The sequence below is a fragment of the Ottowia sp. genome (assembly GCF_046348305.1).
Classification (GTDB): Bacteria; Pseudomonadota; Gammaproteobacteria; order Burkholderiales; family Burkholderiaceae_C; genus Ottowia.
Genome location: NZ_JAXMEM010000003.1, coordinates 791,694 through 847,588 on the forward strand (window position 1 = coordinate 791,694; position 55,895 = coordinate 847,588).

52 protein-coding genes, 1 tRNA gene and 1 riboswitch (2 of these 54 cut by a window edge) are annotated in these 55,895 nt (G+C 67.3%); of the genes, 23 read left to right on the forward strand and 30 right to left on the reverse strand.

Annotated features, from left to right (window positions below; translation table 11 throughout):
- A protein-coding gene (locus U1F38_RS03790; RefSeq protein WP_409985703.1) for a hypothetical protein crosses the window boundary here: on the reverse strand, positions 1-633 show its 5' portion. Its footprint begins 72 nt before the window's first position; only the first 633 of its 705 coding nucleotides appear in the window; the start codon lies at positions 631-633; its stop codon lies off the left edge, out of view.
- A 223-nt stretch (positions 634-856) separates the two neighbouring features.
- Between U1F38_RS03790 and U1F38_RS03795 the strand changes: the two genes are divergently transcribed.
- Positions 857-1,594, forward strand: a complete 738-nt coding sequence (locus U1F38_RS03795) for a pseudouridine synthase (protein WP_409985704.1) — start codon at positions 857-859, stop codon at positions 1,592-1,594.
- Between the two features lie 4 nt (positions 1,595-1,598).
- Here the strand turns inward: U1F38_RS03795 and U1F38_RS03800 are convergent, their stop codons facing one another.
- Positions 1,599-2,378, reverse strand: coding sequence for an alpha/beta fold hydrolase (locus U1F38_RS03800; RefSeq protein WP_409985705.1), 780 nt, complete (start codon positions 2,376-2,378; stop codon positions 1,599-1,601).
- 104 nt (positions 2,379-2,482) lie between these two features.
- On the opposite strand from U1F38_RS03800, the gene U1F38_RS03805 reads away from it, so the two are divergent.
- The 9 genes from U1F38_RS03805 (at position 2,483) to U1F38_RS03845 (ending at position 10,145) form a co-directional block, all read left to right on the forward strand.
- Positions 2,483-3,496, forward strand: coding sequence for a cytochrome D1 domain-containing protein (locus U1F38_RS03805; protein WP_409985706.1), 1,014 nt, complete (start codon positions 2,483-2,485; stop codon positions 3,494-3,496).
- 9 nt (positions 3,497-3,505) lie between these two features.
- On the forward strand, positions 3,506-4,306 hold the full coding sequence (locus U1F38_RS03810) for a polysaccharide deacetylase family protein (protein ID WP_409985707.1): 801 nt from the start codon (positions 3,506-3,508) through the stop codon (positions 4,304-4,306).
- 176 nt (positions 4,307-4,482) lie between these two features.
- A complete protein-coding gene (locus tag U1F38_RS03815; protein WP_409985708.1) occupies positions 4,483-5,436 on the forward strand; it encodes a sterol desaturase family protein in 954 nt (317 codons plus the stop codon).
- A gap of 15 nt (positions 5,437-5,451) precedes the next feature.
- The gene (locus U1F38_RS03820; RefSeq protein WP_409985709.1) at positions 5,452-6,330 is read left to right on the forward strand and encodes an EI24 domain-containing protein; all 879 of its coding nucleotides are present in this window, start codon (positions 5,452-5,454) and stop codon (positions 6,328-6,330) included.
- Entirely contained in the window at positions 6,320-7,153 is an 834-nt protein-coding gene (locus tag U1F38_RS03825; RefSeq protein WP_409985710.1) for a competence/damage-inducible protein A, read from the forward strand. The genes U1F38_RS03820 and U1F38_RS03825 overlap by 11 nt, the downstream gene beginning before the upstream one ends.
- A complete protein-coding gene (locus U1F38_RS03830; protein ID WP_409985711.1) occupies positions 7,150-7,338 on the forward strand; it encodes a hypothetical protein in 189 nt (62 codons plus the stop codon). Before U1F38_RS03825 ends, U1F38_RS03830 begins: the two co-directional genes overlap by 4 nt.
- Before the next feature lie 50 nt (positions 7,339-7,388).
- Complete coding sequence (gene glnA, locus U1F38_RS03835) at positions 7,389-8,804, forward strand: type I glutamate--ammonia ligase (protein WP_409985712.1); 1,416 nt, start codon at positions 7,389-7,391, stop codon at positions 8,802-8,804.
- Between the two features lie 156 nt (positions 8,805-8,960).
- On the forward strand, positions 8,961-9,473 hold the full coding sequence (locus U1F38_RS03840) for a hypothetical protein (RefSeq protein ID WP_409985713.1): 513 nt from the start codon (positions 8,961-8,963) through the stop codon (positions 9,471-9,473).
- Between the two features lie 96 nt (positions 9,474-9,569).
- Positions 9,570-10,145 carry a heme-binding beta-barrel domain-containing protein gene (locus U1F38_RS03845; protein ID WP_409985714.1) on the forward strand — a complete coding sequence of 192 codons (576 nt, stop codon included), beginning with the start codon at positions 9,570-9,572 and terminating at the stop codon, positions 10,143-10,145.
- Positions 10,146-10,175: 30 nt separating this feature from the next.
- On the opposite strand, the gene U1F38_RS03850 is transcribed toward U1F38_RS03845, so the two are convergent.
- The 13 genes from U1F38_RS03850 to U1F38_RS03910 form a co-directional block, all read right to left on the reverse strand.
- Entirely contained in the window at positions 10,176-11,342 is a 1,167-nt protein-coding gene (locus U1F38_RS03850) for an NAD(P)/FAD-dependent oxidoreductase (RefSeq protein ID WP_409985715.1), read from the reverse strand.
- Between the two features lie 207 nt (positions 11,343-11,549).
- The gene (gene xth / locus U1F38_RS03855; RefSeq protein ID WP_409985716.1) at positions 11,550-12,332 is read right to left on the reverse strand and encodes an exodeoxyribonuclease III; all 783 of its coding nucleotides are present in this window, start codon (positions 12,330-12,332) and stop codon (positions 11,550-11,552) included.
- A 7-nt stretch (positions 12,333-12,339) separates the two neighbouring features.
- Positions 12,340-12,894 (reverse strand): DUF488 family protein, encoded by a 555-nt coding sequence (locus U1F38_RS03860; RefSeq protein ID WP_409985717.1) that lies wholly within the window; start codon positions 12,892-12,894, stop codon positions 12,340-12,342.
- Positions 12,895-12,898: 4 nt separating this feature from the next.
- Positions 12,899-13,114 carry a DUF2945 domain-containing protein gene (locus U1F38_RS03865; protein WP_409985718.1) on the reverse strand — a complete coding sequence of 72 codons (216 nt, stop codon included), beginning with the start codon at positions 13,112-13,114 and terminating at the stop codon, positions 12,899-12,901.
- Between the two features lie 223 nt (positions 13,115-13,337).
- The gene (locus U1F38_RS03870; protein WP_409985719.1) at positions 13,338-16,019 is read right to left on the reverse strand and encodes a hypothetical protein; all 2,682 of its coding nucleotides are present in this window, start codon (positions 16,017-16,019) and stop codon (positions 13,338-13,340) included.
- A gap of 226 nt (positions 16,020-16,245) precedes the next feature.
- Positions 16,246-17,205: a tripartite tricarboxylate transporter substrate binding protein gene (locus U1F38_RS03875; RefSeq protein WP_409985720.1), complete on the reverse strand. Its 960-nt coding sequence runs from the start codon at positions 17,203-17,205 to the stop codon at positions 16,246-16,248.
- 230 nt (positions 17,206-17,435) lie between these two features.
- Positions 17,436-18,980 (reverse strand): class I adenylate-forming enzyme family protein, encoded by a 1,545-nt coding sequence (locus tag U1F38_RS03880; protein WP_409985721.1) that lies wholly within the window; start codon positions 18,978-18,980, stop codon positions 17,436-17,438.
- Positions 18,981-19,038: 58 nt separating this feature from the next.
- Entirely contained in the window at positions 19,039-19,536 is a 498-nt protein-coding gene (locus U1F38_RS03885; RefSeq protein ID WP_409985722.1) for a dihydrofolate reductase, read from the reverse strand.
- On the reverse strand, positions 19,533-20,498 hold the full coding sequence (locus tag U1F38_RS03890) for an alpha-ketoacid dehydrogenase subunit beta (protein ID WP_409985723.1): 966 nt from the start codon (positions 20,496-20,498) through the stop codon (positions 19,533-19,535). The genes U1F38_RS03885 and U1F38_RS03890 overlap by 4 nt, the downstream gene beginning before the upstream one ends.
- A gap of 145 nt (positions 20,499-20,643) precedes the next feature.
- Positions 20,644-21,615 carry an IS110 family transposase gene (locus U1F38_RS03895; RefSeq protein WP_409985785.1) on the reverse strand — a complete coding sequence of 324 codons (972 nt, stop codon included), beginning with the start codon at positions 21,613-21,615 and terminating at the stop codon, positions 20,644-20,646.
- Positions 21,616-21,843: 228 nt separating this feature from the next.
- Positions 21,844-22,845: a thiamine pyrophosphate-dependent dehydrogenase E1 component subunit alpha gene (locus U1F38_RS03900; protein WP_409985724.1), complete on the reverse strand. Its 1,002-nt coding sequence runs from the start codon at positions 22,843-22,845 to the stop codon at positions 21,844-21,846.
- Positions 22,846-22,914: 69 nt separating this feature from the next.
- A complete protein-coding gene (locus U1F38_RS03905) occupies positions 22,915-23,727 on the reverse strand; it encodes a thymidylate synthase (protein WP_409985725.1) in 813 nt (270 codons plus the stop codon).
- A gap of 75 nt (positions 23,728-23,802) precedes the next feature.
- A complete protein-coding gene (locus U1F38_RS03910) occupies positions 23,803-24,138 on the reverse strand; it encodes an antibiotic biosynthesis monooxygenase family protein (RefSeq protein WP_409985726.1) in 336 nt (111 codons plus the stop codon).
- A 148-nt stretch (positions 24,139-24,286) separates the two neighbouring features.
- Between U1F38_RS03910 and U1F38_RS03915 the strand changes: the two genes are divergently transcribed.
- On the forward strand, positions 24,287-24,802 hold the full coding sequence (locus tag U1F38_RS03915; protein ID WP_409985727.1) for a DUF3617 domain-containing protein: 516 nt from the start codon (positions 24,287-24,289) through the stop codon (positions 24,800-24,802).
- A 358-nt stretch (positions 24,803-25,160) separates the two neighbouring features.
- Here the strand turns inward: U1F38_RS03915 and U1F38_RS03920 are convergent, their stop codons facing one another.
- The 3 genes from U1F38_RS03920 to bfr form a co-directional block, all read right to left on the reverse strand.
- Positions 25,161-25,850: a Fe2+-dependent dioxygenase gene (locus U1F38_RS03920; protein ID WP_409985728.1), complete on the reverse strand. Its 690-nt coding sequence runs from the start codon at positions 25,848-25,850 to the stop codon at positions 25,161-25,163.
- A gap of 65 nt (positions 25,851-25,915) precedes the next feature.
- Positions 25,916-28,120: a TonB-dependent receptor gene (locus U1F38_RS03925; RefSeq protein WP_409985729.1), complete on the reverse strand. Its 2,205-nt coding sequence runs from the start codon at positions 28,118-28,120 to the stop codon at positions 25,916-25,918.
- 326 nt (positions 28,121-28,446) lie between these two features.
- Positions 28,447-28,923 carry a bacterioferritin gene (gene bfr, locus U1F38_RS03930; RefSeq protein WP_409985730.1) on the reverse strand — a complete coding sequence of 159 codons (477 nt, stop codon included), beginning with the start codon at positions 28,921-28,923 and terminating at the stop codon, positions 28,447-28,449.
- Positions 28,924-29,175: 252 nt separating this feature from the next.
- On the opposite strand from bfr, the gene U1F38_RS03935 reads away from it, so the two are divergent.
- The 4 genes from U1F38_RS03935 (at position 29,176) to U1F38_RS03950 (ending at position 35,830) form a co-directional block, all read left to right on the forward strand.
- Entirely contained in the window at positions 29,176-30,171 is a 996-nt protein-coding gene (locus U1F38_RS03935) for a Bug family tripartite tricarboxylate transporter substrate binding protein (RefSeq protein ID WP_409985731.1), read from the forward strand.
- A gap of 4 nt (positions 30,172-30,175) precedes the next feature.
- A complete protein-coding gene (locus U1F38_RS03940; RefSeq protein WP_409985732.1) occupies positions 30,176-32,314 on the forward strand; it encodes an acetate--CoA ligase family protein in 2,139 nt (712 codons plus the stop codon).
- Between the two features lie 95 nt (positions 32,315-32,409).
- Positions 32,410-33,147: an enoyl-CoA hydratase/isomerase family protein gene (locus U1F38_RS03945; RefSeq protein ID WP_409985733.1), complete on the forward strand. Its 738-nt coding sequence runs from the start codon at positions 32,410-32,412 to the stop codon at positions 33,145-33,147.
- Positions 33,148-33,223: 76 nt separating this feature from the next.
- Positions 33,224-35,830 carry an ABC transporter permease gene (locus U1F38_RS03950; RefSeq protein ID WP_409985734.1) on the forward strand — a complete coding sequence of 869 codons (2,607 nt, stop codon included), beginning with the start codon at positions 33,224-33,226 and terminating at the stop codon, positions 35,828-35,830.
- A gap of 24 nt (positions 35,831-35,854) precedes the next feature.
- On the opposite strand, the gene U1F38_RS03955 is transcribed toward U1F38_RS03950, so the two are convergent.
- Entirely contained in the window at positions 35,855-36,433 is a 579-nt protein-coding gene (locus tag U1F38_RS03955) for a TMEM165/GDT1 family protein (RefSeq protein ID WP_409985735.1), read from the reverse strand.
- 4 nt (positions 36,434-36,437) lie between these two features.
- Positions 36,438-36,615: riboswitch (yybP-ykoY riboswitch) on the reverse strand.
- A 68-nt stretch (positions 36,616-36,683) separates the two neighbouring features.
- On the opposite strand from U1F38_RS03955, the gene U1F38_RS03960 reads away from it, so the two are divergent.
- Entirely contained in the window at positions 36,684-37,190 is a 507-nt protein-coding gene (locus U1F38_RS03960) for a GNAT family N-acetyltransferase (RefSeq protein WP_409985736.1), read from the forward strand.
- A gap of 113 nt (positions 37,191-37,303) precedes the next feature.
- Positions 37,304-38,490 (forward strand): IS3 family transposase gene (locus U1F38_RS03965; protein ID WP_409985737.1). Its coding sequence is split into 2 segments (ribosomal slippage): positions 37,304-37,559 and positions 37,559-38,490, totalling 1,188 coding nucleotides; the frame shifts between segments, so codons are not numbered across the junction.
- A gap of 210 nt (positions 38,491-38,700) precedes the next feature.
- Here U1F38_RS03965 and U1F38_RS03970 read toward each other — a convergent pair.
- The 4 genes from U1F38_RS03970 to U1F38_RS03985 all read right to left on the reverse strand — a co-directional run bounded on the left by U1F38_RS03970 (position 38,701) and on the right by U1F38_RS03985 (position 41,734).
- Complete coding sequence (locus U1F38_RS03970; RefSeq protein WP_409985738.1) at positions 38,701-39,198, reverse strand: hypothetical protein; 498 nt, start codon at positions 39,196-39,198, stop codon at positions 38,701-38,703.
- The gene (locus tag U1F38_RS03975) at positions 39,195-39,698 is read right to left on the reverse strand and encodes a lysozyme (protein WP_409985739.1); all 504 of its coding nucleotides are present in this window, start codon (positions 39,696-39,698) and stop codon (positions 39,195-39,197) included. The genes U1F38_RS03970 and U1F38_RS03975 overlap by 4 nt, the downstream gene beginning before the upstream one ends.
- A gap of 587 nt (positions 39,699-40,285) precedes the next feature.
- Positions 40,286-40,361, reverse strand: a tRNA-Ala gene (locus tag U1F38_RS03980).
- A gap of 26 nt (positions 40,362-40,387) precedes the next feature.
- The gene (locus U1F38_RS03985; RefSeq protein WP_409985740.1) at positions 40,388-41,734 is read right to left on the reverse strand and encodes an NAD(P)H-dependent oxidoreductase; all 1,347 of its coding nucleotides are present in this window, start codon (positions 41,732-41,734) and stop codon (positions 40,388-40,390) included.
- 208 nt (positions 41,735-41,942) lie between these two features.
- On the opposite strand from U1F38_RS03985, the gene U1F38_RS03990 reads away from it, so the two are divergent.
- Complete coding sequence (locus U1F38_RS03990; RefSeq protein WP_409985741.1) at positions 41,943-42,830, forward strand: alpha/beta hydrolase; 888 nt, start codon at positions 41,943-41,945, stop codon at positions 42,828-42,830.
- Positions 42,831-42,938: 108 nt separating this feature from the next.
- On the opposite strand, the gene U1F38_RS03995 is transcribed toward U1F38_RS03990, so the two are convergent.
- Entirely contained in the window at positions 42,939-43,916 is a 978-nt protein-coding gene (locus tag U1F38_RS03995) for a GMP reductase (RefSeq protein WP_409985742.1), read from the reverse strand.
- Positions 43,917-44,062: 146 nt separating this feature from the next.
- Positions 44,063-45,199 (reverse strand): M20 family metallopeptidase, encoded by a 1,137-nt coding sequence (locus U1F38_RS04000; protein ID WP_409985743.1) that lies wholly within the window; start codon positions 45,197-45,199, stop codon positions 44,063-44,065.
- 42 nt (positions 45,200-45,241) lie between these two features.
- Here U1F38_RS04000 and dapF point away from each other — a divergent pair, with 42 nt between their 5' ends.
- Positions 45,242-46,114, forward strand: coding sequence for a diaminopimelate epimerase (gene dapF, locus U1F38_RS04005; protein ID WP_409985744.1), 873 nt, complete (start codon positions 45,242-45,244; stop codon positions 46,112-46,114).
- A 47-nt stretch (positions 46,115-46,161) separates the two neighbouring features.
- On the forward strand, positions 46,162-47,430 hold the full coding sequence (gene kynU, locus U1F38_RS04010; RefSeq protein ID WP_409985745.1) for a kynureninase: 1,269 nt from the start codon (positions 46,162-46,164) through the stop codon (positions 47,428-47,430).
- 25 nt (positions 47,431-47,455) lie between these two features.
- Here the strand turns inward: kynU and U1F38_RS04015 are convergent, their stop codons facing one another.
- Positions 47,456-48,145 carry a hypothetical protein gene (locus U1F38_RS04015; protein WP_409985746.1) on the reverse strand — a complete coding sequence of 230 codons (690 nt, stop codon included), beginning with the start codon at positions 48,143-48,145 and terminating at the stop codon, positions 47,456-47,458.
- A 60-nt stretch (positions 48,146-48,205) separates the two neighbouring features.
- Between U1F38_RS04015 and U1F38_RS04020 the strand changes: the two genes are divergently transcribed.
- Both U1F38_RS04020 and U1F38_RS04025 read left to right on the forward strand, forming a co-directional pair.
- Positions 48,206-50,698, forward strand: coding sequence for a UvrD-helicase domain-containing protein (locus tag U1F38_RS04020; protein ID WP_409985747.1), 2,493 nt, complete (start codon positions 48,206-48,208; stop codon positions 50,696-50,698).
- Between the two features lie 87 nt (positions 50,699-50,785).
- Positions 50,786-52,096, forward strand: a complete 1,311-nt coding sequence (locus U1F38_RS04025) for an MFS transporter (protein WP_409985748.1) — start codon at positions 50,786-50,788, stop codon at positions 52,094-52,096.
- A 50-nt stretch (positions 52,097-52,146) separates the two neighbouring features.
- Here the strand turns inward: U1F38_RS04025 and U1F38_RS04030 are convergent, their stop codons facing one another.
- From U1F38_RS04030 to U1F38_RS04045, 4 genes are read right to left on the reverse strand one after another with little or no spacing between them, the layout of a single operon-like run.
- Positions 52,147-53,217, reverse strand: coding sequence for a PLP-dependent cysteine synthase family protein (locus U1F38_RS04030; RefSeq protein ID WP_409985749.1), 1,071 nt, complete (start codon positions 53,215-53,217; stop codon positions 52,147-52,149).
- Entirely contained in the window at positions 53,214-54,017 is an 804-nt protein-coding gene (locus U1F38_RS04035) for a BPSS1780 family membrane protein (RefSeq protein ID WP_409985750.1), read from the reverse strand. The genes U1F38_RS04030 and U1F38_RS04035 overlap by 4 nt, the downstream gene beginning before the upstream one ends.
- A complete protein-coding gene (locus U1F38_RS04040; RefSeq protein WP_409985751.1) occupies positions 54,014-55,012 on the reverse strand; it encodes a homoserine kinase in 999 nt (332 codons plus the stop codon). The genes U1F38_RS04035 and U1F38_RS04040 overlap by 4 nt, the downstream gene beginning before the upstream one ends.
- A 10-nt stretch (positions 55,013-55,022) precedes the next feature.
- Positions 55,023-55,355 carry a hypothetical protein gene (locus U1F38_RS04045; RefSeq protein WP_409985752.1) on the reverse strand — a complete coding sequence of 111 codons (333 nt, stop codon included), beginning with the start codon at positions 55,353-55,355 and terminating at the stop codon, positions 55,023-55,025.
- Positions 55,356-55,411: 56 nt separating this feature from the next.
- On the opposite strand from U1F38_RS04045, the gene polA reads away from it, so the two are divergent.
- Positions 55,412-55,895, forward strand: partial view of a DNA polymerase I gene (gene polA / locus U1F38_RS04050; RefSeq protein ID WP_409985753.1) — the beginning only. It continues 2,303 nt past the right edge of the window; only the first 484 of its 2,787 coding nucleotides appear in the window; its start codon is at positions 55,412-55,414; the stop codon falls past the right edge of the window.

The window sequence follows — 55,895 nt, forward strand, 5'->3', positions numbered from 1 at the left end:
TGAGGCGCCGTCGCCGGCCTCGAGCGGCGCCATCTGCGAGCGGCGGTCGCTGCGTTTGCGATCCAGCGTCTCGACCAGGTTGTCGCGCGCCGTTCTCAGCTCATCGGGCTCGGTCGTCGCGGGCGGCTGCGTGCCGTCGGCGCCGTGGCCCAGAAACTCCGCGCGGATCGCCCAAGGCTCGGGCAGGGTATCGGCTGTCAGCACCCAATAGCCGACGCGACACTGCGACAGCAGCGTTTGCTTGAGTTGGCGGTTGCCGCGCGAGAGCTTGCGCGCGCCGATCACGTCCACGCAGCCGACGGCGCGGCCTCGGTTGTCGCACAGGGTAAAGGTGCAATACAGCCCGCCCAACATGGCAAACAGGTCATTGGCCGCAGCCGGGTCGCGCGGCATGGAAAAGCGCGTCAGTGGCAGCTTGACCATGATGGCGTGCTCGGGGAAAACCTGGCGCAGCCAGTGCCAGATCGGCAACTCGCCGCGGCCCAGCATCGGGCGTGGCTGCACCGCCACCGCCTGCGGCGCGCGGCGCGCCTTTTGCCGCCCGGCGGCTGCCTGCCGCGACAGCCACACCGCGCCCAGCGCGGCAGCTGCCAGCAGCAGGCCCAGCCCCAACCCTTGCCCCAACGCGTTCATCGTGTTTTTCCCTGAGCAGATCGCCGTTGCCGGCTTGTTTTTTTATGCATGTCCGCCGAGTAATCAGCGTGTTGCAACTTTAGACTGACTTTGGTGTGCCGCAAAGGCGAGACAGTCGCTTGGCGTGGACGAAAATCCGGTCATCTGCATAGAAAGTCACAATTGGATGCAGGTCAAGGCGGGGGCCGTGAGGCCCTGCGCCCAAGTGGCGCAAAGGTGAGCGATGCGTTTGGACGATTTGCTGTTTTCACAGGGCTTCGGCACGCGGCGCGTGTGCGCCGGGCTGATCGAGCGCGGCCTGGTCAGCGTGGGCGGGCAGCCCTGCACCGATGCGGGCGCGCGCATGGATGTCGCCGACCCGGGCTTCGCCTTTGCCGTGCAAGGCGCCACGTGGCCATACCGCGAACGTGCCTACCTGATGCTGCACAAGCCGGCCGGCACCGAGTGCTCGCACCGCCCCGGCGCCTGGCCCAGCATCTACACCCTGCTGCCCGCGCCGCTGCGCCAGCGCCCCGCGCCCGGCAAGGTGCAGGGCGTGCAGGCCGTGGGCCGGCTGGACCAGGACACCACGGGCCTGCTGCTGCTGTCCGACGACGGCGCCTTCATCCACCGCATGAACGCGCCGCGCCGCCACGTGCCCAAGGTGTACGAGGTGACGACCAAGCACCCGCTGGACGAGCGCCAGCTGCAGCGCCTGCGTGCCGGCGTGGTGCTGGACGACGACCCGCGCCCGGTGCGTGCCTTTGCTGCCGAGGCCGTCGCCGAGCACCAGCTGCGCCTGACCCTGACCGAGGGCAAGTACCACCAGGTCAAGCGCATGGTGGCGGCGGTGGGCAACCGCGTCGAGGCGCTGCATCGCTCGCGCATCGGGGGGCTGGCGTTGCCCCACGACCTGGCGCCGGGGCAGTGGCGCTGGCTGGGCGAGGGCGATCTGGCCTTGCTGGCGCCGCCGCCCGCGTGATGGCTCAGGCGATGCTGTCCAGAAACGCCGCAATCGCCGCGTTGACCGCTGAGGGCTGGTCGCGGTGCGGCGAGTGGCCGCAGGCGGGCACTTCCAGCAGCCGGGCATGCGGCGCGGCGCGCTGCAGGTCGTGGATTTGCGCCAGCGTGCCGTATTCGTCGTCCAGGCCCTGGATGGCCAGCAGGGGCGCGGTGATGGCGCGGCATTCGTCGCGGATGTCGAAGGCGCGGAACGCGGGGCTCAGCCAGATGTCGTTCCACTGCCAGAAAGCGCCGTCCACGTCGGCGTGAAAGCGCGCCAGGCGCTGGCGCAGGGGCCCGTGCTGGTAGGCCTGGCGGGCCTGCTCGATGGAGCGCACCGAGACGTCTTCGACCATCAGGTGGGGGGCCATCACTACGCAGGCGGCCACCGGGTGGTGCGCCGCGTGGATCAGCGCGATGGTGGCGCCGTCGGAGTGGCCCACCAGCACCGGGCGTTCGAGGCCCAGCGCCGCCAGCAGGCGCGGCAGCACGTGCAGCGCCTCGCGGTGCATGTAGTCGGGTTGCAGGCGGCCGGCGCCGCGCACGTTGGGCACGGCGCTCGACTGGCCGTAGCCGCGGCGCGAATACACCCAGCCGGCGCGCCCGGTGGCGGCGCACAGGCTGGCCGGCCAGTCGCGCCACAGGGCGATGGAGCCCAGGCCCTCGTGCAAAAACACCAGCGGCGCGCGGCCGGCCGGGCTGCCTGCGGGCGCCGCGATGGCGGCCACCTCGAGCCGGACGCCGTCGATGTCGATTGCTTGCATGGAGCAATGTTAGGGGAACTTGCCGCGCCACGGCGTACACTCACGCGCGCCTGAATTCAGGACTGTGGCGGCGCGATTGTGCAAAGGCGACTTCTGTGACTGCGATGCGTGATGATCGATGGGCCCAACTGACGCGCCGGCGCCTGCTGGCGCTGGGCCTGGGCGCCGGTGCGGCCGCGGCCCATGCCCAATCCCGGCCCGTCCCGCGCGCGCCCATTTTCGTGCTCAATTCGCTGGACGGCAACGTGAGCGTGATCGACGGCACACGCTTTGTCGAGCTGGCACGCATTCCCACCGGCCGCGAGCCGCACCACCTGTACATGACGCCCGATGAAAAATCGGTCATCGTGGCCAACGCCGGCAGCGACTCGCTCACCTTCATCGACCCGCACACGGCCCAGGTGCAGCGCACGCTGCGCGGCATGATCGATCCCTACCAGTTGCGCTTTTCGCCCGACATGCGCTGGTTCGTCACGGCGGCCAACCGCCTGAACCACATCGACCTGTACCGCTGGGACGGCGAAAACCCCACGCTGGTCAAGCGCATCCCGACCGGCCGCACGCCCAGCCACCTGTGGATCGACAGCCGCAGCACCACGGTGTACTCCAGCATGCAGGACAGCGACGAGCTGGTGGCGATCGACCTGGCCACGCAAACGCTGGTGCATCGCGTCCAGACCGGGCCCATGCCCGCCGACGTGTTCGGCACGCCCGACGACCGCCACCTGCTGGTGGGCCTGACCGGCGGCACCGGCGTGCAGGTGTTCGACATCGAAGGGGGCAAGGCACCCAAGCTGGTGGGGCAGATCGCCTCGGGCAAGGGCGCGCACGCCTTTCGGGCCATGGGCGACCGGCGGCACGTGCTGGTCAGCAACCGGGTGGCCAACACCATCAGCCAGATCGACTACACGCGCATGGCGGTGGTGGCCGACTTTCCGGCACCTTCGGGGCCCGACTGCATGGATGTGTCGGCCGATGGCACGCTGATCATGGTGGGCTCGCGCTGGGCCGGCAAGCTCACGCTGATCGACGTCGCCCAGCGCCGCGTGGTGTACCAGGTCAAGGTGGGCAAGTCGCCGCATGGGGTGTGGACGCTGGATCACGCGGGACGGGTTTGAAGCATTTCCATGCAACGCCGCAACGCTCTTGGTTTGATAGCTGCTGGCGCCCTGTCCACGGGGGCCAGGGCGCAAGTTCGTTCGCAAACCTGCGACGCGCCGGTGTACCTCACCTTCGACACCGGCCACATGGGCATTGCCAACCTGGTGGCCGATGTGCTGCGCCGCCAGCAGGTTCGCGTGACATTTTTTTCCGCCAACGAGCGCACGCAGGAGGGCGATGGCAGCCTCAGCCGCTACTGGGGCCCGTGGTGGAAGGCGCGCGCCGCCGAGGGGCACGAGCTGGCCTCGCACACCTGGGACCACGCCTATTGGCGCGGCGACTTGCCGGGGCGCGAGCCGCGCTTTCGCATTCGCCCCTCCGCGGGCGCGTTTGCCGGGCGCGAGTTCACCTGGACGGCTGCGCAGTACTGCGCCAACATCGAGCAGGCCAGCGAGCGCCTGGCCTACTACAGCGGCAAGAAGACGCTGCCGCTGTTTCGCGCGCCGGGCGGCAAGACCTCGCCGCGCCTGCTGGCCGCGGCCGAAGCGTGCGGCTACAAGCACGTCGGCTGGTCGCCCGCCGGCTTTCTGGGCGACGAGCTGCCCAGCGACAAATACCCCAACGCCCTGCTGCTGGAGCGAGCGCTCAAGCACATCCGCGCCGGCGACATCCTGCTGGCCCACCTGGGCATCTGGTCGCGCCAGGACCCCTGGGCCCCGGCCGACCTGGAGCCGCTGATTGAAGGCCTGAAGGCGCGCGGCTTTTGCTTTCGCACCCTGCGCGAGCACCCGGACTACGCGCCCTGGATCGCGCAACATGGCGGTTGAGATGAAACACCCCCAGTCTCCACTCGCTGCGCGATGTTTCGCCCACCCCAAGGGGGCATCGCCTGTGGGCGGGCCAAGCCCTTCCACGGCGATCGCTGGCGTGGCCTGCTCCGCGGCCATTGGGCTCTTTGCGTTTCATCGGCTGCGGGTGGCGCGCAGCGCCATGGACAACTGAGATGACCCCCGCCGACCTGTTTGCCGCCGCCCAGCAGTGGCTGTTCGAGTCGCTGATCGAACCCACGGCCTTTGCCCTGGGCCTGGGCAACCTGCTGGAGGACGGCTTCGTCGCCGCCGGCTGGGTGCTGGTGGGCTTGCTGCAGGTGGCCACCTTGCTGCTGTTGATCGGCCCGGCCCAGCGGCGCTGGCCGGCCGAGCCGGTGGTGGACCGCGCCGCCGTGCGCGTGGACGTGCTCTACACCCTGCTGCACCGCCTGGGCCTGTTCAAGCTGGCGATGTTCTTTACCGTCGAGGCCTGGCTCACCCAAGGCATCGGCGTTCTGCGCGCGCACGGCATGCCCACGCTGCAACTGGACCAGCTGTGGCCCGACGTGACCGACCGCGCGCTGGTCAGCTTTGCGATCTATCTGGTGGTGTTCGACTTCATCGGCTACTGGGTGCACCGCGCCCAGCACCAGTGGGAATGGTGGTGGCGCCTGCACGCCGTGCACCACTCGCAGCGCCAGATGACGATGTGGAGCGACGACCGCAACCACCTGCTGGACAGCGCGCTGACCGACGCCATCTTCGTCGTCGTGGCGATCGCCATCGGCGTGGCGCCCTCGCAGTTCGTGTGGCTGGTGGCCGTGACGCAGCTGATGCAAAGCCTGCAACACGCCAATCTGCGTTGCCACTTCGGCCGCTTGGGCGAGCGCCTGCTGGTCAGCCCGCGCTTTCACCGGCGCCACCATGCCATCGGCCTGGGGCACGAGGTCGGCACCCACGGGTCCTTGCGAGGCGTCAACTTCGGGGTGCTGCTGCCTTGGTGGGACGCAGCTTTCGACTCGGTCGACTTCGGCGCGCGGCTGGAGCCCACCGGCATCCGCGACCAGGTCGAGCAGGGGCGCGACTATGGGCGCGGGTTCTGGGCGCAGCAGTGGCTGGGCCTCAAGCGCCTGGCCGGTTTGGCCTGACGTATTCTTGCGTCCATGAATCTGCTGCTCGATTCGTTCTGGCGCGCCGCGGCCTACTGCCTGCACCCGCGCGTGATCCTGCTGTCGCTGCTGCCGCTGGCCATCATGCTGGCGGTCAGCGCGGCGCTGGGCTACTTTTTCTGGGGTGCGGCGGTGGCGGCGATTGCCGCGTGGCTGGACGCGTCCAGCGTCTGGGCCGTGGTGTCGGGCTGGCTGGTGCAACTGGGCGCGGGCAACGTGCGCGGCATCATGGCGCCGCTGCTGCTGGTGCTGGCCGTCACGCCGCTGGTCGTGGTGGGCGCGCTGCTGCTGGTGGCGCTGTTGATGACGCCGGCCGTGCTGCGCCTGGTGGCCGAGCGGCGCTTTCCGGCGCTTGAGCGGCGCGGCGCCAACTCGATGCTGGGTGCCGCGCTGTGGTCGCTGGGGCACACGGTGCTGGCGCTGCTGGCGCTGGTGCTGTCGCTGCCGCTGTGGCTGGTGCCGCCGCTGATCCTGATCGTGCCGCCGCTGATCTGGGGCTGGCTGAACTACCGCGTGATGAGCCACGACGCCCTGGACATGCACGCCACGCGGGACGAGCGCCGCACCCTCTTGCGCCAGCACCGCATGCCGCTTTTGGCCATCGGCGTCATTTGCGGCTACCTGGGTGCGGCGCCGGCGGTGGTGTGGGCCTCGTTCACGTTGTTTGCCGTGGCCTTTCCGCTGCTGCTGCCGCTGGGGCTGTGGATTTACACGCTGGTGTTCGCGTTTTCGGCGCTGTGGTTCACGCACTACGGCCTGGCGGCCTTGCAGGCGCTGCGCCAGGGCGCGCCCGCGGCGCCGCAATGGAGCGTGATCGAGCCGGTGCTGAAGCCTGAAAACGCCGTCATGCCGGCCTTGCCCCATGAACCCTGAAAGCGCCCGGCCCGCGTTTGGCCTGATCATTGTCGGCGACGAAATCCTCTCGGGCCGGCGTGCCGACAAGCACCTGCCCCGGGTGATTGAACTGCTGGGCGCGCGCGGCCTTCAGCTCAGCTGGGCCGAATACGTGGGCGACGAGCCGGCGCGCATCACCGCCGTGCTGCGGCGCGCCTTGGCCAGTGGCGACGTGGTGTTTTGCACCGGTGGCATCGGCGCCACGCCCGACGACCACACCCGCCCCTGCGCCGCCGCCGCGCTGGGTGTGCCCCTGGCGCTGCACCCCGAGGCCAAGGCCCTGATCCAGGCGCGCATGCAGGACACCGCGCGCGAGCGCGGCGAGCCCTACGAGCCCGAGCGCCCCGACAACCTGCACCGGCTGAACATGGGCGTGTTTCCGCAGGGCGCCACGCTGATTCCCAATCCTTACAACAAGATTCCGGGGTTTTCCTGCACCGGGCCTGCGGGAGGCGCTATCTATTTCACACCGGGGTTCCCGGTCATGGCCTGGCCGATGATCGAGTGGGTGCTCGATACAAACTATCGCCACTGGTTCAGCGCCGGCACCTGGCAGGAGCGCTCGGTCATCATCCTGGGCGCCTTGGAAGGCACGCTGACGCCCGTGATGCAGCGGGTGGAGGCCGCGCACCCGCAGGTCAAGGTGTTCAGCCTGCCCAGCGTGGACCACCCGCAGTACGGCGCCCACATCGACCTGGGCGTCAAGGGCACGCCCGATGCCGTGGCGCCGGCCTATGCCGACCTGCGCCGCTGGCTGGGGCCCTTTGGCCTGCGCTATGGCCCCGAAATCGTGCGGCCATGACGCGCACCATCCTGGAGCCTGCTGGCGTGTGCACCGAATGGGTGCGCATCAAAATGGTGCGCCAGCGGATGCACGGTGCCTTGTCTTGCGCACAGCGGCGCACCAAAGCAGGCGAGAATGCGCGTCGGCAGGGTTGCTGCGCTGCCATTCGCATGGGTTTCGGCGCTGGCATGAAACCTGCATGAATCATCAGGACCCTTTTCAAGACTACCCCCCCCAACCGGAGAACCCCAAGATGGCCAAGTCCGTCGCCGATGTCATGACGCTCGTCAAGGATGCCGAGTGCAAGTTCGTAGATTTCCGCTTTACCGACACGCGCGGCAAGGAACAGCACGTGAGCGTGCCGGTGTCGCACTTCGACGAGGACAAGTTCAGCGACGGCCACGCCTTCGACGGCTCGTCCATCGCCGGCTGGAAGGGCATCGAGGCCTCCGACATGCTGCTGATGCCCGACCCGGCCACGGCGCACATCGACCCGTTCTACGAAGAACCCACCCTGGTGCTGACCTGCGACGTGCTGGAGCCGGGCGACGGCAAGGCCTATGAGCGCGACCCGCGCTCGCTGGCGCGCCGCGCCGAGGCCTACCTCAAGGCCAGCGGCATCGGCGACACGGCCTTCTTCGGCCCCGAGCCCGAGTTCTTCGTGTTCGACCAGGTGCGCTGGAGCACCGAGCCGGGCCACAGCTTCTATCAGATCGAGGAGTACGAGGCGCCCTGGAACAGCGGCGCCAAGCTGGAAGGCGGAAACCGCGGCCACCGCCCGACCACCAAGGGCGGCTACTTCCCGGTGGCGCCGGTCGACAGCACGCACGACATGCGCGCCGAGATGGCGTTGGTGCTCGAAGAAATGGGCATTCCGGTCGAGGTGTTCCACCACGAGGTGGCCGGCGCCGGCCAGATGGAGCTGGGCACCAAGTTCAGCACCCTGGTCGAGCGCGCCGACTGGACGCAGCGCTTGAAGCACGTGGTGTGGAACGTCGCCGACCGCTACGGCAAGACGGCCACCTTCATGCCCAAGCCCTACCACGGCGACAACGGCAGCGGCATGCACGTGCACCAGTCGATCTGGAAGGGCGGCAAGAACCTGTTTGCCGGCAACGGCTACGCCGGCCTGTCGGAGACGGCGCTGTTCTACATCGGCGGCATCATCAAGCACGCGCGCGCGCTCAACGCCATCACCAACCCCACCACCAACAGCTACAAGCGCCTGGTGCCGCACTTCGAGGCCCCCGTCAAGCTGGCCTACTCCAGCCGCAACCGCTCGGCCTCCATCCGCATTCCGCACGTGATGAGCGACAAGGCGCGCCGCATCGAGGCGCGCTTCCCCGATCCCATGGCCAACCCCTACCTGTGCTTTGCCGCGCTGCTGATGGCGGGCCTGGACGGCATCGAAAACAAGATCCACCCCGGCGAGGCCGCCACCAAGGACCTGTACCACCTGCCGCCCGAGGAAGATAAGCTGGTGCCCACCGTGTGCCACAGCCTGGACCAGGCGCTGGAAGAGCTGGACAAGGACCGCGCCTTCCTCACGCGCGGCGGCGTGTTTTCCGACGGCCTGCTGGACGCCTACATCGAGCTGAAGATGAGCGAAGTCACGCGCATCCGCATGCAGGTCAATCCGGCCGAATACGACATGTACTACTCGTTGTAATCCGGGCACAGCATGCCAAAAAGGCGGCCTGGGCCGCCTTTTTTCATGCGGGCGGGGGAACGCAATGGCGTCGGCGCACTCAATTGCGCTCATACTTTGGTTTTTGTGCTCGCCCGGCGTGCTGCGCCCGGGCGGCGTGCCGTTGAGGTTATCGACATGAAGCGCACCCCGCTGGTTTCGACGCTTGCAGGCTTGGCCGTGCTGGCCGCCGTTTTTGCCGCGGCCGCGCCCGCGTGGGCGCAAGGCCGCATCTACCGCTGTGGCAACGAATACACCAACCAGATCAAGGGCCGCAGCGACTGCAAGCCGGTGGAAGGTGGCAACGTGACCGTGGTGCGCGGCACCTCGCCGGCAGCGGCATCCGCAGGCGGCGGAGCGGCCAAGCCGGTGGTCACCGCGCCGGCATCGGCGCCGCGGGTCGATCCGGCCGAGCAGCGCGCGCGCGACGCCGACGCCAAGGCCATCCTGGAGCAGGAGCTGCGCCGCGCCCAGGCGCGCCAGGCCGAACTGGCCAAGGAATACAACAACGGCGAGCCCGACAAGATCGGCGGTGAGGCGCGCAACTACCAAAAGTACCTGGACCGCGTGGCCGAGCTCAAGGCCTCCATCGCGCGCAACCAGGCCGACATCGAAGGCATTCAGCGCGAGCTCAAGCGCTACGGGCCCTGAGCGCCGGGCCCATCAGGGCCCAATCATGACTTGCCAGTGGTGTCAATGCGCCAGGGCTAAGCTGGCTCCTTGGCAACCAAGACAAGGAGACCCATCATGGCTGAAATCCAAGGTCCGCGGCGCCTGGGTCCGCTCACACCGCTGGTCGGCGAATGGGAGGGCAATGTCGGCATCGACCTGTCGTATCACAACAAGGACGACGAGACCGGCCGCACCGGCTACTTCGAGAAAGCCTGGTTTCACCCGATTCCGGTGACGGAAAACGGCAAGCAGTCGCTGGAAGGCCTGAACTACAAGATGACCGCGTGGCGCCATGGCGAAGAGGCGATGGACCCCTTCCACGACGAGGTCGGCTACCAGCTGTGGGAAAAGGCCACCGGCCAGATCATGCGCGCCGTCGTTTTCGGGCGCGGCATTGCCATTCTGGCGGGGGGCGACGCCAAGCCGCGCGACACGGTGCTGCACTTTGATGCCAAGCCGGGCTCGCCCAACTACGGCATTTTGCAGAACAAGTATTTGTCCGAGCGCGCGCAGCTGATGGACTTCAAGAGCACCTTCACCCTCGCCGACGCCGACACCCTGAGCTACACGTCGGACCTGGTGCTCAAGCTGGCGGCCACCGGCGCCGAAATGCACCACACGGACAAGAACACCTTGCACCGCGTCAAGTGACCGTGGCGTTGCCGTTGCGCCGCGCCGGCTCTACTGCGGCAGGCGCCCGCGCACGCTGGCGGCGTCGAAAGGCCCCGGCTCGGCAATCAGCTTGCGGGCGTGCTCGACCTGGTCCCAGGTGTTCCACAGCAGCACGCCGCGCACGCGCCCGGCGTCCAGGTAATAGACCACGCCCTCGCGATACGGCGTCACCCATTGCTCCACCGTTTGCAGGTGCGCGTCCAGCGTGCCGACGGCTTCGTAGCCGAGGTCGAACAGGTCGGAGTAGAAGTAGGGCAGCTCGTCATAGGGTGCGTCCTGCCCGGCCATGCCGCGGCCCGCGCGCTCGCCCATGGTGAGTGCGGCGTTCTCGTGCTCCACGCGCAGGCGTCGGTCCAGCGCCGCAGCCGGAAAGCTCGCCACGTCGCCGGCGGCAAAGATGTCGGGGTCGGACGTGCGCAGCTGCGCGTCGACGATGATGCCGTTGTCCACCGCCAGGCCCGCGTCCTGCGCCAGTTGCACGTTGGGCGTGATGCCCAAGCCGGCCACCACCACATCGGTCGCCAGCGTGCTGCCGTCGGTCAGCTCCAGCGTGTTGCCACGCGCGCCATTGACGGAGACGCCCGCCCGCACGTCCACGCCCTTGTCGCGGTAGTAGGCCGTCACCGAGTCGGCCAAGGCCTTCGGGTAGGCGCGCGCGCCAATGGCCGCCTCGGGAAACAGCATGCTCACCCGCGCGCCGTTCAACGTCAGCGCGGCGGCGATTTCGCTGCCGATGAAGCCGCCGCCGATCACCACCGCGCGGGCGCCCGGCTTGACGGCTTGCCGCAGGCGCCGGTAGTCGTCCAGCGTGCGCAGGTAAATGAAGCCCTCGCCAAAGGGCAGGGTGCGCGCCGCGCCGCCGGTGGCCAGCAGCAGTTTGCGATAGCGCCAGGTGTCGCCCGCATCATCGCGCACCGTGTGCGCCGCGCGGTCGATGGCCACCGCACGCCGCCCCAGTTGCAGGGTGGCTCGGGCGTCCTGGATCGGGCGCCAGATGTCCGCCTCCTGGCCGTCCTTCCACAGCGCCTTGGACAGCGGCGGGCGGTCGTAGGGCGGGTGGGCCTCGGCGCCCAGCAGCGCGATGCTGGCCTTGGCGTCCGCCTGGCGCAAGGCCACGGCCGCGGCCGCGCCGGCCATGCCGGCGCCGATGATGAGATGGTCGAATGCGTGTTCCATGCCGGACTCCTTGCTTGCGGTCAGTCATTGGATGCTACGCAGGCGTCGGCGCGTTCCCGCTGACCGGCAAACGTGACCCTGACGGCGGCGCAGGTTACCGCGCGGCGGCGTGTGCAGCGTCCTGGACGTTGGCTGCCGCCGGCAAATCAACGTTTAAATTCGGTTGTATCGCCCGTCACAAAGGCGCAAACAGCTATCAAAGTTATATCAACTGAGGGTGATGATCACCGGCGCGTGGTCGCTGGGCTTGGGCCATTTGCGCGGCGTGCGGTCGATGGCGCAGGCGCTGACCTGGGGCCGCAGCGGCGCGCTCACCAGGATGTGGTCGATGCGCAGGCCGCGGTTCTTCTGGTAGCCCAGCATGCGATAGTCCCACCACGAGAAGCTCTTGTCGGGCTGCTCGAACAGGCGAAACGAATCGACGAGGCCCAGGCCCAGCAGCGCCTTGAAGTGCCCGCGCTCCTCGTCGGTGTGCAAGATGGTGCCGGCCAGGCCCACCGGGTCGTAGCTGTCGCGGTCCTCGGGCACGATGTTGAAGTCGCCCACCAGCATCAGGCGCGGGTGGGCGGCCAGCTCCTCGCGCAAATGGTCGCGCAGCGCGCGCAGCCAGCTCATCTTGTAGTCGAACTTGTCGCTGCCGGGTGCCTGGCCGTTGACGAAATAGCCGTTGACCAGGCGCAGCGGCCCGCCAGGCGCCTCCAGCGTGGCGGCAATCAGGCGCGCGTTCTCATCCGCAAAACCCGCGATGCTGCGCGTCACATCCACTGCCTGCAGCGGCGCGCGCGTGAGCAGGGCCACGCCGTTGTAGGTTTTCTGGCCAAACACCGCGGCCTCGTAGCCCGCAGCGCGCAGCGCCTCGTGCGGAAACTTGTCGTCGGCGAGCTTGAGCTCCTGCAGTGCCAGCACGTCCACCGGGTTGGCGGCCAGCCAGTCCAGCACGTGCTGCAGGCGGGCGGTGAGGGAGTTGACGTTCCAGGTGGCGATTTTCATGATGGGGCTACACATCCAGCGCTTGCTGCGCAGCGGGGTAGCTTACCGTGCCATCGTCATGCACCCGCGCGCCGGCGTTGAGTTGCGCTTCGTCGATGTGGCCGTCCATGATGTGGCGCACCGTCTCGCCGGCGGCCAGCAGGTGGTCGGCGATGATGCGGCGGTGGCAGCGCCACCAGACGCTTTCCGCGCACATCACGGCGCAGCGCTCGTGCTGACCCTTGTCGCGCAGGGCCTGCAGCGCGGCGCGAAAAGGGGCTTGCAGCGCCCAGTCGGCGTAGTTGTGAAAGCTGGCGTTGTCCCAGAAGCCGTTGACCTTCGGCGCCACGTTTTTTTGGCGGCTGCGCCGCCCGCCCAGATCGGCTATGGCTTCATACGCAATGCCTCGCGCGGCCAACTGTTGCGGCAGCACGTCCTGGTTGAACTGCGGGTTGGTGCGCGAGCGGCGAATGCTGCGCACGTCGATCAGCCGCGTCACGCCGGCGGCATGCAGGCGTGCGGCCAACTCGTCCACCGTCAGCGTGGAGTGGCCGATGGTGAAGTAGGGCAGGCGCTCGGCCATGGCATCAGTTGTGCAGGCGCTGGAGCGCGCTGCCCTTGTGCACCGCCACATGCGAGGTCTTGTCGCTCTGGATCTCGTACTGCGGCTCGGCCTCGCTCGCGTGGTGCGTGTAGCCCTTCCAGTCGAAGGCCTGGCGGTGCACACGGATGATGCGGCCGCTCACGCGGCCGGCTTCGGAGTTCCAGCTTACGTGGTCGCCGATCTTGAATGTTGCGCGCATGAACAGGCTCCTTTCCGCCTCAAGATATGCATGATGATTGTGCCGGCGTGCTTATTTCAGCGGCATGTGACTCGCGACAACCATGGCAGCGACTGGATCGCCTCTCGATCGATCTGAGTCGCGCTGGTGCACCTGAACATGTAGACGCAGAACTGGCCAATTTCGAAACCGAGATCCAGCAACGTGCTGCGGAACCCTATGGCAGACTCGATCAATCAAATGCTTACGCAAGGTTGAAACAAATCATGCACAAAAGCGCCCGGGCACGGCTCATGCCGACGTAGTGCATCGCACGTGCTTCGAAGCTCACACGGGGGCTGGGCAGGTCGACGAGCACGACAACCGGGCTTTCAAGGCCCTTATCACCGCGCGGCTTGGTGAGTCGAGAGAAGATGGCACTGTTCTGCTCTGCCGATTGCAAGCTGGTGAGCTGGGCGATCACAACTGCATCACGTGGATCCTCCGGCCTCGTGGTGTCGTTCTCGGCATCGGGAGGCGATGCGCGATGGAGGTCTTCCACCAACCGGCGCTTGAATGCTCGGACATCGCCAACATAGGCGGTGTGGCTGTTGCCAACACCCTTGAGGCTGCCGTGGTAGACCACCTGCGTCCACCACGCATCGAGCAGTGCATCCCGATCCTGATCTTCAGCGAACAGCGCATGCGGTGCCAATAGCAGGGCGGCCGCCAATGGAGCCATGCATTCCTGGCGAGTGAGCATGGGTGCCATATAGCCAACGTACAGGCGCCCGGGGCGTTCGGTCAAGGGTACCGTGCGGGCGAAATAGGAGTCGTCGCAATTGAGCCCTGGCGGCGGAAACACCGCTAATTCGCGCCCGTAGAGTCGACGCACCTGTTGTGCGGCCATCCTGATCGTGGCGGTGGAGGCGACGTACTTGGGATAGACATCGCGCAGTCGCAGCGCGGTATCCAACCCGGCCTCGTACAGCCCGGCCACGGTACCGAGCGCGCCCGCGATCAGGTGCAACTCGTCCTGGATGATCAACTCCGGTGGGCGGTTGCCCCCCTCACCAAAGAATGCACTGGCCCGTTCTTCCCATGCCAGGCGGGCGAATTTGTCCACGGTGGCTACCAGCATGGTGGGAGGTGCGTCGTACAGGGCTTCATCCACGACATTGCAGGGCAAGGGCAGCCCCTTGAAAGCACACTCGTCGTGATGACAGACAAAACGAAAACGGTCTGGCGCAGCGTCGTAGTTGTGATCGGCGGCGAAGGCCTCGCCACACCATGGGCAGCGGTCGTTCACCAGCGCTGGCAAGGTTACCGATCCCCTCGCTTTCGTCACCAGTTCGGCAGCTTTCGCGTAGCTATTGGGGCTGGTGGCCTCGCCAACCCACATGCCGATGCTGATGGTCTCGCTACCCAGATCCTGGCGTGCGCGGCGGATCAGCTCCAGCGCGCAGATTAGCCGTGATGCGCGAATGAACTGATCGCGTGCCAGCAAACGCAAGGTATAGCGCATCAAAACGCAGGTGCCGCCGCCAGTGGAGGGGTGGCGTAAACGCCTCAGCACGATCTGCAAGGCGATCAGGCCCAGGTAGGCTTCCGTCTTGCCACCGCCAGTGGGAAACCAGATCAGATCCACGGTATCGCGGAACTCGCTGCTTTCATTGGCGGCAGATTCGAGCACCGTGAGCAAGAAGGCCAACTGGAACGGCCGCCAACGGTAGGCGTCTTCTTCACGCGGTCTGCCTTGCACCTTGTCATGCTGGCGCATCTGGTCGAGCATGGCGCAGTTTGCGAGCGCAAAAGCCAACCTGACGCTGGAATCACGGGCCAACAGAGCCAGACCCGTGCGCATGCGAGCGATCGCCGTCTCGATGCGTTTGGTGATGCGCTTGCCCGTGGGACGATCGTCTGCGTGCAGGGCAGGCAATGTGCTCGCCTGGCGACCTGCCCACTCGGCGTAGCCATCAACGAAAGCCTTCAACTTGAGCGCCAGCTCGCTTTCGTAGTGGGCATCTACGCGCGCCAGTTTGGATAGGCACAGCACATCCTCACCGCCGGCCTCCGTATCGGCGGTCATCTGCGGCACTTCCACTGCGGGCATGGTTTCGGTGCACAACTCGGTGACTCGCCCGTCGCTGACCACCCAATCCGCGGCGCAACCATGACCGATAGCGTAGATGTGTCGAAGGGCATATTGCAACTCGACTTCCTGCTCTTCATCGTCAAGCAAATCGCGGTCGACGCGGGGGTAGACACCAACTTCGCCGGCGTCGATCACACACCTCAGACTAGCTTCGAACAAGGTGGCCTTGGTGCGCTCCTCTACAAATTCCTTCGCGTTGCTAGCGTCGATATGCTGAGCATTGCTCAGTGTGACCGTAACAATCCAGCCTTGACCGAAAGGACGCCACAGGACGTCCAAGCGCGCGCGGCCATCGAGCAGATCGAAACGCTGGCGTTCGCCTTGCCCAGGGCATGTGACGTTGCAGACATCACCTTCCCCGCCCAGCTGAAAACGCTTCCACTCAGCCTTCTTGAATTGCCCATCAGCATTTTCCAAATCGTATCGCGCCGCCGTCCAAAGCACTTGAAATCGGATGCCTTCGCCCTTGATGAAGAACGACAGCCCGAGTGAGTACGGGGGGACATAGCGCCGCATGACGGCAGGGTCGGCAGAGTTGTTGTCCTGGGCATCCAAACCCACTACTGTTTCATCGTCGGCTGCATCCGCTGGGTCAATTCCTTCGCCACCCGGAAGGATGGGATAAATTGCTCCGCAGGGGTACCGATCGATGGGTGACATCCCGTGCAGGCGGAAGTCAGCATCGGAACTGCTCGAATCTGGTAGTGGCGGACCTGTCAGCAGCTTTCGCACCCAATCGACAAGCCGCTTTCGTGGCCCCACAAAAATATTCTTCGTTGCTGCGTCTGGCATGAATAGGGAAAACGTCGACGTCCAGAAGGTACCTGATCAGGAAGATCTGCACGTGGAGCATAGCTGCGGTGAATTTTCGGTTTGCCCGCTTGGCCGTACGCAACCAGTCATGCCTTCGAACTCTCGAATTGCCCGGCGCGCATGCCGGGTAGTGTGGTAGGGGCGCCTCCTGTGAAGGAGGCTCTCTATGACGATTTCAAAGGTGGTCTATTCTTGCCAACTGCCCTCAATCATTCAACCCCAGCGATTCCACGATCACCTTCTCGGCCGCGAAGTTCTTGCGGGCGAATTCGGTGTAGGCGCCGTGGTCGCGGTAGTCGCTGCGGATGCCATAGGTCTCGATGGTGCGCTGCCAATCAGGCTCGGCCAGCACGGCCTTGATGGCGGCGTCGAGCTTTTGCACGATGGCGGGGGGCAGGCCCTTGGGGCCGGCCAGGCCCAGGGGCGAGGGCACGATCACGTCATAGCCGGCCTCCTTGAAGGTGGGCACGTTGGCGAACGCGGCGGGGCGCTGCTCGGCGGCGATGGCCAGGGCGCGCACCTTGCCCGAGTCCATGAAGGTGCGGATGCCGTTGGTGCTGACGATGGCCTGCACATGCCCGCCCAGCAGGGCGTTGGTGGCCTCGGAGTCGCCCTTGTACGGCACGTGAACAAAGGGGACATTGGCGGCCTTGCCCAGCAGCGCCATGGTGACCTGGTTGCCGGTGAACTTGCCGGGCGTGCCGTAGCTGACGCCGCCCTTGCTGGTCTTGGCGGCGGCCACCAGGTCCTTCACCGTCTTGAAGGGCGAGTCGGCGGCCACGGCCAGGATGAAGTCGTAGGCGGTGAACGAGGCGATGTAGCTCAGGTCGCCGATGGGGTCGTAGCTGACCTTTTGCACGTAGGGCTGGCGAAACACGCTGACAGGCACCATGGTCAGGCGGTAGCCGTCGGGCTTGGCGCGCTGCATCTCGCCCATGCCCAGGGTGCCGCCGGCGCCGGGCTTGTTCTCGACCACCACCGATTGCTTGAGCTGCTTGCCCAGGCCGGCGGCCAGCGCGCGGCCGACCACGTCGGTAGTGCCGCCGGGGGCGTAGGGCACGATGATCGTGATGGGCTGGCTGGGCCAGTCGGCCTGGGCCTGGACGCCGGTGGCGGCCAAGGTGGCGGCACAGGCCAGGGCAAGGGTGAAGGGGCGGCGTTGCATGGTCGTCTCCTTGAGGGTGGTGGGGGAAAGAGAGGCTGGGAATGCCGGACGCAGAGGACGCAGAGGATTCGCAAAAGACGCAAAAAAATTCAAGCCAATGGCTTTGGAAGCGATAGCGAACAAACCATGTTCCATGCGGGTTTCATCCCATTCAAAAATTGTTTTTTGATTTTTTTGCGTCCTCTGCGTGATCTTTGCGTCCTCTGCGTCCGGCTGTTCGGGCCTGCGCATCACGAGCCCCGCGCAGCGTACGCATCGCGCAACTCGCGCTTGAGCACCTTGCCGATGGCGCTGCGGGGCAGATCGGCCACCAGGCGCAGATCGCTCAGGCGCTGGGTCTTGCCGGCGCTTTGGTTGTACCAGTCCTTCAGTTCGTCGGCCGTTGTCGTGGCGCCGGCGTGGGGCACGACAAAGGCCACGGGCGTCTCGCCCCATTGATCGCTGGGTACGCCGACCACGGCCACGTCGTGCACGGCGGGGTGCTGGCGCAGGGCGGCTTCCAGATCGCTCGGGTAGATGTTGAAGCCGCCGCTGATGATCATGTCCTTGCGCCGGTCGATCAGGGTCAAAAAGCCATCGGCGTCAAAGCGCCCCACGTCGCCGGTGCGGATGAAGCGCTTGCCGGTCGCGTCGAACCACTCGGCCTCGCGCGTCTTGGCGGGCTGGCCGTGGTAGCCGGTCATCATGCCGGGCGAGTGGCCCACCACCTCGCCGGCCTCGCCGGGCGCTGCCTCGTGGCCGTCCTCGTCGATCAGGCGGATGTCGCTGGTGGCGGCGGGGCGGCCCACGGTGTGCAGCTTGGTGGGGTGCAGGTGGGCGTCCAGGATGCAGGTGCCGCCGCCTTCGGTCATGCCGTAGAACTCGGTCAGACCCCCCGGCCAGCGCGCCAGCACGTCGGCCTTCAGCTCGGCGCGAAACGGCGCGCTGGTGCAGAACTTGTAGCGGAAGGCCGTCAGGTCGAAGTCGCCAAACTGCGGCAACGCCATGATGCGCTGGTACTGCACCGGCACCAGCATGGTGTGCGTGATGCGGTGCTGCTGGGCCAGTTGCAGGTAGTGCAGGGCGTCGAATTTGGGCATCAGCACCACGCAGCCGCCATAGGCCAGCGTGGGCACGAAGACCACCAGCGTGGTGTTGGAGTACAGCGGCGTGGCCAGCAGCGTGCTGCCCTGCGGGCCGTAGTCGTACACGCTGCCGCGCTGGATGTGCGCCCAGCGCATGCCGTGCGACTGCACGATGCCCTTGGGCGTGCCGGTGGTGCCGCTGGAATAGATGATGTTGAAGGGCGCGTCGGGCGCGATGGCTACTGGCTGCGGGCGCGCGCCGGCGGGGGCCAGCCAGTCGCCCCAGGCGTGGCCGCCGGCGCTGCCGTCCAGCGCGATGCGCGGCCGGGCGGCGCTGGGCGCGGGCAGGCGATCGTGCGTGCTGGCGTCGACAAACAACAGCCGCGCGTCGGCGTCGCGCAGCATCGAGGCCAGGCTATCGGCCGTGCTGGACGGCGCCAGCGGCGCCACCACCACGCCGGCGCGCAGCGCACCCATGAACAGGGCCGCATAGCGCACCGATGCCGTGGCGCAAATGGCAATGGCCTGGCCGGGTTGCACGCCATCGCGCTGCAAGGCGGCGGCGATGCGGTCCATCAGCGCATCGAGCTCGGCGTAGCTCAGCGTGTCGTGTTCGTCGCGCAGGGCCGGATGGTTGGGGCGCAGGCGCGCGTGCTCGCCGATCAGATCGGGCAAGGTGCGAAAGGGGGTGTCGGGTGCTGGGGCGGTCATGGCGCGTGGCGGTGGGCGGGACCGATGCATTGTGTGGCATTGAGGTGCCGCCCCGCAGTCACGGGCGCGATGCCTTGCGCCGCCAGGTGACGAAGGCGCCGCGCAGCCCTGTGCTGGAGTTGAATGGCTCACGCGCCATCTCCTGCCAATCGGCGCCGATGGCGGGGGCAAAGGCATCGCCCTCGAAGTCGGCATCGATCTCGGTCACCACCAGCTCGTCGGCCAGGGGCAGGGCCTGGGCATAGATCTGCGCGCCACCGATCACCCAGGTTTGCTCGACGTCATCACAAATTTGTAGCGCCTCGCGCAGACTGGATGCGAGCTCCAGGCCGGTTTGATTCAAATCGGCTTGGCGCGTGACGACGATGTTGCGCCGGCCGGGCAGGGGCCGAAAGCGCGGCGGGATCGAGTCCCAGGTCTTGCGGCCCATGATGACCGGGTGCCCCTGCGTGACGCGCTTGAAGTGCGCCAGGTCCTCGGGCAGATGCCAGGGCATGACGCCATCCTTGCCGATGACGCCGCAGCGCGCCTGTGCCCAGATCAGGCCGACTTTCATCGCGCGAGCAGTGTTTGCACGGCAGCCACGATCTTGTCCGGCGCCACGCGCGATTCGGCCTCCAGGCCGGGGGCGTAGCCCACGGGGATGCGCGGCGCGCCCAGTCGGGCCACGCGGGCTGTCGTGTGCTCGGCCACGGTGGCGGCGATTTCGGCGCCAAAGCCGGCCACCTGCACGGCCTCGTGCACCACCAGCAGGCGGCCGGTCCTGGCCACGCTGGCCAGCACGGTCTCTTTGTCCCAGGGCCAGAGCGTGCGCAAGTCGATCAGCTCGGCCTGCACGCCCTGCGTGGCCAGCTGCTCGGCCGCCTGTGCGCAGGCCTGCACCTGGCGCGACCAGGACACGAGGGTCACGTCGCCGCCTTCGCGCATCACGCGCGCCTGGCCCAGCGGCACCACGGCGCCGGGCGTGACAGGGCCTTGCGTGCCCCACAGCTCCTTGTGCTCCATGTAAACCACCGGGTCGCCCGATTGCAGGGCGGCCAGCAGCAGGCCGTGGTTGTCGGCCGGCGTTGAAGGGGCCACGACGACCAGGCCGGGAATGTGGGCAAACCAGGCCTCCAGCGACTGGCTGTGCTGCGCGGCCGACGACGACCAGATGCCGATGGGCATGCGCATGACCATGGGCACGCGCCCCTGGCCGCCGAACATGTAGCGGTTCTTGGCCGCCTGGTTGACGATCTCGTCGATGGCGCACAGGGCGAAGTCCACCACGCGCAGCTCCACCACCGGCGTGCAGCCGGCCAGCGCCATGCCCACGGCGGCGCCGACGATGGTGGCCTCGGAAATGGGGGTGTCGATGATGCGATCGGCGCCGAAGCGCTGCGCGAGCGGCGCGCCGTCGGCGTTGCGGTATTGGCCGAACACGCCGCCGCGGCCCAGGTCTTCGCCCAGGGCGATGACGGTCGCGTCCTTCTCCATCGTTTGCGCCAAGGCCAGGGCAGCCGCTTGGGCATAGGTCATCTCAATTTTCATGATGTTGCGCGCTACTTGCAGTCGATGAAGCCCAAAGAGTCTGATGGCCGCGGAGCAGGCCGCGCCAGCGATCGCCGTGGCCGGGGTTCCCCTGGCCACTGGCGATGCCCCCTTGAGCAACTGTGTTCTCAAGTCAAGTCTGTTGAATGAAATTTTCATGCTTGGACAGATCCCAGGCGGTTTTATCTCTGAGCATGGCGTTGAGAATCGTCAAGAGCTTGCGCATGCAAGCGACGATGGCCACTTTCTTGGGTTTGCCCGCTTGTAGCAAACGCTCATAGAAGACCTTGAACACGGGGTTGTAGCGAATGGCTGAGAGCGCGGCCATGTACACCACGGCCCGCACCTCGGCGCGCCCACCCCAGATACGACGCTTGCCACTGCGCTCGCCCGAATCATTGGCCAGGGGAGCCACACCCACCAGCTTGGCGATCTGGCGTCGCTTGAGCCGGCCCAATTCGGGCAGCGCCGCGCTCAGGGTGAGAATCGCCACCGGACCGACGCCCTTGACACTGTCGAGCAACGCGCGCTGCTGCTTGAAGTGTCGATCCAGGTGCGAGTCGGCGTCCGCATCAATGGCCGCGATCTGCTTGTCCAGCATCCCGAGGACGGCTTTGATGCTGCGCGCGGCGCGTGCGCTGGCCTGCTCCAAGCGGTGGCCTTCAGCCACTCGCATCTCGATGAGCTGCCGACGCCGTGTCATCAGCACTGCCAACTCCTGGCGCCGGACATCCTCCATAGGCGTGATGTATTTGGCTCGATCCTTGTGGCGCGCCAACACGTCGGCAAAGTCGCGCAGGATGCGGGCATCGACCTTGTCGGTCTTGGCCAACTCACCCATCGACTTGGCGAAGTCGTGGCTCTGACGCGGATTGACACGCGCGACCGCAATGCCGGCACGTTGCAGCGCCCACACCAGTTCACGCTCGTAGCCACCAGTGGCCTCGATGACCACCAAATCAACATCGGTGCTCTTGAACTGATTGATCAGCTCCTGCCACCCGTCGGCGTCGTTGGGCACGCGCCGATGCTGATCGCCCACGCATGCATCGAGATGCAGTTTGGACACATCAATACCGGCGTTGGCTCGACCGACGCCACTCACTACCCCACCTTGTGCATGCATGTTCATGATCGGCAACTGTTCGGGCTACGTGGTTGGATGAAAGATGTCAATGCGTTGACCGATTGCTCAAGGTCGAACTCAAGGCTCCAGGGGGAGGCAGGTTTGGCGCACTGACGACAACTGAACGAGGACTGCAGTTGCAAAGATACAAGGGGGGAGGCGAAACATCGCGCAGCGAGTGCAGCAACGGGGGTGATTCCTTTCTGCTCATGCCCACATCCCCGCACCAATGGTTTGAACGTCGGTGTAGGCCGCGCTTGGATCAGGCGCCGGCGCGGCGCTGGCGGTGGCCACGGCCGCGTCGATCTCGGCCTTGGCCGCGCGCTCGATCTGCTCGGCCTGCGCCCCCTGGCCTTGTTCGACCAGGCGAGCGCGGGCGCGGGCGATGCCGTCGCGTGCCAGCGCGGCCGCCACGTCCTCGGGCTTGCGGTAGGTCGCCGGGTCCACCGACACGTGGCCCTTGTGCCGGTCGGTCAGCGCGTGCAGCAGGCGCGGGCCGTGGCCGGCGCGGATGTCGGCGATCAACTGGGCGGCGGCGTCCGACACGGCCTGCACATCCGTGCCGTCCACCTGCATCGCGGCAATGCCCATGGCGGCGGCGCGCGCGCTGGCGCCGGGGCCGGCGGTCATCGCGCTGCTGTCGGTGGTGGCCGAGATGCGGTTGTCCTCGCACACGAACAGCACTGGCAGCTGGTACACGCCGGCCCAGTTCAGCGCCTCCATGAAGGGGCCGCGGTTGATGGCGCCGTCGCCGAAAAAGCACACGGCGATGGCGTCCAGCTTGCGAATCTTCAGCCCCTGCGCCGCGCCCACCGCAATCGGCAGTCCGGCGGCCACCACGCCGTTGGCGCCCAGCATGCCGACGGAGAAATCGGCGATGTGCATCGAGCCGCCCTTGCCGCCGTTGGTGCCAGGGGCGCGGCCGAACAGCTCGCACATCATGCGCGTGGTGTCGGCCCCCTTGGCCAGCGTGTGGCCGTGGCCACGGTGGGTGCTGGTCAGCAGGTCGGTGGGACGCAGGTGCGAGCACACGCCGGCGGCCACGGCCTCTTGCCCGGTGGACAGATGCAGCGGGCCCTTGACGCGCACCTCGCCGCCGCCGGTGGCCGCGCCACCCCAGGACACGCCGCCCTGGCTGGCAGCTTCGGCCGCGTCCTCGAACGCGCGGATGCGCACCATGGTGCGGTAAAGCGATAACAGATCAATCATTGGATTACTATAAAAACAAGAGCCGCTTGCGCTTGATGGACAAGCGCTAGAGCCCGGTTTGATTCAAATTCAAACCGCAACTGGTGCCTTGATGGCCGGATGGTGCTGGTAGTTCTGTACCTCGAAGTCTTCGTATTCGTAGTCGAAGATCGAAGGCGGGCGGCGCTTGATGTGAAGCTGCGGGTAGGGGTAGGGCGTGCGGGCCAGTTGCTCGGTCACCTGCGCGGCGTGGTTGCTGTAGATGTGGCAGTCGCCCCCGGTCCAGATGAAGTCGCCCACCTGCAGATCGCACTGCTGCGCCAGCATGTGGGTGAGCAGCGCGTACGACGCGATGTTGAAGGGCACGCCCAGAAAGATGTCGGCGCTGCGCTGATACAGCTGGCAACTCAGCCGCCCCTCGGCCACGTAGAACTGAAAGAACGCGTGGCAGGGCATCAGCGCCATCCTGGGCAGATCGGCCACGTTCCAGCTGCTGACGATGATGCGGCGGCTGTCGGGGTTGGTCTTGAGCTGCTCCACCACCTGCGCGATCTGGTCGATGTGACCGCCACCCGGCGTTGGCCAGCTGCGCCATTGCACGCCGTACACCGGGCCCAGGTCGCCATCGGGCTTGGCCCATTCGTCCCAGATGGTGACGCCGCGCTCCTGCAGCCAGCGCGCATTGCCGTCGCCGCGCAAGAACCACAGCAACTCGTAGATGATGCTTTTGAGATGCACCTTCTTGGTGGTGACCAGTGGAAAGCCTTCGGACAAATCAAAGCGCATCTGGTGGCCGAACACGCTGGTGGTGCCGGTCCCGGTGCGATCCATCTTGAACACGCCGTGCTGCTGCACGTGGCGCATGAAGTCTTCGTATTGCTGGGGGATGCGGGATTCGGTCATGACTCGTACGGTGCTCAACGCGGCTCACGGGGCGCGCGGCCCTCGGGGGCTCGGTGTGCGGTTGCTCTTGCGGGCTCAGCTCTCGGCAACCGGCTTGCCGTTGACCCTGGTCTGCCCCGCCTTGTTGTCCACCGTCAGGTTGGCGTCGTACCAGGTCAGGGTGGGGCGGGCGCCGAAGATTTTTGTGTACTCGGTGAGTTTGTCCTCGGTGAACCAGGCCTGGGCAGCGGCGCGGCTTTCCCACACGTAGACGCCGCCGGCGCCGTGCTCGTTGCGCACGTAGTCCTTGCTGATCAGTCCGCGGCCGCCCAGTTGGCGAAATTTGGGGGCCGATTTCTTGGCGATTTCGATCAGTTGCTCCTCGCTCGGCGCGGGCAGGGGGAAGTGGCAGATGACGATGCAGGGGGCCAAGGGTGAACTCCTTGAAATGGGTGATGGGCATTGTAGGTGGCGCCTGCCCGCGCGCCGGTGCGCAAACGGCTCTGCGGCGCGCACAATGCGGCCCCGCAGGATGCTTGTTTGATACCCTGCCCAATCCGCCAGATGCCAAGGAGTCACCATGTTCCATCGCCCATTGTCTTTGTGCACCGTCGCCGCGCTGGCGCTGCTGGCCGCAGGCGCGCAGGCCCAGTCGCTGAAGGTGAAGACCGGCGCCTGGGAGTCGACCATCACGTCGACCACGACCGGCCTCACCATGCCCCCCGAGCTGCTGGCCAAGTTGACGCCCGAGCAGCGCGCGAAGATGGAGCAGGCGATGGGCGCGCGCTCCGGTCAGCCGCACACCAGCAGCCACAGCTATTGCGTGACGCAAAAGGACCTGGACGAGGACCAGTACCTTGAAAGGGGCGCGAACGAGCGGTGCACCCGCAAGGTGCTGTCCAAGACGGGAACGCGGGTCGAACTGGAGCAGAGTTGCGGCGCGGGGCCGGCCAGCGTGAGCATGCACGTGGTCGTTCAGGCGATCAGTCCGCAGGAGGTGGCGATGACCGCCGACGGCAAGCTGAGCACCGGCGGCACGATTCACACCGAGATGCGTGGGCGCTGGGTGGGCGCGACCTGTCAGGGCAAGGGCTGAGAGATTGAGAGCCTTTTGTTCATGCTCGCTGATCACACCAAAACACGCCCACTCGTCGTTGCAAATGCTCGCCGTAGCCCGAGCTACGACTGCGCTTTGCGTCTCGATTGGACGCGTTTTGACGCGCTCCTCGGGCACGTCCAAAAAACTCTCAACCTCTGAGTTGGACCCGGCTGGGTCTTTCGGTCATCCACGGCGCGTCATGCGACCGGCAGCCTGTGAAACTCGAAGGGCCCGAGGGCCGCGGAGCAGGCCAAGCCAGCGATCGCCGTGGCCGGGGTCTCCCCGGCCACTGGCGATGCCCCCTGCAAGGGGGAAGGCGGAACATCGCGCAGCGAGTGGAGACTGGGGGTGTGCGTCAAGTATCCGCCCACATGCGCAGCAGGTTGTGATAGACGCCCGTCAGGCGGGTGGCCTCGGCGCTTTCGCCGTGGTTCTTGCGCAGGGCCAGCAAGGCCATGTCCAGCTCGAACAGCAGGCGCCGCTGCTCGTCGCTGCGCACCATGCTTTCCACCCAGAAGAAGCTGGCCAGGCGCGCGCCGCGGGTGACGGGGCGCACCTCGTGCACGCTGGCGCCGGGGTAGAGCACGGCGTCGCCGGCGGCCAGCTTGATGGTCTGCTGGCCGTAGGTGTCGTGCACCACCAGCTCGCCGCCGTCGTATTCGCCGGGGTCGGCCAGAAACACGGTGCATGAGACGTCGGTGCGCACCCATTGGTCGGGCTCGCGCGAATGCAGCACGGCGTTGTCCACGTGCGCGCCGTAGAAGTTCATGCCGCCGCCATAGCGGTTGAACAGCGGGTTGAAGATCTTGCGCGGGAGCGCGGCGGAGAAGAACAGCGGATCGCGCCGCACCGCCGCCAGCACCAGGGCCCGCAGCGCGGTGGCGCTGGGCGAATCCTGCGCCAGCTGCTCGTTGTTCTTGGCCTGCACGGCCTGCGCGCCGGCGCTGCGCCGGCCGTCGATCCAGGGGGCGTCGGCCGCTTGCAGCAGGGCGCGGGCCTGGGCCAGTTCAGCGGGGGTGAGCAACTGCTTGAGGTGAATCAACATGGGGCACTCGCAAAAGCACGCAGCCGCCCGGGTGGGCGGCTGCGCCGGGGGTCAGCGGCACGGTATCAGAACATGACCTTCAGCGTCAGGTCCACGCGCCGGGCCGCGCCGGGCTGATAAAAGCCGCGGTACAGCGTGTCGGCGTACAGCCGGTTGGCCAGGTTGGTGACGTTCAGGCGCAGCGACACCGTTTCGCTGATGTTGTACTCGGCCATGGCGTCGAAGGTGGCAAAGCCCTTGGCGCGATAGGTGCGCTGGCCCTCGGGGTTCTGGCTGCTGCGGTAGTTGGCGCCCACGCCCAGGCGCCACTGCGGGTTGATGCGGTAGGTCGTCCACACGCTGCCGCTGTGGCGCGGCGTGAGGGCGGGGCGGTCGCCCTGCACCTGGGCGCCGGTGCCGCTGGGGCTCAGCGCCACGTTGCTGCGGTCGATCTTGGCACTCGGGATCCAGGTGTGGTTCCAGAACATCTCCCAGGCGGGCGTGATGCGTCCGGCCAGGTTGAACTCCATGCCGGCGGCGTGGCGGCGGCCCGACAGCAGCTCCTGCTGCGCGGCGGTGTCGGGGTCGGTGTTGCGCTCGTTGTACTTCTGGCTGAAGAACAGGGCGGCGCCGGCCAGCACGCGGCGGTCGAGCAGCTCCCACTTGCCGCCGATCTCGATGTTGCGGCTTTTCTCGGGCGGGGTCTTGGCGGCCACGCCGGTGGCGGGGTTGACCAGCACGCCGTACTGGTAGGCGTCGCCCGAGGTGTTGAACGAAGTGCCGTAGGAGATGTAATAGGTCGAGAGTTCGTCGGGCTGGTAGAGCACGCCCAGGCGGGGGCTCCACAGGTTGTCGGTGCGCTCGTTGCTCAAGGACCCGTCGGCGTTGCGGTACGAGCCCGTGAAGTGGTCGAAGCGCACGCCGCCCACCAGCTTGAGGGTGTCGGTGATGGCCATCGTGTCTTGCACGTAGGCGCCGATGCTGCGCGACTTGAAGCTGTTCATGGGCACCGGGAACACGCGGGTGTCGGGCACCCAGGCGCCGTCGTTGGGCGTGCCCACCGTCGTCGTGGGGCGCGCCGGCGTGTTGGGCAGCGCGTAGGCGTTGTTGCGCTTGGCGCGTTCGTCGAACACGTCCACGCCGGCCAGCAGCGCGTGCTTCTTGCCGCCCCAGTCGAAGCTGTTGCTGTAGTCGCTTTGCAGCATCGCGATGTCGCTGTCGCCGATGCGGCCCTTGGACTGGCGCGTGAGCACGGTGCTGCTGGTGATGTCGGACAGCACCGTGGGACGCGGCGCGGCAAAGCCGATCGGGCTGCCCAGCAGGTCGCGCTTGTAGTGCCCGGCGCGCAGGCGCGTTTTCAGCTCGCCGCCGTCGTCGAAGCGATGCACGTTGCCCAGCGTGGCGTAGGTGGCCGAGGTGTTCAGGTGGTCGTCCGCCAGGCCATAGAAGTTCTTGGCCGGCAGCGTGGGGTTGATGCTGCCGTCGGGGCTGATGATCCAGGGGTGGGCGTAGTTGGGCCGCCCGCGCACGTCCAGCGCGTACAGGCCCACCGAAAACTCGTCGCGCGTGCCGATGCCCCAGCGGTAGGTGGGCGCGATGCCCCACTTGCGTTGATAGGCGCCCCAGTTGTCGGCGTCATGGCCCATCACGTTCAGGCGGACGGCGGCGTCGGGCCCGGTCTGCCAGTTGAAGTCGCCCTGCACGCGCTTCATGCCGCCGCTGCCCACGGTGGCCTGCGCCTCGTGCTGCGTCATCAAAAAGGGCTGCTTGCTGACCTGGTTGACCACGCCGCCGGTCGAGCCCTTGCCGAACAGCATCGAGGCCGAGCCCTTGATGATCTCCACGCGGTCGTCGTCGAAGGTGTCGCGCTCGTACAGCGGCGCGTCGCGCATGCCGTCGCGGTAGATGTCGCCGGCCTGGCCCAGCGAGAAGCCGCGCAGGCGCACGTCTTCCTCGCCCGTCTCGCCGGCCTGGAAGGTGACGCCGGCAGTCGCCCGCAGCACGTCGCGAAAGTCGTCCAGCTTGCGGTCCTGGATCAGCTTTTCGGTCATCACCGTCACGCTTTGCGGGATGTCCATCAGCTTTTGCTCGCCCTTGCCGATCTCGGTCTTGGTGGCGCGCAGCAGGGCCTTGCTGGTGGTGGAGCCGTCGCCCTCGGCCTTGTCGCGCACGGTGACGGTGCCCAGCGTGCCGGCCGTGGCGGCCGGTGCCGATGCGGCACTGGCGGGGGCGGGCGCCGGCTCGGCGGTCTGCGCGAGGGCGGCCGAGCCCAGCGATCCGGCCAGCAACATCGCACCCAGGGGCAGCAGCGGGGCGTGGCTTGCTTCGATAACAGGAGCAGCCGGCGCTTGTCGGGAGCGGACTTTGGGCTTGATTGGTTTGAATTTTTGGGCAGGGCGCATGGTCGGGTCAGCAGGCGGGTTGAAGGGAGAAGGCTGGCTGACGGGATGCACGCGAGCGCCCGGGAGGACGCTGGCTGCCGCTGGCTGGCTTGCAATGAAAGGCGTGATTCTAAGCAAATGAGAATCATTGTCATTATTATTTGTTGCAACTCGACAACAAGCGGGCATGAAAAAGGGGCCCGAAGGCCCCGTGGACAAGCGCGGTGGGGCGGTGCTCAGCTGGCCTCGCCCATCTGGCTTTGCAGGTAGTTTTGCAGGCCCACCTTGGCCAGCAGCTCGATTTGCGTCTCCAGGTAGTCGATGTGCTCCTCGGTGTCGTCCAGGATGCCCTGCAGCAGATCGCGCGAGACGTAATCGCGCACGCTCTCGCAGTGCGCCATGCCGTCCTTGATGGTGGCCTGCGCGGCCTGCTCCAGCTTCAGGTCGCAGGCCAGAATCTCGGGCACGTTCTCGCCCACCATCAGCTTGCCCAGGTCTTGCAGGTTGGGCAGGCCGTCGAGCATCAGGATGCGATCCATCAGCCGGTCGGCGTGTTTCATCTCGCCGATCGACTCCTCGTGTTCCTTGCCGGCGAGCTTGTCCAGGCCCCAGTGCTTGAGCAGGCGGTAGTGCAGAAAGTACTGGTTGATGGCCGTGAGCTCGTTTTTGAGCTGGGCCTGCAGGTGCTTGATGACGGTGGCGTCGCCTTTCATGGGGATTCTCCTTGGATACGTGTTCGGACGCGGTTCATTCTAGGAGTCGCCGCGCTTGTCGCCAACGCAGGGCCTTTCGGGGGTGCCGGTTGCACAAGGAGGGCAGGGTCATCCACGGCCTGCAAGCCGAGGCGCGGACAGCTGCGCCGAACGCGCGCGCCGCGCATGGGCAAACGAGCGCGGACGGTAGAGCGCAAGGCGATCGGGTATTGTTTGCGTCGTTTGGGTTCAACGCAATCGAGAGGTGACGACATGAAAGATTCCTTGTCGCGACGCGACGTGGGTCGGCTGAGTGCCCTGGCGGCGCTTGCTCTGCTGGCAGCGCCGGCAGCGCAGGCGCAGACGGCGGACAAATTCCCGTCCAAACCGGTGCGCATCATGTACCCGTTTGCCGCCGGCGGCGGCATGGAGGTGGTGCTGCGCGTGATGGCCGAGGACATGCAAAAGTCCACCGGCCAGCCCTTCATCGTCGAGAACCGCACCGGCGCGGGCGGCTCGATTGCCGCCAATGCGGCGGCCACCGCCGCCCCCGACGGCTACACGCTGTTCGTCGGCCCGATCGGCATCTCGGCCATCACGCCGCACCTGCGCAAGCTGCCGTACGACGCGCGCCGGGACCTGGTGGCGGTGGCCAAGCTGTCGGAGTTCTCTTCGGCCTACGTCGTCAGCAACGCGCTGCCGGTCAAGACCCTGCCCGAGTTCATCGCCTACGCCAAAGCCCATCCGGGCAAGGTGACCTACGCCACTTCGGGTGTCGGCTCGCAGGGCCACCTGGGCGGCGAGATGCTGCAAAAGGCCTGGGGCATCAAGATGACGCACGTGCCCTACAAGGGGGCGGCCGAGATATCGATCGATCTGATCGCGGGGCGTGTCGACTTCAGCAGCGACGTGACGATGCTGCAATACGTCAAGCAGGGCAAGGCGCGGCTGCTGGCCACCGCCGCGGCCACGCGGCTGGCCGACTTTCCGGACGTGCCCACGCTGGCCGAAACGGGCGTGCCCGATCCGCGCGCCACCGGCACCTGGTTTGGCGCTTTTGTGCCCAAGGGCACGCCGCAGCCCATCATCGACAAACTGGCGGCCGCGTTTGAAAAGGCACTCAAGGACCCGGATGTGATCGCGCGCATGCAGCCCTATGCCATGTCGCCGGCGTTTGCCGGGCCGGCCGCGTTCGAGAAGCAGTGGGCGCACGACTACGAGCTGTATGGCAATGTCATTCGCGAGCTCGGCATCAAGCTGGAGAACTGAGGCGATGTCCAAACCCGTTGGGGGTGCGGTGGCACCCGATTCCCGCGCCGCCGTGCAGTGCGCGCTCAACCCGCGCTCGGTGGCCGTCCTTGGCGCGTCCGATGACCTGATGAAATGGGGCGGCAGCATCCTGGCGCTGCTGCGCAAGTTCGGTTTTGACGGCGCCATCTACCCGGTCAACCCGCGTGCCGAAAGCGTGCAGGGCCTCAAGGCCTTTGCCACCGTGCAGGCCATCGGCCAGCCGGTCGACGTGGCCGTGATCGCGCTGCCGCAGGAGCGCACCGAAGCGGCGTTCGAGGACTGCGCGGCGGCCGGCGTCAAGGTGATCCTGATGGTGACCTCGCAGTTCGCCGAAAGCGGCGCCGAGGGGGCGGCCTTGCAGGACAAGCTGCTGGCCATCGCGCGCCGCGCCGACATGCGGATCATCGGCCCCAACTGCATGGGCTACTTCCACAGCCATGCCGACATGAACCTGCTCAACTCGCAGGCCCTGATGCGCAACGACCGCCTGATCAAGGGCGAGGTGGCCCTCATCAGCCAGAGCGGCGCCCTGGCCGGCGCCATGCTGGCGCGGGCCTACGACCTGGGCGTGGGTTTTTCCATCTGCGTGTCGCTGGGCAACCAGGCCGACCTGGAGGTGTGCGACTTTCTGGATTACGCCATCGACGACGCGCACTCCAAGGTCATCGCGCTGTACGTCGAAGGCGTGAAGAACGGCGCGCGCTTCATCGATTTGCTGAGGCGTGCGCGTGCCGCCAGCAAGGCGGTGCTGATCGTCAAGGCCGGCCGCACGGCGTTGGGGCAGAAGGCCGTGCAGTCCCACACCGCCAGCCTGGCGGGCGAGTTCCGCGCCTTTGAGTCGCAGGTGCGCCACGCGGGCGCCGTGCTGGTCGATGATTTCCTTGAGCTGGTGGCGCAAGCCGCAGCCTGGACGCGCCTGCCCGCGCCCAGCGGTCCGCAGGTGGCGGTGCTGTCGGGCTCGGGCGGCGGGGGCGCGGTGTCGAGCGACCTGGTGGGCGAGGCGGGCCTGCAGGCTGCCACGCTGGGGGCGGCCACGGTGCAAAAGCTGCTGGCGCTGATGCCCGAGTCGGCCGCCCACTTGCCGTTCGACCTGGGCGCCGTGCCCGGTCTGGCGCGCGCCACGCCCGAGTGGATGGGCCAGGTGCTGAAAACCATGCTGGCCGACCCCGACGTGGGCGCCGGCCTGTTCCTCATGACGACCATGCCCGGCATGGCGGCCACGGCCGCCACCGTGGTTGACATCAACCGCGCCAACCCCAAGCCCGTCGCTTTCGTCAACGCCGCCAGCAGCGCCGGCGCCGAGGCCGGCGCCAAGCTGAAGGCCGAGGGTCTGGTGAACTTCGCCAACGTGAAGGAAGCGCTGGGCTATCTGCGCAATCGGCTGACTTGGGAAAACTATGAAAGCGAGGCGCCAGCGCCCGATGCAAATGCGCAAGCAGCTATCGAAAAAATAGTGAATGAGTTCAAGCCCGGCTTGGTGAGCGAGTTCGACGCCAAGCGCCTGCTGGCCGCGGCGGGCATTCCCGTCACGCGTGGCGAGCTTGCGCGCAGCGAGGACGAAGCCGTGCAGGCCGCCGAATCCATCGGCTATCCGGTGGTGATGAAGCTGGTGTCCGCGCAAATCTCGCACAAGAGCGACGTCGGCGGCGTGGTGCTGAACGTGACCGACGCCGATGCCGTGCGCAGCCACTTCCGCGCCTTGCAGGAGGCCGTGCAAAAGGTGCCTGGCGCGACGTTTGACGGCTGCCTGATGCAGCAGCAGGCGCGTGCCGACGTCGAGGTGCTGATCGGCACCAACTGGGACGCGCAGTTTGGCGCCATGCTGATGATTGGCATTGGCGGCACGCTGGTCGAGCTGCTCAAGGACACCGCCCTGCTGCCCGCCAGCGCCGGCCCGCGCGCCATCCGCCGCGCGATTGAAGCGTTGCGACTGTTTCCGCTGCTGGACGGCTACCGCGGCAAGCCGCGCGCCAACCTGGATGCGCTGGTCGGCGTGGCGCAGCGCTTCGGCCAACTGGCCACGCAGCTGGGCGAGCGCCTGCCCGAGTGCGAGGCCAACCCGGTCATGGTGGCTGGCGACAGCCTGGTCGTGGCCGATGCACGCGCCGTGTGGCGTGCGTGATTTTATGAATTGAATCGGGCTCTCGTGCTTGGCAGACAAGCGCAAGCAGCTACGCTAAATATAGCAACCCTCGATCTGTCTTGGCCGGAGTCACCATGTCCAAACCCATCACCTACGAATCCGAAGACCACATCGCCCACATCACCCTGCGCCGGCCCGAGCGGCGCAACGCCCTCAACGCGGAGATGACCGCGCTGCTCAACGAGTCCTTTCGGCGCTTTGCCGCCAGCGACGATCGCGTGGCCTTGCTCAGCGCCGAGGGCGATCATTTTTGCGCCGGCGTGGACGTGACCGATCCGTCCAAAGAGGCGTGGAAAGGCGTGCCCAACGTCGGCGTGAAGATCGACAAGCCGCTCATCAGCGCCGTCCAGGGCTGGGCTGTGGGCGCGGGCTTCACGCTGACGATGATGAGCGATCTGTGCGTCGTCGACGAGACGGCGCAGTTCATGTTTCCCGAAGCCAAGCTGGGCCTGTTCGGCGGCATCACCGCCGGGTTGGTGTCGCGCATCCCGCACAAGGTAGCGGTCGAATTCATGATGCTGGGCGAGCCGCTGCCTGCCCAGCGCGCCTACGAGGTCGGCCTGGTCAACCGCGTCGTGCCCAAGGGTGGCGCCCACGCCGCCGCACTGGAGATGGCCCAGCGCCTGGCCGACGCCGCCCCCCTGGTGCTGCAAACCATCAAGCGCGCCACGCTGGAGACCTTGCCCAAGTCCCCCGCCGAAATCGCCTATCCGCAAATGGGCTACCTGACCGAGATCGCCACCAGCGAGGACTACAAAGAGGGCGTGGCGGCGTTCAAGGAGAAGCGCAAGGCGAAGTTCACGGGTCGGTAGTCACCGCCCAAGCCGCTGGCCTGTGTTCGCGCGACCGCGCCAGCGCGACGCCGTCGCATTGCGTACAGTGCGGGCCATGAATGTTTCTGCATGGATGCTGGGCTGGCGATCCCTTTGGCGCGATCTGCGCTCGGGCGAGTTGCGCCTGTTGATGGTGGCCGTCACCCTGGCGGTGGCGGCGCTGACGGCGGTGAGTTTTTTCTCCGACCGGCTGAAGTCCGGCCTGGAGCGCGACGCGCGCCAGTTGCTGGGCGGTGATGCGGTGGTGGTCAGCGACAACCCGCCGACCGCGGCGTGGCTTGACCAGGCGCGCGCGCTCGGGCTGGAGCAGGCGCTCACGCTGGGCTTTCCGACCATGGGCCGCGCGCCCGATGCGCAGGGCGGCGCCACGCGCCTGGTGGCGCTGAAGGCGGTCGATCAGGGCTACCCGCTGCGCGGCCAGTTGCGCCTGACGCGCGATGCGCAGGACACCACGGGCGTGCCGACCGACACCATTCCCGCGCCCGGCGAGGTCTGGGTCGCACCGCCGCTGCTCGATGCGCTGGGCCTGAAGCTGGGCGACCCACTGTTGCTGGGCGATGCGGCGTTTCGGATTGCCGAGCTGATCGCGCTCGAGCCCGATCGCGGCGCCGGTTTCATGAACTTCGCGCCGCGCGTGATGATGCGCGCGGCCGATCTGCCGGCCACCGGCCTGGTGCAGCCGGCCAGCCGCATCACCTGGCGGCTGGCGCTGGCGGGCCCGGATGCGGCGGTGCAGCGCTATCTGGATTGGGCCGACGCCGAGCTGAAAAAGCCCGGGGTGCGCGGCGTGCGGCTGGAGTCGCTGTCCACCGGCCGCCCCGAGATGCGCACCACGCTCGACCGGGCCGACAAGTTCCTCAACCTGGTGGCGCTGCTGGCGGCGCTGCTGTCGGCGGTGGCGGTGGCGCTGGCGGCGCGCGGGTTCGCGGCGCGCCATCTGGACGCCTCGGCCATGCTGCGTGTGCTGGGCTTGCCGCAGCGGCGCATCGCTGCCGCCCACACGTTCGAGTTTCTCCTGGTCGGCCTGGTCGCCAGCCTGGCCGGCGTGCTGATCGGTTATGCCGTGCACCACGTGTTCGTGCTGCTGCTGGCGGGGCTGGTCGAAAGTGCGCTGCCGGCGCCCAGCGCCTGGCCGACCCTGTTCGGCCTCGGGATCGGGCTGACGCTGCTGATCGCCTTCGGCCTGCCGCCGGTGCTGCAACTGGCCCAGGTGCCGCCGCTGCGCGTGATCCGGCGCGACGTCGGCGCGCTGCGGCCGGCGTCACTGGCCGTGCTGGCGCTGGGCGTGCTGGGCTTTGCCGCGCTGCTGCTGGCGGTGAGTTCCGACCTGAAGCTGGGTCTGATCGCCGTGGGCGGCTTTGCCGGCGCGGTAGCGCTGTTCGCGCTGCTGTCCTGGAGCGCCGTCAAGCTGCTGCGGCCACTGGTCAACGAGCAGACCGCGCCGCGCTGGATGGTGCTGGCCACGCGGCAGCTATCGGCGCGGCCGGCCTATGCCGTGGTCCAGGTCAGCAGCCTGGCGGTGGGGCTGCTGGCGCTGGTGCTGCTGGTGCTGCTGCGCACCGATCTGGTCGACAGCTGGCGCGCCGCCACGCCGGCCGACGCGCCCAACCGCTTCGTCATCAACGTCATGCCCGATCAGGCCGATGCGTTTCGCGCCGCGCTGCAGGGCGCGGGCGTGAGCCAGCTCGACTGGTACCCGATGTTTCGCGGCCGCCTGGTGGCGATCAACGGCCGGGCCGTGTCGCCGAGCGACTACCCCGACGACCGCGCCCAGCGACTGGTGGAGCGCGAGTTCAACCTTTCGCACGCCGCCGAGCCGCCCAGCCACAACGACATCTCCGCCGGCCGCTGGACGAGCGGCGAGGCCGGCGCGATCAGCGTCGAGTCGGGGCTGGCCGAGACGCTGGGCCTGAAGCTGGGTGACACGCTCACGTTCGACATCGCGGGCAGCGCCACCTCCGCGCGCATCACCTCGTTGCGCAAGGTGGACTGGGCCTCGATGCACGTCAACTTCTTCGTCATGTTCCCGCTGGCCGAAATGCCCGAGCTGCCCATCACCTACATCGCCGCCTACCGCGCGCCCGAAGTGTGGCCCCCACGCTCCTCGGCTTGGCGTGATTCGCTGCCCGCCGAGGGGGCACCTTCCACCTCGGGGCGGCCCGGCGATGGGGCGGCCGGGTTCGACAACGCCCTGGTGCGCCAGTTTCCCAACATCACCAATGTCGACATGAGCGCCACCATCGCCCAGATCCAGCGCGTCATGGATCAGGTGATCCGGGCGGTGGAGTTCCTGTTCGGCTTTACCCTGGTGGCGGGCCTGATCGTGCTGTTCGCGGCCGTGAGCGCCACGCGCGAGGAGCGCGCGCGCGAGTTCGCCATCATGCGCGCCGTGGGCGCCGGCAGCCGGCTGCTGGGCCAGGTGCAGCGCGCCGAGCTGGCCGGCGTCGGCCTGTTGGCGGGCGTGCTGGCCAGCGTGGTGGCCAGCGTCGTCGGCTGGGCGATGGCGCGCTGGGTGTTCGACTTCAGCTGGCACGCCTCGCCCTGGGTGCCACTGGCCGGCGGCGTGGTGGGCGCCCTGCTGGCGCTGGCCGCGGGCTGGTGGAGCCTGCGCGAGGTGCTGCGCCGACCGGTGGTGCAGACCTTGCGGCAGGCGGCGGACTGATTCTGGCGAGCCGTCGGACCGCGGTCAGATCCCGAAGCTCGCCCCGGCCCCCAGCAGGGTGGCGATGCCCAGCAGCGCAAAGATCGCGGCCGCGATCGAGTGCACCAGCTTCATCGGGATGCGCGCGGCCAGCCTGTCGCCCACGAACACCGCCGGGACGTCGGCGATCAGCATGCCCAGCGTGGTGCCGATGATCACCAGCACGGGGGTGCCGTAGTGCGCCGCCATTGCCACCGTGGCGATCTGCGTCTTGTCGCCCATCTCGGCCAGAAAAAAGGTGACCAACGTCGCGCCGAACACGCCCAGGTGCTGCGCCACCTGGGTTTCTTCCTCCTCGATCTTGTCGGGGATCAGCGTCCACACCGCCATGCCGATGAAAGACAGGCCCAGCACCCAGCGCAGCACGCCAGGGCTGACCACCGACATGATCCAGGCGCCCAGCGCGCCGGCCAGGCCGTGGTTGACGAGGGTGGCCGCCAGAATGCCCAGCACGATCGGCAGCGGCTTCTTGAAGCGGGCGGCCAGGATGAAGGCCAGCAGTTGCGTCTTGTCGCCGATTTCGGCCAGGGCGACAACGCCGGTGGAGACGAGGAGGGCTTCCATGATGGGTTCCAGGCCGGTGTTGCAGACGGTTGACCACCACGCATCCCCGGCCAAATCGGAGGCATGGTGGTCAAAGGTCTTGCCAAGCGTGGAAACCGCTGACGCCATGACCCGAGCGGGTCAAGTGTGTTGACGTCAGCCTCTTTCGCGATGAAGAGCGGCTACTCCCCAATGACGCAGGTATTGTAGCGGTGTGGACGCAGCCAAAGCAGCCTTCTTGAACCGAGGCGCCAACCCCAGAGAAACAGCCATGCCACCCAGCATTCGAGCGGAAGCGCCAAAAGACGCCCCGACCATTGAAGCTGTCACGGTGGCGGCCTTTCTGGACGCGGCGCACACCAGCCATACCGAGCAGTACATCGTCAATGCACTACGGCGCGCGGGTGCGTTGACGATTTCTTTGGTCGCCGAACTCGATGGCGTGCTGGTGGGCCACGTCGCCCTGTCACCGGTGAGCATCAGCGACGGCAGCCTGCACTGGTTCGGCTTGGGCCCGATCTCGGTGCTGCCCGCGCACCAGCGCCGTGGCGTCGGCGCCGCACTGATGGCGGCGGCACTGGCAGCCCTGCGGCATCATGGCGCCCAGGGGTGCGTGCTGCTGGGAGATCCGGGGTATTACGGTCGATTTGGTTTTTGCGCCACCGCCGACCTGGTTCTCCCGGGCGTGCCGCCCGCGTATTTTCAGGCGCTGCATCTTGGCCCATTGCTCCCGCGCGGCATCGTCACCTACCACCCGGCGTTTGAGGCCACGGCTTGAGGCGCAGTCGGGGGCGCCCTCGAGCGAGGCTGCGCACTGACGGTGCAAGTGACCTTGCCCCCGAAAAACGTATCCCTTGCTGAGTGGTTCAATCCAAGCAAGGAGAGACGAAGATGACGAAGACGACGAGAGCGCGCTACACGCTCGAATTCAAGCAAGAGGCCGTGCGGCTGGTCGAAGGCGGCCAGAGCATCGCGGCGGCCGCCCGCACCCTGGGCGTGGTCGATCAGACCCTGTTCAACTGGGTCAAAGCCCAGCGTGCCGGCAAACTCACCGGCGCCGACAGCAAGCTGGTGAGCGCCGAGCAGATGGAGATCAGTCGGCTGCGCGCAGAACTGGCGCGCGTGAAGATGGAGCGCGACATCCTGGGAAAAGCGACGGCGTACTTCGCAAAGGCATCGACGTGAAGTACGCCTTCATTCAGCGCCACCGGCGCGTGTGGCCCATCTCGGTGCAGTGCCGCGTGCTCGGCGTCAGCGTAGCTGGTTATCACGAGCACTTTGTACGGCGCGCCAGCGATGACCATCGTCGCCACCTGAGCGACGACGCGTTGCTGGTACACATCAAGGCCATCCATGCCCAGAGCCGCGGCAGCTACGGTTGGCCCCGCGTGTGGCGTGATCTGCTGGCCCGGGGTATCCGCGTAGGCAAAGAGCGGGTGCAAAAGCTCATGCAGTTGCACGGCATCCGCGCCAAGGGCAAACGCCGCTTCAAAGTCACCACCGACAGCCGCCACGATCTGCCGATTGCGCCCAACCTGCTTGGGCAGCAGTTCAACGTGGCCGAGCCAGACAAAGTCTGGGTGGGCGACATCACCTACATCGCCACCGACGAAGGCTGGCTGTTTCTGGCCGTGGTGATCGATCTGTTCAGCCGTCAGGTGGTGGGCTGGAGTCTGCGCAGCGACATGACGCGCAGCATCGTCATCGATGCGCTGCGCATGGCGTGGTTCAAGCGCCATCCAGGCAAGAATGCCGGGGTGATCTTCCACAGCGACAGAGGCAGCCAGTACGCCAGCGGCGAGTTCACGGCGGTGCTGGCCGAGTACGGCATCACCAGCTCGATGAGCCGCAAGGGCAACTGCTGGGACAACGCATGCAGCGAGACCTTGTTTGGTTCGTTGAAGGTGGAGCGGCTGCACGGGCAGCGGTTCAACACTCGCCGTCAGGCCATGGATGAGGTGATTGGCTGGCTGCTCTGGTACAACCGGGAACGGCTGCATTCGACGCTGGACTACGTCAGCCCGATGCGGTTTGAAGAGAACTGGCAGGCCAATCAACCCCGGCAAGCCAGTGCATGAGAGCAGCTATGGGATACGGATTCCAGGGGCAAGGTCAGGAGGCTCTTTTGCTGGGCAGGAATACATCGGTCTTTATCCTCTGGTTGAACGTCTTCCATTGACTGGCGGCGGAACTAAACTCTGTGTCGTAGAGAAGGCTGGCAAGGGATATAGGTTCCTTGACGACTTTGCCCGTGGTCAAGCGACAATTCGCGCTTTCAGCAATTAGCATCACTCTGCAGATCGACCCATCTCGCTGACCCACGCCTGCAACGCCTTCAATTGCTCGGCGTTTTCGTGGCAGATCTGGTAGTTGGCGGCAACGGTTCCGGCGACGGCAGAGAGCGCAATGCCTGCGGGGGCCGCATCAGCATCTCGGGCGAGCTCGGGCAGCTCACCTGCGGCGGCAGTGTCGTGCAGGCGCACAAAGCCACGGTTGATAGTGCAAGCAGCGTCGGCTTGAACGAGCACATAGACGGGAACCTCCTTGATGATGGTGTCGCCCTTCTCGCGGACGACGCGAACGCGGTCGACGTACTCGGTGACGACCTTGACGGTGGCCGCGGCCTGCTTCTGACGAACGGTGGCGGCTTGAAGGGTTTGTTGCTGGACGGCGGCGTCCCACTGCGCCTGAACGTGCCCGGCCCCTTTGATCCAACCGAAGCCGATCAGCGCAGCGGCGAGCAACGCCAAGGCCAGCAGGCGGTACGGCCAAGGGATCAGCATCATGGCGCGGCCTCCCCGAGGCACTGGCGGTACTCGGCCTGACGCCGTGTGGCAAGTCCGCCGCACAGACGTGCATTGGCGAGCAGCGCGCAGTCCTTGCCCTGGAAGAAGCGCCAGCGCAGCAGTTCGGCGCAGGCTCCGGCGTAGTCCTCGGCGTTGAGTTTCTTCACCAGCGTGGATTGGCAGAACGCGCGGCTGCCGACGTTGTAGGAAAAGCTCACCAGCGCGTCGTACTCGTGCTGCGCCAGCGGCACGGTCACGCATTGCTTGAGCGCACCCTCGAACTGCTGCACATCGGTGAGCGCCCGAGCCAGCGCCTTCGGCGGCGTGGTGGTGTCGCCCAGCTTCACCCCGGTGGTGGTGCCGAAACCAATGGTCGGCACATCGCCCTTGACCGGAATCACCGCGTGGTCGGTGTAGCCCTCGTGCAGCACGATGCCGACCAGGGCGGCGGCGGACAGGGTCAGCGCGGTCACCGTCCGTCGTTGCGGCGGCCGGATCATCGGTGCATCTCCGGCTGGGCGACGAGCCGTGCGATGGCCGCGCCGATGCTGGCGCTGAAGGCGAGAAGCACGAACACGCCACGCGGCAGCACGTCACCAAACAGCGGCACGACCACCTCCGCCGCCGTGAAGGCCGCCGCCAGCAGCGAAAGCCGAGCTCCACCTCGCAGGCAAAGATGCCCGCCACAGCCCAACCCGCGTAGATACCCAGATCCACGGCACCGGCCCCGAGCGCCTGCAAGGTCTGGATTAGGCCATCGGCGCTGGTATAGGTATTGCCGCCGAGCATCAGCCAGCCATTGGCGGTGCTGACTTGCACCCCTGTGGTGCTATCGAAGGTGTCGGCTCCACCATCACTCCACGGATTCCCTGACGAACAAGGAGCCGGAAACCCGCATCAATGCTGGGGTGGGTGCGGCGGCGTCCGTCGCAGAAACAGAGAATGGGCGGGAACAGAGAGCGGGAAAGTGCCCGAAACCGGGCTGTCCTGGGCTGTGGCGTCCGTCGCAGGTAGGCTCGAACCCGCGCCAGCACTGGGGATTCCGGGCGAAAAAAAACCAACCGAGAACGGTTGGTTTCTTGAAAAGTGGTGGAGAGGAGGAGGATCGAACTCCCGACCTCCGCATTGCGAACGCGGCGCTCTCCCAGCTGAGCTACCCCCCCACAAGGGACTGCCATTCTATCGCATCTCAGGCGGCGGGCTTGAACGCGCTTTCCATCTCGCGGCGGATTTGCCAGGCGCGCGTGGTGGTGTCCATGGCCACATCGGCCCAGGTCAGGCACTGGCCCTTGGCCACCGGGTGCAGCACTTTCACGTCGTGCGCCAGGCCCAGCGGCAGGCCGCCCAGCGCCATTGATCTGGATGCGGGTTGCAGCTTGCCCCACACGGTGGCGCCGCCTTCGCCGTCCAGCACATCGCCGGGTCGCAAATCGCGCTTGGCGGTGGCCACCACGTCGGCGTGCCAGCCTTGCGCCACGCCGGTGGGCTCGCGCCGCAGGGCCACGCTGGCCACGCTTTGGCCCACCTCAAGGCCAATCAGGTGCCAGCGCTTGTACAGGGTGAAGTAGCGGCCGCTGTCGTCGGTGTGGGCGTTGTATTCCTCGAAGCAGTGCTTGATGTAATCCGTATCGGCTTCGACCGTGACCCACACGCCCATGCGGATGTCATAGTCGATGGGCGTGCCGTCGGGTCGCAGGCTGGAGATGACCTCGACCATGCCTTTTTTCTCCAGCACGCCGCCAACGCTCGCCGGGCGCGTCAGGTTGGGGATGTCGGCGATGCTGCCGGGCGGATAGCGCAGGCCGTCCTGTGGCACGGCCAGGCCGGTGGCGTTGGCCACCGCCGTGCTTTCGATGGCGGGCTTGCTGCCGTCCAGAAAGCTGTTGAACATCTTGGGGTTGAGCCCGCCGCGCGCAGCTTGCTCGGGCGTGAGGCCATAGTAGCCCCACACGGTCTCGGGCGTGCTCTCGCAAAAATGCGGCAGCCACTTGTGGCCGCGCCCGGCCGCCACCACCGGAAAGCCGCAGGTGCGCGCCCAGTCCACCAGATCGCAGATCAGCGCGGGCTGATCGCCAAAGGCCATCGAATAGACCACGCCCGCCTGTTGCGCGTGGCGTGCCAGCAGCGGGCCGCAAAAGGCGTCGGCCTCGACGGTGACGTTGACCACGTGCTTGCCGTGTGCAAAGGCCTCCAGGCAGTGGTCGACGGCGGCGACGGGGTGGCCGGTGCATTCGACCACCACGTCGATGGCGGGGTGACGCACCAGGGACTGCCAGTCCTCGCCCACGTGCGTGGCGCCGGTCTTGAGCGCCTCGTCGATGGAGGCCGCCTGCGCGCGCTCGGCCGGCCAGCCCACGCGCGCCAGGTTGGCGCGGGCGCCATCGGGCGACCGGTCGGCAATGGCGGCCAGGTGCACGCCCGGCGTGCGCGGCACCTGCGCCAGGTACATCGAGCCGAACTTGCCGGCGCCGATCAGGCCGACGCGGATGGGGCGGCCGGCGGCGGCGCGTTGCAGGAGTTGGGTGTGCAGGCTCATGGGACGATCCTCCGCGTTGCGCGCTGCGGGATTCACGCTTGGGAGCGGCCCGGCGCGCTCATGGCAGCGTGTGGTCGAGGACAAGGGGCGAGGCCGTAGGCCCTCGCCGCCTGGGCCCCGCGCCATCGCGGCGCAAAATGATTGGCATTCTGCCGCATCCGGCGCGGTGCGGCGCTTGCTGCGCTTTGCGCCAAAATCGCGCCTGACCATGCCCCGCCCCGACGATTTGCCCCACCGCTTTCCGGCCCCCACCCAGCCCGACATCCAATGGCTGGAGCGGATGTACAACAACCTCATGCGGGTGCCGGATCATCGCGACTATTTCGCGCGCTGGACGGCGCAGTCGGTGCAGGTGCGCGCCAGCCTGCCATGCACGCTGGACGTGCCCTATGGCGAGGCGGCGCGCGAGCGGCTGGATGCGTTTGCCGCCCCCCGGCGGGGCGCGCCGCTGGTGGTGTTCGTGCATGGCGGCTACTGGAAGGCGATGGACAAATCGCACCACAGCTTCATCGCCGGGGCGCTGCACGACATGGGCGCGGCGGCCGTGCTGCCCACCTACACCCTGTGCCCGCAGGCCAGCATTCCACAGATCACGCTGCAGGTGGCGCGCGCCGTGGCCTGGGCCTGGCGCAACGCCAAGAGCCTGAACGCCGACCCGCGCCGCCTGACGGTGATCGGCCATTCGGCCGGCGGCCAGTTGGCGGCCATGATGCTGGCCTGCGCGTGGAACGTGCTGGATGCCGGCTTGCCGGCGCACGTGGTGCGGTCGGCCGTGGGCCTGTCGGGCCTGTACGACCTGGAGCCGCTGATGAACACGCCCAGCCTGCAAGAGGTGCTGCGCCTGACGCCCAAACAGGTGCAGCAGGCCAGCCCGGTGCGCCTGCCCGCACCCACCCACGGACAGCTGCTGGCCGTGGTGGGCAGCCAGGAGAGCGGCGAATACCTGCGTCTGAACCGCGCCATCCAGCAGGCCTGGGGCCGCGAGCGCGTGCCGCATGCGCTGGCCCTGCCGGGACTCAATCACTTCAGCATCGTCGAAGCCCTGGCCACCCCTGGCCATCGGCTGAACCGCATGGTGCGTGAGCTGATTGGTTGATGCAGAACCCGATCGCTATTAAAAACGGAGCTGCTTGCGCTTGTCCTGTATGCCCAAGCAGCTGTTTTTATTCTGAATCGGATTGATGGCAGCCACCGCCCCGGGCCGTCACATGAACAGGTGCTCGCCCGCGTTGTCGCCGCCCAGGATCACGTAGTTGACCTTGCGCACGTCCATCAGTTTGGTGCCCCCGGCGTAGCTGATGGAGCTTTGCACGTCCTGCTCCATCTCGATCAGGGTATCGGCCAGCTTGCCCTTGATGGGCTCCAGGATGCGCTTGCCCTCGACGTGGCGGTACTCGCCCTTGTTGAAGTCGCTGGCCGAGCCGTAATACTCCTTGAACAACTCGCCATCCACCTCCACCGTGCGACCGGGCGACTCTTCGTGGCCGGCAAACAGCGAGCCGATCATCACCATCGACGCGCCGAAGCGCACGCTCTTGGCGATGTCGCCGTGGCTGCGGATGCCGCCGTCGGCAATGATGGGCTTGGTGGCCACGCGCGCGCACCACTTGAGCGCCGACAGCTGCCAGCCGCCGGTGCCAAACCCGGTCTTGAGCTTGGTGATGCACACCTTGCCCGGGCCCACGCCCACCTTGGTCGCGTCGGCTCCCCAGGTTTCCAGGTCGATCACGGCCTCGGGCGTGGCCACGTTGCCGGCGATCACGAACGACTGCGGCAGCTTGGCCTTGATGTGGCCGATCATGTCGCGCACCGCGTCGGCATGGCCGTGGGCGATGTCGATGGTGATGTATTCGGGCGCCAGGCCCTCGGCGGCCAGTTGGTCCACCGTGGCGTAGTCGGGCGCCTTCACGCCCAGCGAGATGCTGGCGAACAGGCCCTTTTGCTTCATCTCGCGCACGAACACCACGTTGTCCAGGTCAAACCGGTGCATCACGTAGAAGTAGCCGTGCTCGGCCAGCCAGGCGCACAGCGGCTCGTCCACCACCGTCTTCATGTTGGAAGGCACCACCGGCAGCTTGAAGCGGCGCCCGCCAAAGTCGATGCCGGCGTCGCATTCGCTGCGGCTTTGCACGCGGCACTTGCGCGGCAGCAGCAGGATCTGGTCGTAGTCGAAGATTTCCATGAGGGTCCAAGCTCCAGTCGGGTTGCGGGGGAGGGCGCTTGGCCTGGCTGCCGGCCTTGGGCCCGCGCGCGGCGCGGGCACAAAAAACCGGGCCAAGAAATCTTGGGCCCGGTGCGCGATTGTATGGGGTTCTCGGCCCCGCTGTGTCAGTCCAGGTGCGTCAGCAGGTGATGCCAGAAGCGCGTGCGCGTCAGCAGGGTGGACACCAGCACGTGTTCGTGCCAGGTGTGCGCGCCGTCGCCATCGGCGCCCAGGCCGTCGATGGATGGCACGCCCACGGCGGATGTGAAGTTGGCGTCGCTGCCGCCGCCGGTGGGCGGGGCTTCTTCCAGCACCAGGCCGACCGCGGCAGCCGACTGCTGGGCGCGGTGCAGCAGTTGCACCACCCTGTCGTCGCGCACCATGGGCGGGCGGTTGATCTCCACGTCGATGTCCAGCACCACATCCGGCCCCACGGGCTTGAGCTGGCGCATCCTGTCGGCCACCTCGTTGGCCGACACCAGGTCGGAAAAGCGAAAGTCCACCAGGCACTTGCAAAAGGCCGGCACGGTGTTGCTGGCGGTGCCGCCTTCGATGGTGCCCACGCTCACGGTCACGCCGCGGGCGTAGTCGGTCATCGCCTCCAGCGCCAAAATCTGGTGCGCCATCTCGCGCACCGCGCTGCGGCCCTGCTCGTGCGCCAGCCCGGCGTGCGAGGCCACGCCCTGCACGCTGATGACGGTGTTGCCCGTGCCCTTGCGCGCCGTCACGCAACGCCCGCCGTTGGCGCGCGCCGGCTCGCACACCAGGCAGTAGCGCGCCTTGCGGGCAAAGGCCTCGATCGTGGCGCGCGAGGCGTGGCTGCCCACCTCCTCGTCGGGGACGATCAGCAAGTCCACCGGCAGGGCGGTGGAGCCCGGCTGCGCCAGCGCGCCCAGCGCTGTCAGCACCAGATAGATGCCCGCCTTCATGTCGTAGCCGCCGGGGCCGTAGAAGCGATCGCCCTCCACACGCACCGGGTTGTGCGCCAGCGTGCCGATGGGGTGCACGGTGTCCAGGTGGCCCAGGATCAACAGGCCCGAGCGCGTGTCGCCGTCGGCGCGGTTGTGGATGTGCACCAGCGGCAGCAGCGGCGTGTCGGCCCTGGCCTGCACCTGCGTCAGTTCGGCGCGCAGGCCCAGGCCCAGGGCATGATCGCGCATCATTTCGGCCATGCGCATCAGCGCGGCCGGGTCGCTGGAGGGTGATTCGCAGCGCAGCCATTCGGAAATGCCTTGGACCAGTTCTTCGGTGGTGGTGTTCATGGGTTGGCTCTTTCGTATCCGGCCGCAAGGATAATCGCGTTCATGCGAGTTCCATTCACCAAGATGCAGGGCGCGGGCAATGATTTCGTCGTGCTGGACGAAACGCGCCAGCCGCTGGGCCTGGGCGCCGCGCAGTACCGCTTTCTGGCCGATCGTCACTTTGGCGTGGGGGCCGACCAGATCCTGACGGTGCGGCCTTCGCCGGCGCCAGGCATCGACTTCGAATACGTGATCCACAACGCCGATGGCGGCCAGGTGGAGCAGTGCGGCAATGGCGCGCGCTGCTTTGCGCGCTTTGTGCGCGATCGGCGCTTGACGGACAAGGACACCATCCGCGTGCAGACGCTGGGCGGCGTGATCGCGCCGCGCATCATGGCGGACGGGCGGGTGCGGGTGGACATGGGCGCGCCCGCATTCGATCCCGCTGCGGTGGCTTTCGACACGCAGGGCCTGACGCCGCTGGCCTTGGGCGGGGCGCAGCAGTGGCCGCTGGCGCTGACGGCCGACGGCGCGCCGCTGTGGCTGGTGCTCGTGTCCATGGGCAACCCGCATGCCGTGCAGTGGGTGCCCGATGTGGACACCGCGCCCGTCGCGCAGACCGGTCCGCTGATCGAGGGCCACCCGCGCTTTGCGCGGCGCGTCAACGCCGGCTATGGGCAAGTGGTCGATCGCCACACGCTGCGCCTGCGCGTGTACGAGCGCGGCGCCGGTGAAACCCTGGCCTGCGGCACGGGCGCCTGCGCCGCCGCCGTGGCGGGCATGCGCGCGGGTCTGCTGGGCGGCGAGGTGGACGTGCACACGCGCGGCGGCGTGCTGACCATTGGCTGGAGCGGCGCGCCGGATGCGCCGGTGTTCATGACGGGCCCCGCCACCACCGTGTTCGAAGGCGTGATCGAGCTGCCGGCTGGCGCTTGAACCGTTGACGACGTATAGCCCTGCAACCCATCGACCGGAACCCAAGCATGACCCACCTGACCCTTGACGACTGCCGCGGTATGGACGCGCGCGACCCCCTGGCCCCCTTGCGCGAACAGTTCGAGCTGCCGCCGGGCGTGATCTATCTGGACGGCAACTCACTGGGCGCCATGCCCAAGGCCTCGCTGGCGCGTGCGCGCGAGGTCATCACGCAAGAGTGGGGCACGGGCCTGATCCGCAGCTGGAACACCGCCGGCTGGTTCGAGCTGCCGCGGCGCCTGGGCAACAAGCTGGGCCGCCTGATCGGTGCCAGCGACGGCGAGGTCGTCGTTACCGACACCACATCGATCAATCTGTTCAAGGTGCTGGCCGCCGCGCTGCGCCAGCAGCAGCGCGTGGCGCGCGCGCGGCGCGTGATCGTCTCCGAGCGCAACAACTTCCCGACCGACCTGTACATGACGCAAGGCCTGATCGAGCTGCTGCATTCCTTTGGCGGCGCGCACTACGAGCTGAGGTTGATCGACGGCCCGCAAGACATCGACGCCGCGCTGACCGATGACGTGGCGCTGCTGCTGCTCACGCACGTCAACTACCAGACTGGCTACATGTACGACATGGTCGACGTGACGGCGCGCGCCCACGCCAGGGGCGCCGTGACGATCTGGGACCTGTGCCACTCGGCCGGCGCGGTGCCGGTGGATCTGAACGGCGCCGACGCCGACTACGCCGTGGGCTGCACCTACAAGTACCTCAACGGCGGCCCGGGCTCGCCCGCGTTCCTGTGGGTCAACGCGCGCCATCAAGAAACGTTCGCGCAGCCGCTGTCGGGCTGGTGGGGCCACGCGCGCCCCTTTGCGATGGAGCCGCAGTACGCGCCGCACGCCGGCATCCAGCGCTACCTGTGCGGCACCCAGCCGATCACCTCGCTGGCGATGGTCGAAAGCGGGCTGGACACCTTTGCCGCCACCGACATGCAGCAGCTGCGCGCCAAGTCGCTGGCGCTCACCTCGCTGTTCATGGACCTGGTGGCGCAGGAGTGCGCGGGCTTTCCGCTCACGCTCAACACCCCGGTGGACACCCGATGCCGCGGCAGCCAGGTCAGCTACGAGCACCCGCAGGGCTTTGCCGTGGTGCAGGCGCTGATCGAGCGCGGCGTGATCCCCGACTACCGCGAGCCGCGCATCATGCGCTTTGGCTTCACGCCGCTGTACATCGGCTTCGAGGACGTGTGGAGCGCCGTGGCCGTGCTCAAGGACATCCTGCACAGCAAGAGCTGGGACCAGCCGCAGTTTCACCAGCGCGGCGCGGTGACGTAGGACACGCCGCATCTGAAGCGCTGCATCAGCGGTCCGCGCCGTCGCAGCGCGATTGAGCGGCCGCCAGCACGCGGCCCCGGGCATCGCTCACCCAGCCCAGCAATTGCAGCCGCTCGGGGTCGACGCCTTCGGGCACGTTCATCGGGCGCCACAGCTGGCCCATGGGCTCGGTGGCGCGGGGCGCGATGGGTTCGCTCAGCAGGTTGCGCATCAGCACGCGCGGCACCGGTGAGCCTTCGGTGCCGGCGGGCAGCAGCTCGACCAGCGCCAGCCAGCCGGTCAGCGGCTGCTTGACGGGTGCGCGGCTCTTGAAGGTGAGCGACGCGCCGGCATATCCGTTCATCACCGGACCGCGCGACACCCGCACGTGATAGCGCCCACCGTGCACTTGATTTGATAGCTGCATGCGCTTGTTCGGTGCGGGCTGGCGCAACGCTTCAAGCCGTTCGAGCGATTCGCGCCGGGCCACGGCGGCAAGCGGCGCATCATCACCCTGGGTGCCGGCAAGCACCCAGTCCAGCACCAGCGTGCCGCTGGGCGGCGTGGGCGTGGGTTCGCGCCAGCAAGCCTCGCAATCGGCACTGATGAAGCGCTCCCGCAGCACGCGGGGCGTGCTCTGGCCGTCGCTGGTGCACAGGGCCCCGGCTTGCGCCCAGGCCGCCAGCGGGGGCAGCAGCACAAGGCAGGCGATAGAGCGGCGAAGAGGCGTGGACATGGGGTGGCGACCGATCAAGGGCAAAAGGGGCAGGGCGGCAGCGCTTTCTACAATCGGCGCATGTTCCCACACCCTGAAGGCGCGCGCGATCTTGCGCGCTCGGCACCGCCACCGGAGCTGCCCCTGCTGGCCGGCCTCAACCCCGAGCAAAAAACCGCCGTGACCTTGCCGCCCGAGCACGCCCTGATCCTGGCCGGCGCCGGCTCGGGCAAGACCCGCGTGCTGACCACGCGCATTGCCTGGCTGCTGCAAACCGGGCAGGTGTCGCCCGGCGGCGTGCTGGCCGTCACCTTCACCAACAAGGCGGCCAAGGAGATGCTGACGCGCCTGACCAGCATGCTGCCGCTCAACGTGCGCGGCATGTGGATCGGCACCTTCCACGGCCTGTGCAACCGCCTGCTGCGCGCGCACCACAAGCTGGCGGGGCTACCGCAGGCGTTTCAGATCCTGGACACGCAAGACCAGCTCTCGACCATCAAGCGCCTGTGCAAGCAGCACCAGGTGGACGAGGAGCGCTTTCCGCCGCGCCAACTGCAGTGGTTCATTGCCGGCAGCAAGGAGGACGGCCTGCGCCCGGCCGACGTGCCCGCGCGCGACGCCGAGGCGCGGCGCAAGGTGGAGATCTATCAGCTGTATGAAGACCAGTGCCAGCGCGAGGGCGTGGTGGACTTTGGCGAGCTGATGCTGCGCAGCTACGAGCTGCTGCGGGACAACGACCCGGTGCGCGAGCACTACCGCCGGCGCTTTCGCCACATCCTGATCGACGAGTTTCAGGACACCAACCGTCTGCAGTATGCGTGGATCAAGCTGATCGCCGGGCTGCCGGCCGAGGGCAGTGGCGGCGCCATCCTCGCGGTGGGCGACGACGACCAGAGCATCTACGCCTTTCGCGGCGCGCGCGTGGGCAACATGGCGGATTTTGTGCGCGAATACCACGTGCGCCACCAGATCAAGCTGGAGCAGAACTACCGCAGCCACAGCAACATCCTGGATGCGGCCAACGCGCTCATCAGCCACAACCAGGGGCGCCTGGGCAAGAACCTGCGCACCGATGCGGGCGCGGGCGAGCCGGTGCGCGTGCTGGAGGCGCCCACCGACTTTGCCGAGGCCGAGTGGGTGGTGGACGAGCTGCGGCAGTTGGTCAAAAGCGAGGACTACGAAAGACGTGAGGTCGCCGTGCTGTACCGCAGCAACGCGCAAAGCCGCGTGCTGGAGACGCAACTGTTCAACGCCGGCGTGCCCTACCGCGTGTATGGCGGCCTGCGCTTTTTCGAGCGCGCCGAAATCAAGCACGCGCTGGCCTACCTGCGCCTGCTGGAGAACCCGCGCGACGACACCAGCTTTCTGCGCGTGGTCAACTTTCCGCCGCGCGGCATCGGCGCGCGCACGCTGGAGGCTTTGCAGGATTCGGCGCGCGCCTTGGGCACGTCGCTGCACGACGCGGTGAGCAGCGTGAGCGGCAAGGCCGGCGCCAACCTGGCGGCCTTTGTGGCCAAGATCGACGTGCTGCGCGAGCAGACCGCCGGCCATACCCTGCGCGAGATCATCGAGCAGATGCTGGAGGCCAGCGGCCTGATCGAGCACTACCGCGGCGAGAAGGAGGGCGGCGATCGCATCGAGAACCTGGGCGAGCTGGTCAACGCCGCCGAGAGTTTTGTCACGCAGGAAGGCTTCGGGCGCGATGCCGTGGCGCTGCCGATGGACGAGCAGGGGCGGGTGCTGACGCAAAGCCCGGCGAGCCAGGGGCTGGATCCGAACTTGCCGGTGTTGGATGCGCCGCGGCCCTCACCCCAACCCTCTCCCGCAAGCGGGAGAGGCAGCGAGGAGACCCCTCTCCCCTCTGGGGAGAGGGTCGGGGTGAGGGGCGACGGCGTTTCGATGGACCCTGACCTCGAAACCGGCGAAACCCAGAGCCCCCTGGCCGCCTTCCTGACCCACGCCGCGCTCGAGGCCGGCGACAACCAGGCCCAGGCCGGGCAAGACGCCGTGCAACTGATGACCGTGCACGCCAGCAAGGGCCTGGAGTTCGACGCGGTCTTCATCACCGGGCTGGAGGAAGGCCTGTTTCCGCACGAGAACGCGCTGTCCGACGCCGGCGGCCTGGAGGAAGAGCGCCGCCTGATGTATGTGGCCATCACCCGTGCGAGGAGGCGCCTGTACCTCAGCCACGCGCAAACCCGCCTGCTGCACGGGCAGACGCGCTACAACCTGCGCAGCCGCTTTCTGGATGAACTGCCTGCGGACGTGCTCAAGTGGCTCACCCCGCAGCGCGGGGGTTTTGCCTCGATTGCTCCTCAATCGATAGCTGCTCGCGCCGATTGGACAAGCGCGATAGGCCAATTGGGTTCAAACTTGTCGGCACCAAAACTCGGCTCCACCACCAGCGGCCCCGCCATTCGCACCGGCCAGCAGGTGTTTCACGTCAAGTTTGGCGAAGGCCGCGTGCTGGCGGTGGAGGGCAGCGGTGACGACGCCCGCGCTCAGGTCAACTTTCCGCGCCACGGCGTCAAGTGGCTGGCGCTGGCGATTGCCAAGTTGACGGTGGTGGACTAAACCGCTACCGTGCGTAGGCCCAATGGCCTGCGGGCACGGACGTTTCTGTGAGTTTGTTTGATCTCGACAACAAAGGAAGGTTTCGACATGACGACACAAGCGATTCCCGTGCTCACGAACCGCCCGTCATCAACGGACAAACAATCGTCGTCGAAGACGATCATGGGCACCGGCATCGGCAACATGGTGGAGTGGTACGACTGGAACGTGTACGCCACCTTTGCCGCGTATTTTTCGACCCAGTTGTTCAGCCACGACGATCCCACCTCCGCCTTCTTGCAGACCATGGCGGTATTTGCCGTCGGCTTCCTCGCGCGCCCGATGGGGGGCTTTCTGTTCGGGTGGATCGGCGACCGCATCGGCCGCAAGCCGGCGCTGACCTTGAGCATCGTGTTTGCCGCCGCCGGTTCGCTCATCATCGGGCTTGCGCCCACCTACGATCAGATCGGCTGGCTGGCCTCGGTGCTGCTGGTGATTGCCCGCATTGTCCAGGGCCTGGCGCACGGTGGCGAGCTGCCGGCGGCCCAGACCTATCTGGTCGAGCACGCGCCGCGCGAGCGCCGCGGGTTTTTCGCCAGCTCGATCTACGTCAGCGGCACCATCGGGATCCTGCTGGGTCTGTTGCTGGGCGTGGGCCTGCAGGCGGTGCTGGACGAACAGCAGATGCAGGCCTGGGGCTGGCGCGTTCCGTTTGTCTTTGGCGGCCTGCTCGGTGTGGTGGCGTTCTGGATTCGCAACTCGATGGTGGAGTCGGAAATCTTTGACGAGCACCGCGAGCACGTCGAGCGCAAGGACGAAGAGAACGTCTTCGTGTCGGTGCTGAAGAACTGGCGCCAGGGCTTGCGCGTGATCTTCCTGACCGCAGGCATTACCACGTCCTACTACATCTGGGGCGTCATGATGCCGGCCATTGCAAAGACCTCGTTCGGGTTCGAGGCCAGATCGGCCTTCGCGGCCTCGATCATCGGCAATCTGTGCCTCATCGTGGCGTTGCCGTTCTGGGGCCGCCTGTCCGACAAGGTGGGGCGGCGCCCGTTGGCCCTCGTGGCGGTGCTGGGGAGCGCCGCAGCCTATTACCCGGCGCTGACCTATGTCTCGCGCGGAAGTTTCTTCGCGCTCGCGGCGTGCATCTCGGTTCAGCTCGTGCTGTTGGCGGCGATCCTCAGCCACGTGCCGGCGATGTTTGCCGAAATGTTTGAAACCGAGCAGCGCACGACCGGCTTCGGCATCTACTACTCGATCGCGATCGCCTTGTTTGGCGGCACCGCCGGTTACCTCTTCACCCTGGTCGGCAACCCGTATGCCTTTGGCGCCTACACCATCGTCCTGCTGTGCATTTCCGGGCTGGTGATCTGGTTCATGCCCGAAACGGCGGGCCGAGATCTCGCCCATTCCTGATCGCCGCGTCGACGCGCGGGGTGGGCGTCGCCGGATGTCCGGCCTTGCGGTCAGGCAGCCGGCCAATGGCCGCTGTCGCATGCGGCGTCAAGACGCTCGATCCAGGGCGCGATGTCGTGACCTTGGGCATTCAGCCAGGCGTCGCTGTAATACGTGTCCAGATAGCGCTCGCCGCCATCGCAGGCCAGGGTGACGATGGAGCCGGCCTGGCCGGCCGCGTGCATCTCGCAGGCCAGTTGCAGCGCGCCGCAAAAATCGGTGCCGGTGGAGCCGCCAAAGCGCCGGCCGACGCGGCGCTCGAGCACGCGCAGCGCGGCGTAGCTGGCGGTGTCGGGCACGCGCAGCATGCGGTCGATCACGCCGGGCACGAAGGAGGGCTCCACGCGCGGGCGGCCGATGCCTTCGACGCGTGAGGGCACCTCGCTGGTGACGCCGGGGTTGGCGCGGTTGTCGTAGTAGTCCTTGAACACCGAGTGCTCGGGATCGACCACGCACAGCTGGCTGGCGTGGCCCTGGTAGCGCAAATAGCGCCCGATGGTGGCCGAGGTGCCGCCGGTGCCCGCACCCACCACGATCCAGCGCGGCACGGGGTGCGGTTCGGCGCGCATCTGCTGGAAGATCGACTCGGCGATGTTGTTGTTGCCGCGCCAGTCGGTGGCGCGCTCGGCGTAGGTGAACTGGTCCATGTAGTGGCCGTTGCACTCGCGCGCCAGGCGCTCGGCCTCGGCATACACCTGGTCGCCGCGCTCGACGAAGTGGCTGCGCCCGCCATAGAAGGCGATCTGCGCCACCTTGGCAGCCGAGGTGCTGCGCGGCATGACGGCCACGAAGGGCAGGCCCAGCAGGCGCGCGAAGTAGGCCTCGGACACGGCGGTGCTGCCCGAAGACGACTCGATGATGGTGGTGCCCTCGCGGATCCAGCCGTTGCACAGGCCGTACAAAAACAGCGAGCGTGCCAGCCGGTGCTTGAGGCTGCCGGTGGGGTGGGTGGACTCGTCCTTCAGGTAGATCTGCACGCCGGGCAGCGCGGGCAGATCGATGGGGAACAGGTGCGTGTCGGCCGAACGCTGGACGTCGCGCTCGATGCGGTGCACGGCTTCGGTGATCCAGGGCGTGCTCATGGTTCGGGGATTTCGATGAGCGGTTCGTCGTCGCTCGTGAAGCTGTCACGGAAGGTGAACCACAGCGAGGTGAAGAACATGGCAGCCACCACCACCGACAGCGGAAACAGCGCGGCCGTGGCCACGCCGATGTCGGTGCTCATCGCGGTCATTGCCAGCACCAGCATCAAGAACAGCGCCACGCCCAGCGACAGCCCCATCCACAGCAGCCCGTACACCAGAAAGGCCCGGGCGTTGCGCAGCACGGCCACGGCGCTGAAAAACAGGCTTTTCAGCGGCGGCAGGTGGTGCCAGTGCACCAGCGCCGGCGCATGCCAGAACGCCAGCGATACCGGCAGGTACAGCAGCGTGCTGACCCACAGAGCGGTGATGAAGCCCGGGTCGTTGATCAGCTCGTTGGACATGCTGCCGCCGCCCATGTACAGCTGGGCAAAGCGCCCGCCGTCGATCAGGGCCGTCAGGCCCACCACCAGCAGGACGGCCACGGCGTACACCCCGCCCAGGATCAGGATGGCGCGCGTTTGCTCGCGCCCCTGATTAAAGGCCACGAACAGGATGCCGGGCAGCGGAAAGTTGCCGGCATCGGCCACGCGCGCGGCGGCCATCAGCCCCACGGTGAGGGCCGGCACCAGCACCAGCGCCAGCACGCCGCCGATGAGCGGCACCACGGCCAGCAGCGACAGCGCGGCCATGAACATGAAGAACAGTCCGGCCAGCGCGATCGGGCGGCGAAAGAAGGTGCGAATGCCCAGGCGCACCCATTGGGCGCCGGTGGCGGCGGGAAGCACATTGAGTTTCATGGGGTGATGGGCGCGGCCACGCGCTGGCGCAGCACGCGCTCGAAGTGGCGCGGGTCGTGCGGCGTGAGCAGGCTGGCCGTGCGCGGCAGGTGGTAGTCCCACAGCCGCGAAATCCAGAAGCGCAGCGCGCCGGCGCGCAGCATGGCGGGCAGCAGGCGCCGCTCGGCGTCGGTCAGGGCGCGCACACCCTGGTAGGCGTCCAGCAGGGCGCGGGTGCGCGGCCCGTCGGCAGCGCCGGTGGGCAGATCGATCGCCCAGTCGTTCAGCGTGACGGCCAAATCGAACAGCCAGGTATCGATACCCGCGAAATAGAAGTCGAAAAACCCCGTCAGCTCGGGCTGCTCGGGCGTGCCGGCAAACATGACGTTGTCGCGAAACAGGTCGGCATGCACCGCGCCACGCGGCAGGGCGGCATAGGCGCTGCCGGCGGCGATGTGGTTTTGATAGGCCAGCTCGGCGCGCAGCAGCGTTGCCTGCGCTTCGTCCAGGTGGGGCAGCACGGCGGGCACCGTTTCGTTCCACCACGCCAGGCCGCGCAGGTTGGGCTGGCGCCGGTCGTAGTCGCGCGTGGCCAGGTGGGCGCGCGCCAGCATGGCGCCCACGGCGGCGCAGTGGGCCGTGCCGGGGTTCAGCTCGCTCTTGCCATGCAGGCGGTTGACCAGGGCCGCCGGCTTGCCGCAGACGGTGTGCAGCAGGTCGTCCTCGCCGGCCGGCATGCGCGCACCTTCGGGCTTGGACTGCGGGTCGGGCACCGGCACGCCGTGCTGCGCCAGGTGCTTCATCAGGTGCAGATAAAACGGCAATTGCGCATGCGTCAGGCGCTCGAACAGGGTCAGCACCCATTCGCGCTTGTCACCGCACGCCTCGCTGGTGACGAAGTAGTTGGTGTTCTCGATGCCGCCTTCGATGCCGCGCAGGGCGGTCAGCTCGCCCAGGTTCAGGCGCTGCAGCAAGGCGCTGGCCTCGCTTTCGGAGACTTCGGTGTAGACGGCCATCGCCGGGGCTTCAGAACTTCAGGACTTTCCAGGTGCGCGGGCCCGCACTGCCGATCCCGGCCGCCGGGTCGGGCAGGGGCGATGCACCCGCCGGCTGCACGTCATACGAAGGCACGGCCGCCTTGGGCTGCACGGTGATGCTCTTGGTTTGCCCGCCCTCGCGCAGCTCGTTGATGCGACTGCCGGCGTCCTCCACCTCGATGTGCTCGATGCGCTGGTTGCTGGCGTCGCGCCGGGTGGCATCGCGTTCGGGCACCGGGGCACCCGGTGGCGGCGTTTGCGCGCTGGCCGACGCGGCGGCAACCAGCACGGCGGCCAGGAGCAGATGGCGGTGGTTTTGCATGCCATCGATTGTAGGCGCGTGCGTGCTCTTGCACCGGGCGCGGGCACAATGCCGCCATGACCGAAAACACCCCCGCCACCGTGCCGCGCCTGCTGCTGGTCGATGGCTCCAGCTACTTGTACCGGGCGTTTCACGCCATGCCCGATTTGCGGGCCGACCCGACCGATCCGCACAGCGCGCCCACCGGTGCCATCCGCGGCATGATCAACATGCTGGGCGCGCTGAAAAAGGACTACCCCGACGCGCAATACGCCGCCTGCGTGTTCGACGCCTCGGGCCCCACCTTTCGCGATTCGATCTACCCCGAATACAAGGCCAACCGCTCGCCCATGCCCGATGACCTGCGCAGCCAGATCGCGCCGATCCACGAGGTGGTCAAGTTGCTGGGCTGGCGCGTGCTGGCCGTGCCCGGCGTGGAGGCCGACGACGTGATCGGCACGCTGGCCCACGCGGGGGCGCAGCAAGGCCTGGAGGTCGTCATCTCCAGCGGCGACAAGGACCTGGCGCAGCTCGTCACCGAGCACATCAGCATCATCGACA

Excerpts from the sequence above, each read along its gene's own strand:
- U1F38_RS03795 (WP_409985704.1), top strand. The coding sequence starts at position 857 with ATGCGTTTGGACGATTTGCTGTTTTCACAGGGCTTCGGCACGCGGCGC.
- U1F38_RS03800 (WP_409985705.1), bottom strand. The coding sequence starts at position 2,378 with ATGCAAGCAATCGACATCGACGGCGTCCGGCTCGAGGTGGCCGCCATC.
- U1F38_RS03805 (WP_409985706.1), top strand. The coding sequence starts at position 2,483 with ATGCGTGATGATCGATGGGCCCAACTGACGCGCCGGCGCCTGCTGGCG.
- U1F38_RS03810 (WP_409985707.1), top strand. The coding sequence starts at position 3,506 with ATGCAACGCCGCAACGCTCTTGGTTTGATAGCTGCTGGCGCCCTGTCC.
- U1F38_RS03815 (WP_409985708.1), top strand. The coding sequence starts at position 4,483 with ATGACCCCCGCCGACCTGTTTGCCGCCGCCCAGCAGTGGCTGTTCGAG.
- U1F38_RS03820 (WP_409985709.1), top strand. The coding sequence starts at position 5,452 with ATGAATCTGCTGCTCGATTCGTTCTGGCGCGCCGCGGCCTACTGCCTG.
- U1F38_RS03825 (WP_409985710.1), top strand. The coding sequence starts at position 6,320 with ATGAACCCTGAAAGCGCCCGGCCCGCGTTTGGCCTGATCATTGTCGGC.
- U1F38_RS03830 (WP_409985711.1), top strand. The coding sequence starts at position 7,150 with ATGACGCGCACCATCCTGGAGCCTGCTGGCGTGTGCACCGAATGGGTG.
- glnA (WP_409985712.1), top strand. The coding sequence starts at position 7,389 with ATGGCCAAGTCCGTCGCCGATGTCATGACGCTCGTCAAGGATGCCGAG.
- U1F38_RS03840 (WP_409985713.1), top strand. The coding sequence starts at position 8,961 with ATGAAGCGCACCCCGCTGGTTTCGACGCTTGCAGGCTTGGCCGTGCTG.
- U1F38_RS03845 (WP_409985714.1), top strand. The coding sequence starts at position 9,570 with ATGGCTGAAATCCAAGGTCCGCGGCGCCTGGGTCCGCTCACACCGCTG.
- U1F38_RS03850 (WP_409985715.1), bottom strand. The coding sequence starts at position 11,342 with ATGGAACACGCATTCGACCATCTCATCATCGGCGCCGGCATGGCCGGC.
- xth (WP_409985716.1), bottom strand. The coding sequence starts at position 12,332 with ATGAAAATCGCCACCTGGAACGTCAACTCCCTCACCGCCCGCCTGCAG.
- U1F38_RS03860 (WP_409985717.1), bottom strand. The coding sequence starts at position 12,894 with ATGGCCGAGCGCCTGCCCTACTTCACCATCGGCCACTCCACGCTGACG.
- U1F38_RS03865 (WP_409985718.1), bottom strand. The coding sequence starts at position 13,114 with ATGCGCGCAACATTCAAGATCGGCGACCACGTAAGCTGGAACTCCGAA.
- U1F38_RS03870 (WP_409985719.1), bottom strand. The coding sequence starts at position 16,019 with ATGCCAGACGCAGCAACGAAGAATATTTTTGTGGGGCCACGAAAGCGG.
- U1F38_RS03875 (WP_409985720.1), bottom strand. The coding sequence starts at position 17,205 with ATGCAACGCCGCCCCTTCACCCTTGCCCTGGCCTGTGCCGCCACCTTG.
- U1F38_RS03880 (WP_409985721.1), bottom strand. The coding sequence starts at position 18,980 with ATGACCGCCCCAGCACCCGACACCCCCTTTCGCACCTTGCCCGATCTG.
- U1F38_RS03885 (WP_409985722.1), bottom strand. The coding sequence starts at position 19,536 with ATGAAAGTCGGCCTGATCTGGGCACAGGCGCGCTGCGGCGTCATCGGC.
- U1F38_RS03890 (WP_409985723.1), bottom strand. The coding sequence starts at position 20,498 with ATGACCTATGCCCAAGCGGCTGCCCTGGCCTTGGCGCAAACGATGGAG.
- U1F38_RS03900 (WP_409985724.1), bottom strand. The coding sequence starts at position 22,845 with ATGATTGATCTGTTATCGCTTTACCGCACCATGGTGCGCATCCGCGCG.
- U1F38_RS03905 (WP_409985725.1), bottom strand. The coding sequence starts at position 23,727 with ATGACCGAATCCCGCATCCCCCAGCAATACGAAGACTTCATGCGCCAC.
- U1F38_RS03915 (WP_409985727.1), top strand. The coding sequence starts at position 24,287 with ATGTTCCATCGCCCATTGTCTTTGTGCACCGTCGCCGCGCTGGCGCTG.
- U1F38_RS03920 (WP_409985728.1), bottom strand. The coding sequence starts at position 25,850 with ATGTTGATTCACCTCAAGCAGTTGCTCACCCCCGCTGAACTGGCCCAG.
- U1F38_RS03925 (WP_409985729.1), bottom strand. The coding sequence starts at position 28,120 with ATGTTGCTGGCCGGATCGCTGGGCTCGGCCGCCCTCGCGCAGACCGCC.
- bfr (WP_409985730.1), bottom strand. The coding sequence starts at position 28,923 with ATGAAAGGCGACGCCACCGTCATCAAGCACCTGCAGGCCCAGCTCAAA.
- U1F38_RS03935 (WP_409985731.1), top strand. The coding sequence starts at position 29,176 with ATGAAAGATTCCTTGTCGCGACGCGACGTGGGTCGGCTGAGTGCCCTG.
- U1F38_RS03940 (WP_409985732.1), top strand. The coding sequence starts at position 30,176 with ATGTCCAAACCCGTTGGGGGTGCGGTGGCACCCGATTCCCGCGCCGCC.
- U1F38_RS03945 (WP_409985733.1), top strand. The coding sequence starts at position 32,410 with ATGTCCAAACCCATCACCTACGAATCCGAAGACCACATCGCCCACATC.
- U1F38_RS03950 (WP_409985734.1), top strand. The coding sequence starts at position 33,224 with ATGAATGTTTCTGCATGGATGCTGGGCTGGCGATCCCTTTGGCGCGAT.
- U1F38_RS03955 (WP_409985735.1), bottom strand. The coding sequence starts at position 36,433 with ATGGAAGCCCTCCTCGTCTCCACCGGCGTTGTCGCCCTGGCCGAAATC.
- U1F38_RS03960 (WP_409985736.1), top strand. The coding sequence starts at position 36,684 with ATGCCACCCAGCATTCGAGCGGAAGCGCCAAAAGACGCCCCGACCATT.
- U1F38_RS03970 (WP_409985738.1), bottom strand. The coding sequence starts at position 39,198 with ATGATGCTGATCCCTTGGCCGTACCGCCTGCTGGCCTTGGCGTTGCTC.
- U1F38_RS03975 (WP_409985739.1), bottom strand. The coding sequence starts at position 39,698 with ATGATCCGGCCGCCGCAACGACGGACGGTGACCGCGCTGACCCTGTCC.
- U1F38_RS03985 (WP_409985740.1), bottom strand. The coding sequence starts at position 41,734 with ATGAGCCTGCACACCCAACTCCTGCAACGCGCCGCCGCCGGCCGCCCC.
- U1F38_RS03990 (WP_409985741.1), top strand. The coding sequence starts at position 41,943 with ATGCCCCGCCCCGACGATTTGCCCCACCGCTTTCCGGCCCCCACCCAG.
- U1F38_RS03995 (WP_409985742.1), bottom strand. The coding sequence starts at position 43,916 with ATGGAAATCTTCGACTACGACCAGATCCTGCTGCTGCCGCGCAAGTGC.
- U1F38_RS04000 (WP_409985743.1), bottom strand. The coding sequence starts at position 45,199 with ATGAACACCACCACCGAAGAACTGGTCCAAGGCATTTCCGAATGGCTG.
- dapF (WP_409985744.1), top strand. The coding sequence starts at position 45,242 with ATGCGAGTTCCATTCACCAAGATGCAGGGCGCGGGCAATGATTTCGTC.
- kynU (WP_409985745.1), top strand. The coding sequence starts at position 46,162 with ATGACCCACCTGACCCTTGACGACTGCCGCGGTATGGACGCGCGCGAC.
- U1F38_RS04015 (WP_409985746.1), bottom strand. The coding sequence starts at position 48,145 with ATGTCCACGCCTCTTCGCCGCTCTATCGCCTGCCTTGTGCTGCTGCCC.
- U1F38_RS04020 (WP_409985747.1), top strand. The coding sequence starts at position 48,206 with ATGTTCCCACACCCTGAAGGCGCGCGCGATCTTGCGCGCTCGGCACCG.
- U1F38_RS04025 (WP_409985748.1), top strand. The coding sequence starts at position 50,786 with ATGACGACACAAGCGATTCCCGTGCTCACGAACCGCCCGTCATCAACG.
- U1F38_RS04030 (WP_409985749.1), bottom strand. The coding sequence starts at position 53,217 with ATGAGCACGCCCTGGATCACCGAAGCCGTGCACCGCATCGAGCGCGAC.
- U1F38_RS04035 (WP_409985750.1), bottom strand. The coding sequence starts at position 54,017 with ATGAAACTCAATGTGCTTCCCGCCGCCACCGGCGCCCAATGGGTGCGC.
- U1F38_RS04040 (WP_409985751.1), bottom strand. The coding sequence starts at position 55,012 with ATGGCCGTCTACACCGAAGTCTCCGAAAGCGAGGCCAGCGCCTTGCTG.
- U1F38_RS04045 (WP_409985752.1), bottom strand. The coding sequence starts at position 55,355 with ATGCAAAACCACCGCCATCTGCTCCTGGCCGCCGTGCTGGTTGCCGCC.